The 57,671-nt window shown below is 41.4% G+C and carries 56 protein-coding genes, 2 tRNA genes and 2 pseudogenes (1 of these 60 running past the window's edge); 53 read left to right on the forward strand and 7 right to left on the reverse strand.

Annotated features, from left to right (window positions below; genetic code table 11):
- The 6 genes from zipA to Q0V26_RS05705 form a co-directional block, all read left to right on the forward strand.
- Positions 1-687, forward strand: a 687-nt coding sequence (gene zipA / locus Q0V26_RS05680; protein WP_297479121.1) for a cell division protein ZipA, incomplete at its 5' end; no start/stop codon positions are given.
- A 139-nt stretch (positions 688-826) separates the two neighbouring features.
- Positions 827-2,845 carry an NAD-dependent DNA ligase LigA gene (ligA, locus tag Q0V26_RS05685; protein WP_297479123.1) on the forward strand — a complete coding sequence of 673 codons (2,019 nt, stop codon included), beginning with the start codon at positions 827-829 and terminating at the stop codon, positions 2,843-2,845.
- 523 nt (positions 2,846-3,368) lie between these two features.
- A complete protein-coding gene (locus Q0V26_RS05690; protein ID WP_297479125.1) occupies positions 3,369-4,781 on the forward strand; it encodes a porin in 1,413 nt (470 codons plus the stop codon).
- Positions 4,782-4,913: 132 nt separating this feature from the next.
- Entirely contained in the window at positions 4,914-5,102 is a 189-nt protein-coding gene (locus tag Q0V26_RS05695) for a hypothetical protein (RefSeq protein ID WP_297479128.1), read from the forward strand.
- A 174-nt stretch (positions 5,103-5,276) separates the two neighbouring features.
- The gene (gene gltX, locus Q0V26_RS05700) at positions 5,277-6,701 is read left to right on the forward strand and encodes a glutamate--tRNA ligase (RefSeq protein ID WP_297479130.1); all 1,425 of its coding nucleotides are present in this window, start codon (positions 5,277-5,279) and stop codon (positions 6,699-6,701) included.
- Between the two features lie 136 nt (positions 6,702-6,837).
- Positions 6,838-6,913 (forward strand) — tRNA-Ala (locus Q0V26_RS05705).
- A 51-nt stretch (positions 6,914-6,964) separates the two neighbouring features.
- Here Q0V26_RS05705 and Q0V26_RS05710 read toward each other — a convergent pair.
- The 3 genes from Q0V26_RS05710 to Q0V26_RS05720 form a co-directional block, all read right to left on the reverse strand.
- Positions 6,965-7,504 carry a hypothetical protein gene (locus Q0V26_RS05710; RefSeq protein ID WP_297479132.1) on the reverse strand — a complete coding sequence of 180 codons (540 nt, stop codon included), beginning with the start codon at positions 7,502-7,504 and terminating at the stop codon, positions 6,965-6,967.
- 235 nt (positions 7,505-7,739) lie between these two features.
- Positions 7,740-7,816 (reverse strand) — tRNA-Arg (locus Q0V26_RS05715).
- A 46-nt stretch (positions 7,817-7,862) separates the two neighbouring features.
- The gene (locus tag Q0V26_RS05720) at positions 7,863-8,999 is read right to left on the reverse strand and encodes a flagella assembly protein FlgT (protein ID WP_297479134.1); all 1,137 of its coding nucleotides are present in this window, start codon (positions 8,997-8,999) and stop codon (positions 7,863-7,865) included.
- A gap of 147 nt (positions 9,000-9,146) precedes the next feature.
- On the opposite strand from Q0V26_RS05720, the gene Q0V26_RS05725 reads away from it, so the two are divergent.
- On the forward strand, positions 9,147-9,782 hold the full coding sequence (locus Q0V26_RS05725) for a FlgO family outer membrane protein (protein ID WP_080157024.1): 636 nt from the start codon (positions 9,147-9,149) through the stop codon (positions 9,780-9,782).
- A gap of 11 nt (positions 9,783-9,793) precedes the next feature.
- Positions 9,794-10,240 (forward strand): LPP20 family lipoprotein, encoded by a 447-nt coding sequence (locus Q0V26_RS05730; RefSeq protein WP_080157022.1) that lies wholly within the window; start codon positions 9,794-9,796, stop codon positions 10,238-10,240.
- Between the two features lie 3 nt (positions 10,241-10,243).
- On the opposite strand, the gene flgN is transcribed toward Q0V26_RS05730, so the two are convergent.
- The 3 genes from flgN to flgA form a co-directional block, all read right to left on the reverse strand.
- Positions 10,244-10,672, reverse strand: coding sequence for a flagellar export chaperone FlgN (flgN, locus tag Q0V26_RS05735; protein WP_080157021.1), 429 nt, complete (start codon positions 10,670-10,672; stop codon positions 10,244-10,246).
- A 72-nt stretch (positions 10,673-10,744) separates the two neighbouring features.
- Entirely contained in the window at positions 10,745-11,053 is a 309-nt protein-coding gene (gene flgM, locus Q0V26_RS05740) for a flagellar biosynthesis anti-sigma factor FlgM (RefSeq protein WP_297479146.1), read from the reverse strand.
- Between the two features lie 140 nt (positions 11,054-11,193).
- Positions 11,194-11,901, reverse strand: a complete 708-nt coding sequence (gene flgA / locus Q0V26_RS05745) for a flagellar basal body P-ring formation chaperone FlgA (protein ID WP_080157017.1) — start codon at positions 11,899-11,901, stop codon at positions 11,194-11,196.
- A 119-nt stretch (positions 11,902-12,020) separates the two neighbouring features.
- Between flgA and Q0V26_RS05750 the strand changes: the two genes are divergently transcribed.
- The 11 genes from Q0V26_RS05750 (at position 12,021) to flgJ (ending at position 21,767) form a co-directional block, all read left to right on the forward strand.
- The gene (locus Q0V26_RS05750; RefSeq protein ID WP_297479152.1) at positions 12,021-12,965 is read left to right on the forward strand and encodes a chemotaxis protein; all 945 of its coding nucleotides are present in this window, start codon (positions 12,021-12,023) and stop codon (positions 12,963-12,965) included.
- A 49-nt stretch (positions 12,966-13,014) separates the two neighbouring features.
- Positions 13,015-13,842, forward strand: coding sequence for a protein-glutamate O-methyltransferase (locus tag Q0V26_RS05755; protein WP_297479154.1), 828 nt, complete (start codon positions 13,015-13,017; stop codon positions 13,840-13,842).
- 233 nt (positions 13,843-14,075) lie between these two features.
- Complete coding sequence (gene flgB / locus Q0V26_RS05760; RefSeq protein ID WP_080157011.1) at positions 14,076-14,471, forward strand: flagellar basal body rod protein FlgB; 396 nt, start codon at positions 14,076-14,078, stop codon at positions 14,469-14,471.
- 3 nt (positions 14,472-14,474) lie between these two features.
- On the forward strand, positions 14,475-14,888 hold the full coding sequence (gene flgC / locus Q0V26_RS05765) for a flagellar basal body rod protein FlgC (protein WP_045036601.1): 414 nt from the start codon (positions 14,475-14,477) through the stop codon (positions 14,886-14,888).
- Positions 14,889-14,905: 17 nt separating this feature from the next.
- Positions 14,906-15,652, forward strand: coding sequence for a flagellar hook assembly protein FlgD (gene flgD / locus Q0V26_RS05770; protein WP_080157009.1), 747 nt, complete (start codon positions 14,906-14,908; stop codon positions 15,650-15,652).
- 6 nt (positions 15,653-15,658) lie between these two features.
- Positions 15,659-17,044, forward strand: coding sequence for a flagellar hook protein FlgE (gene flgE, locus Q0V26_RS05775; RefSeq protein WP_297479166.1), 1,386 nt, complete (start codon positions 15,659-15,661; stop codon positions 17,042-17,044).
- A gap of 158 nt (positions 17,045-17,202) precedes the next feature.
- On the forward strand, positions 17,203-17,952 hold the full coding sequence (gene flgF, locus Q0V26_RS05780; protein WP_107275300.1) for a flagellar basal-body rod protein FlgF: 750 nt from the start codon (positions 17,203-17,205) through the stop codon (positions 17,950-17,952).
- Between the two features lie 19 nt (positions 17,953-17,971).
- Entirely contained in the window at positions 17,972-18,760 is a 789-nt protein-coding gene (gene flgG, locus Q0V26_RS05785; protein ID WP_080157004.1) for a flagellar basal-body rod protein FlgG, read from the forward strand.
- Between the two features lie 91 nt (positions 18,761-18,851).
- Positions 18,852-19,574, forward strand: a complete 723-nt coding sequence (locus tag Q0V26_RS05790; RefSeq protein ID WP_107275434.1) for a flagellar basal body L-ring protein FlgH — start codon at positions 18,852-18,854, stop codon at positions 19,572-19,574.
- An 82-nt stretch (positions 19,575-19,656) separates the two neighbouring features.
- Complete coding sequence (locus tag Q0V26_RS05795) at positions 19,657-20,748, forward strand: flagellar basal body P-ring protein FlgI (protein ID WP_297479171.1); 1,092 nt, start codon at positions 19,657-19,659, stop codon at positions 20,746-20,748.
- 17 nt (positions 20,749-20,765) lie between these two features.
- Positions 20,766-21,767, forward strand: coding sequence for a flagellar assembly peptidoglycan hydrolase FlgJ (flgJ, locus tag Q0V26_RS05800; RefSeq protein ID WP_297479174.1), 1,002 nt, complete (start codon positions 20,766-20,768; stop codon positions 21,765-21,767).
- A gap of 113 nt (positions 21,768-21,880) precedes the next feature.
- Here the strand turns inward: flgJ and Q0V26_RS05805 are convergent, their stop codons facing one another.
- Positions 21,881-22,066 carry a flagellar hook protein gene (locus Q0V26_RS05805; protein WP_080156999.1) on the reverse strand — a complete coding sequence of 62 codons (186 nt, stop codon included), beginning with the start codon at positions 22,064-22,066 and terminating at the stop codon, positions 21,881-21,883.
- 248 nt (positions 22,067-22,314) lie between these two features.
- Here Q0V26_RS05805 and flgK point away from each other — a divergent pair, with 248 nt between their 5' ends.
- The 34 genes and pseudogenes from flgK to Q0V26_RS05970 all read left to right on the forward strand — a co-directional run.
- The gene (gene flgK, locus Q0V26_RS05810) at positions 22,315-24,264 is read left to right on the forward strand and encodes a flagellar hook-associated protein FlgK (protein WP_297479181.1); all 1,950 of its coding nucleotides are present in this window, start codon (positions 22,315-22,317) and stop codon (positions 24,262-24,264) included.
- Between the two features lie 12 nt (positions 24,265-24,276).
- A complete protein-coding gene (gene flgL / locus Q0V26_RS05815; protein WP_297479184.1) occupies positions 24,277-25,533 on the forward strand; it encodes a flagellar hook-associated protein FlgL in 1,257 nt (418 codons plus the stop codon).
- 443 nt (positions 25,534-25,976) lie between these two features.
- Positions 25,977-26,441 (forward strand): annotated as a pseudogene (locus Q0V26_RS17865) (flagellin); the annotation flags it as partial.
- A gap of 894 nt (positions 26,442-27,335) precedes the next feature.
- Positions 27,336-27,650: pseudogene (locus Q0V26_RS17870) on the forward strand (flagellin); the annotation flags it as partial.
- Positions 27,651-27,737: 87 nt separating this feature from the next.
- Positions 27,738-28,190 (forward strand): flagellar protein FlaG, encoded by a 453-nt coding sequence (locus tag Q0V26_RS05825; RefSeq protein WP_297479190.1) that lies wholly within the window; start codon positions 27,738-27,740, stop codon positions 28,188-28,190.
- A gap of 11 nt (positions 28,191-28,201) precedes the next feature.
- Entirely contained in the window at positions 28,202-29,644 is a 1,443-nt protein-coding gene (gene fliD / locus Q0V26_RS05830; RefSeq protein WP_297479193.1) for a flagellar filament capping protein FliD, read from the forward strand.
- 8 nt (positions 29,645-29,652) lie between these two features.
- Entirely contained in the window at positions 29,653-29,970 is a 318-nt protein-coding gene (locus Q0V26_RS05835; protein WP_297479195.1) for a flagellar biosynthesis protein FliS, read from the forward strand.
- 54 nt (positions 29,971-30,024) lie between these two features.
- A complete protein-coding gene (gene fliS, locus Q0V26_RS05840; protein ID WP_297479197.1) occupies positions 30,025-30,426 on the forward strand; it encodes a flagellar export chaperone FliS in 402 nt (133 codons plus the stop codon).
- Positions 30,427-30,675: 249 nt separating this feature from the next.
- The gene (locus Q0V26_RS05845; RefSeq protein ID WP_297479200.1) at positions 30,676-32,121 is read left to right on the forward strand and encodes a sigma-54 dependent transcriptional regulator; all 1,446 of its coding nucleotides are present in this window, start codon (positions 30,676-30,678) and stop codon (positions 32,119-32,121) included.
- A gap of 317 nt (positions 32,122-32,438) precedes the next feature.
- Positions 32,439-33,461 (forward strand): PAS domain-containing sensor histidine kinase, encoded by a 1,023-nt coding sequence (locus Q0V26_RS05850; RefSeq protein ID WP_297479201.1) that lies wholly within the window; start codon positions 32,439-32,441, stop codon positions 33,459-33,461.
- Between the two features lie 29 nt (positions 33,462-33,490).
- Positions 33,491-34,879 (forward strand): sigma-54 dependent transcriptional regulator, encoded by a 1,389-nt coding sequence (locus tag Q0V26_RS05855; RefSeq protein WP_297479204.1) that lies wholly within the window; start codon positions 33,491-33,493, stop codon positions 34,877-34,879.
- A gap of 61 nt (positions 34,880-34,940) precedes the next feature.
- Entirely contained in the window at positions 34,941-35,252 is a 312-nt protein-coding gene (fliE, locus tag Q0V26_RS05860) for a flagellar hook-basal body complex protein FliE (RefSeq protein WP_297479207.1), read from the forward strand.
- Between the two features lie 118 nt (positions 35,253-35,370).
- Positions 35,371-37,059, forward strand: coding sequence for a flagellar basal-body MS-ring/collar protein FliF (gene fliF, locus Q0V26_RS05865; RefSeq protein ID WP_297479340.1), 1,689 nt, complete (start codon positions 35,371-35,373; stop codon positions 37,057-37,059).
- Positions 37,052-38,092, forward strand: a complete 1,041-nt coding sequence (fliG, locus tag Q0V26_RS05870; RefSeq protein WP_080156979.1) for a flagellar motor switch protein FliG — start codon at positions 37,052-37,054, stop codon at positions 38,090-38,092. The genes fliF and fliG overlap by 8 nt, the downstream gene beginning before the upstream one ends.
- Positions 38,093-38,137: 45 nt before the next feature.
- Positions 38,138-38,959 (forward strand): flagellar assembly protein FliH, encoded by an 822-nt coding sequence (gene fliH / locus Q0V26_RS05875; RefSeq protein WP_297479210.1) that lies wholly within the window; start codon positions 38,138-38,140, stop codon positions 38,957-38,959.
- On the forward strand, positions 38,956-40,272 hold the full coding sequence (fliI, locus tag Q0V26_RS05880) for a flagellar protein export ATPase FliI (protein WP_107275311.1): 1,317 nt from the start codon (positions 38,956-38,958) through the stop codon (positions 40,270-40,272). The genes fliH and fliI overlap by 4 nt, the downstream gene beginning before the upstream one ends.
- 43 nt (positions 40,273-40,315) lie before the next feature.
- Positions 40,316-40,759 (forward strand): flagellar export protein FliJ, encoded by a 444-nt coding sequence (gene fliJ / locus Q0V26_RS05885; protein WP_045036582.1) that lies wholly within the window; start codon positions 40,316-40,318, stop codon positions 40,757-40,759.
- A gap of 131 nt (positions 40,760-40,890) precedes the next feature.
- Positions 40,891-42,300 (forward strand): flagellar hook-length control protein FliK, encoded by a 1,410-nt coding sequence (locus tag Q0V26_RS05890; protein ID WP_297479215.1) that lies wholly within the window; start codon positions 40,891-40,893, stop codon positions 42,298-42,300.
- A 106-nt stretch (positions 42,301-42,406) separates the two neighbouring features.
- Positions 42,407-42,880, forward strand: coding sequence for a flagellar basal body-associated protein FliL (gene fliL, locus Q0V26_RS05895; RefSeq protein WP_297479218.1), 474 nt, complete (start codon positions 42,407-42,409; stop codon positions 42,878-42,880).
- Between the two features lie 7 nt (positions 42,881-42,887).
- Positions 42,888-43,940 carry a flagellar motor switch protein FliM gene (gene fliM, locus Q0V26_RS05900; protein ID WP_080156973.1) on the forward strand — a complete coding sequence of 351 codons (1,053 nt, stop codon included), beginning with the start codon at positions 42,888-42,890 and terminating at the stop codon, positions 43,938-43,940.
- Positions 43,941-43,963: 23 nt separating this feature from the next.
- Complete coding sequence (fliN, locus tag Q0V26_RS05905; RefSeq protein ID WP_080156971.1) at positions 43,964-44,350, forward strand: flagellar motor switch protein FliN; 387 nt, start codon at positions 43,964-43,966, stop codon at positions 44,348-44,350.
- Positions 44,351-44,359: 9 nt separating this feature from the next.
- The gene (gene fliO, locus Q0V26_RS05910; protein ID WP_080156969.1) at positions 44,360-44,716 is read left to right on the forward strand and encodes a flagellar biosynthetic protein FliO; all 357 of its coding nucleotides are present in this window, start codon (positions 44,360-44,362) and stop codon (positions 44,714-44,716) included.
- Positions 44,703-45,542, forward strand: coding sequence for a flagellar type III secretion system pore protein FliP (gene fliP, locus Q0V26_RS05915; protein WP_080156967.1), 840 nt, complete (start codon positions 44,703-44,705; stop codon positions 45,540-45,542). Before fliO ends, fliP begins: the two co-directional genes overlap by 14 nt.
- Before the next feature lie 31 nt (positions 45,543-45,573).
- Positions 45,574-45,843 (forward strand): flagellar biosynthesis protein FliQ, encoded by a 270-nt coding sequence (gene fliQ / locus Q0V26_RS05920; protein ID WP_036795654.1) that lies wholly within the window; start codon positions 45,574-45,576, stop codon positions 45,841-45,843.
- Between the two features lie 52 nt (positions 45,844-45,895).
- Positions 45,896-46,678 (forward strand): flagellar biosynthetic protein FliR, encoded by a 783-nt coding sequence (fliR, locus tag Q0V26_RS05925; protein ID WP_107275314.1) that lies wholly within the window; start codon positions 45,896-45,898, stop codon positions 46,676-46,678.
- Positions 46,679-46,761: 83 nt separating this feature from the next.
- Positions 46,762-47,892: a flagellar biosynthesis protein FlhB gene (gene flhB, locus Q0V26_RS05930; RefSeq protein ID WP_297479241.1), complete on the forward strand. Its 1,131-nt coding sequence runs from the start codon at positions 46,762-46,764 to the stop codon at positions 47,890-47,892.
- A 163-nt stretch (positions 47,893-48,055) separates the two neighbouring features.
- Entirely contained in the window at positions 48,056-50,152 is a 2,097-nt protein-coding gene (gene flhA / locus Q0V26_RS05935) for a flagellar biosynthesis protein FlhA (protein ID WP_080156962.1), read from the forward strand.
- Positions 50,153-50,203: 51 nt separating this feature from the next.
- Positions 50,204-51,832, forward strand: a complete 1,629-nt coding sequence (gene flhF / locus Q0V26_RS05940) for a flagellar biosynthesis protein FlhF (RefSeq protein ID WP_297479244.1) — start codon at positions 50,204-50,206, stop codon at positions 51,830-51,832.
- Positions 51,825-52,715, forward strand: a complete 891-nt coding sequence (locus Q0V26_RS05945; protein WP_080156958.1) for a MinD/ParA family protein — start codon at positions 51,825-51,827, stop codon at positions 52,713-52,715. Before flhF ends, Q0V26_RS05945 begins: the two co-directional genes overlap by 8 nt.
- Positions 52,708-53,430, forward strand: a complete 723-nt coding sequence (locus Q0V26_RS05950) for an RNA polymerase sigma factor FliA (RefSeq protein WP_297479249.1) — start codon at positions 52,708-52,710, stop codon at positions 53,428-53,430. The genes Q0V26_RS05945 and Q0V26_RS05950 overlap by 8 nt, the downstream gene beginning before the upstream one ends.
- Before the next feature lie 81 nt (positions 53,431-53,511).
- Positions 53,512-53,883, forward strand: a complete 372-nt coding sequence (cheY, locus tag Q0V26_RS05955; RefSeq protein ID WP_080156955.1) for a chemotaxis response regulator CheY — start codon at positions 53,512-53,514, stop codon at positions 53,881-53,883.
- A gap of 31 nt (positions 53,884-53,914) precedes the next feature.
- On the forward strand, positions 53,915-54,634 hold the full coding sequence (locus tag Q0V26_RS05960; RefSeq protein ID WP_080156953.1) for a protein phosphatase CheZ: 720 nt from the start codon (positions 53,915-53,917) through the stop codon (positions 54,632-54,634).
- Positions 54,635-54,643: 9 nt separating this feature from the next.
- Positions 54,644-56,800, forward strand: coding sequence for a chemotaxis protein CheA (locus Q0V26_RS05965; protein ID WP_297479254.1), 2,157 nt, complete (start codon positions 54,644-54,646; stop codon positions 56,798-56,800).
- A 74-nt stretch (positions 56,801-56,874) separates the two neighbouring features.
- Positions 56,875-57,671, forward strand: partial view of a chemotaxis response regulator protein-glutamate methylesterase gene (locus Q0V26_RS05970; RefSeq protein WP_297479257.1) — the 5' portion only. It continues 388 nt past the right edge of the window; the window shows 797 of its 1,185 coding nt (coding positions 1-797); its start codon is at positions 56,875-56,877; the stop codon falls past the right edge of the window.

A 57,671-nucleotide genomic window follows, 5' to 3' on the forward strand; every position in this document is an offset into this window, starting at 1 on the left:
CCAAGTGTTGCGCCTCAGCCAAGTGTTGCGCCTCAGCCAAGTGTTGCGCCTCAGCCAAGTGTTGCGCCTCAACCAAGTGCTGCAACTCAAGCTGTTGATGTTAAGCCTACGATTGCAGAAAATGTTACCGCAGCCCCAGCACCTATTTTTATGCCTGTAGATGAAGAAGAGATCAAAGCTGACGTTGTTACAACGGTAACATCGGAGTTTGAAGTCATTTCTGAGCCAGAAACGATTATAGAACCAGAAGTTTTACCTGAGGCAGAACTTCTACCACCAAGTTATTTATCTGTTTGTGTACATGCTCGTAAAGGTAAAGTTCTACGTGGGCCATCACTATTTGCTTGTTTAGAACGTAATGGATTGATTTTTGGTGAAAATTCAGTTTTTCACCGTCATGCTGATTTAGCAGGCACTGGGCCTGTTATTTTTTCTGTTACTAACTTGCTTAATCCTGGCACATTTCCAGAAGTAAACTATCAGCATTTTGAAACACCTGGTATTGGCTTTTTCTTAATGTTGCCGTGTCATGGTAAAGCATCAAGTAACTTCAATATGATGTTGCAAACAGCACAGCAAATTGCAGACCAACTTAATGCAGATGTAATGGATCAAGATCGTGTGATGATCACACCAAATCGTATTGCAGCATATCGAGAAAAATCAGTAAAATATAATCAATGTTAAGTTGATAAACGATTTTTTTTGATAAAAATTCAGGCTCCTTCGGGGGCCTGAATTTTATTGTATCTACTGATATAACTATAATGATTTGCTGTTTTGTAATCAGAGTCATTAATCAACATTTTTTCAGGTAGGAATTGAAATGAGCACCGACCTTCAGCAACAACTTGCCAGCTTAAAACAACAATTAGATTATCATGGCCATCGTTATTACGTTGAAGATAACCCTGAGATACCAGATGCTGAATATGATCGTCTGATGCAACAGTTATTGGCGATAGAAGCTGAACATCCACAATGGGTAACACCTGATTCACCAAGCCAACGCGTTGGTGGAAGTGCTCTTGACGGTTTCACTCAAGTAACCCATGAAATCCCAATGTTATCATTAGGTAATGCATTTAATGATAACGATTTACGCGATTTTCAAAAACGTCTTCAGGATCGATTACGTGATAGCAGCAGTATTCATTACTGCTGCGAACCTAAGTTAGATGGCCTAGCGGTAAGTTTACTGTATGAAAATGGTATTTTGGTACAAGCGGCAACACGAGGTGATGGTGCTACGGGGGAAAATATCACCCACAATGTACGTACTATTGGCGCAATTCCATTGCGTTTACGCGGTGATGATTGGCCGCTGCGGTTAGAAGTACGTGGTGAAGTTTTTATGCCCAAAAAAGGCTTTGATGAGCTGAATGCCAACGCGCTTAAAAAAGGTCTTAAAACTTTCGCTAATCCACGTAATGCAGCAGCAGGAAGTTTACGTCAGCTAGATCCTAAAATCACAGCAACGCGTCCGTTAAGTTTTTATGCTTATGCTGTCGGGGTCGTTGAGGGCGGTGAGTTAGTGGGCACTCAATATCAGTGTCTATGTCAACTTAAAGCATGGGGTCTACCTATGTGCCCTGAAATTCGTTGCGTTGATAGTATTGAGGCCGTGATTGAATACCATCAAATGATTGGTGATAAACGTCAATCATTAGGTTATGAAATTGATGGGGTTGTAATCAAGGTTGATCAGTTAGATCTGCAGTCGCAATTAGGATTCGTTGCTCGAGCTCCACGTTGGGCGATTGCCTATAAGTTTCCTGCTCAAGAAGAAATGACAATTTTAAACAATGTTGAGTTTCAAGTGGGACGAACTGGGGCAATTACACCTGTAGCAAAATTGGAGCCTGTATTTGTTGGTGGTGTTACGGTCAGTAATGCGACGTTGCATAATGCTGATGAAGTGTCACGTTTAGGGGTAATGATTGGTGATACGGTGATCATTCGTCGTGCTGGCGATGTTATTCCTCAAATTGCCGCGGTGGTTGAGTCTCGTCGTCCTGCTGATGCTGTTGCGATAGTCTTTCCAATACAATGTCCTGTGTGCCAATCTAAAGTGGAACGTGTTGAAGGAGAGGCTGTCGCACGTTGTTCTGGTGGCTTATTTTGCCAAGCACAACGTAAAGAAGCACTAAAGCATTTTGTTTCACGTAAAGCATTAGATGTTGATGGCTGCGGTGAAAAGGTGATTGAGCAATTAGTTGATCGTGAAATGGTGATGACGCCTGCTGACTTATTTAAGTTCAGTGCTGGCGAGGTAACGGCACTTGAGCGTATGGGACCTAAATCTGCGCAAAAATTAGTAGATGCTTTATCTGCGTCGAAGCAAACAACCCTCGCGCGGTTTATTTATTCATTAGGGATTCGCGAAGTGGGTGAAGCTACCGCTGCTAATGTCGCTAATTATTTTGAAACATTAGAGGCGATCAGTCAGGCCTCTAAAGATCAATTGATAAAAGTGCCTGATGTTGGTGAAGTGGTTGCAGCACATTTGTTTAATTTCTTCCGTGAACCTCACAATACAGCCGTTATTGATGACTTATTGGCACAAGGTATTCATTGGCCTGTGATTGAAAAACCACAAGCTGGGGTTGAATTGCCGTTAGAGGGTAAAGTCGTAGTGCTAACAGGATCATTGTCACAATTAACCCGTGGTGACGCTAAAGCTGCATTACAAGCACTTGGTGCGAAAGTAACCGGTAGTGTTTCTAAAAAAACTGATTTATTGGTTGCTGGTGAAGCTGCAGGTTCTAAATTAACTAAAGCCCAAGAGCTAAATATTGAAATTTGGGATGAACAACAGTTAGTTGATTTAATGAATAACGCATAAAAATACAAATATTTAAGAGTAAAGCCCCACTTTGTGAGGCTTTTTTTTTGATAAAAACCATCTCTTTTTATTGAGGACAGACTTAATTTTAGGTGTTTATTTAATCATGATCATAAGTAATATTTTATATTGCTCGTGATAGTTTGTGAATTTTAGGTTTGTTAATCATAGTATTTATAAAATACGACACGGTTCACAACAATATCTTAATGTGAGTATATCTTGTTGTTTTTAAATGGTTATTTTTATATTTCATTGTGGTTTGGTAAACATATGACATTGATCACGATAGCGTCAAAAGTTTGCACTCAATCATATTTTCACTATTAAAAAGTAAGTTCTTATTGATGTTTTGCGCTGCGAAAGTAGTCTTAATGCCGAAGTTATTTAAAGTTCAATTAAAAACGAAATAATATGCATTAGTCGAATTGATTCGACTGACATATAGGAGATTTACTTGTCATCTTCGGCGGCCAACCTTTCAGGGGCAAGTAAACAGCTAATATCTTTTAGGAGTTATTCCATGGAATCAAAGTTTTTTAAAGTTTCGGCTTTAACCGCAGCAATGGTCGGTGCATTATCTGCAGCGCCTGTTATGGCAACCGAAGACAGTGCAGCAGGTCCAGAATATGTGGTAGCTGTTAATGAGTTTCTTGATGATTCAACATTAGCCGGTGTTGCAGTTGTTGATACGCGTTCTCGTACTCGTACTACTGGTAAACCTGGCGGTAAAGATGGTGATTCATGGAGCCGTCTAAATTACTCTGCTTATAACCTAATTTTAGATTTTACTTCTGGTTACCATAACGGTTGGCTAGGTGCTGATATTGGTGGTTATCTATCTGGTGATTTGTACAACGATAGTGCAATGAATGCAGGTACTGGTGAATACTTAGCGAATGAAATCTCTACATCAAATAACCTTGACTGGGGTTCAGGTGAAGGCAACCCTGTTAAGATTACTAAAGCGGCATTGAAATTTAAAGCGGGCGAAAATGTAGATGGTCGCTTTGGTTTTACTCAATCAAATGGTAATGGTGTTTTAGGTAACGTATGGTCTTTCGTTCCTGGTACATACCGTGGTGCTGAACTGAATGCAAACTTTGGTAATTTTAAAGCTACTTACTTTATTGCTGACCAATTCACTGCTCCTTGGTTACTAAGTGAGCATGATTATGCACCTGCATTATGGTCTGATACATCTTGGGGTATTGCACACTCTCTAGGTTTACAAGGTAATGCAACTGACGCGTTATACCTACAATTCGGTATTGGTCAAGTAACTGATATTCAATATGCAAAAGGCATTGATTGGGGTGCGGGTGAGGTAACTAGTTACCACGATAAGACTGATACAACAGGTTACAAGGTTTACGCTAAGTACAATATCAATGAAAACATGTCACTTGCATACGATTTCTACGGTGTGAATGATGACGTACAATATGATGGCCTTGGTTACACCACGGGTCTATCATTCAACGCTAAGTTCGGTCAGTTCTCATGGATGACAGATCTTCAATACGCGAAGAGTGATAACGATCGTGATGTTAACCCTCGTATGATTTACACATACGGTATGACAAATGGTACATATTCACTATGGTGGGATGCACTATCTGATTGGAACAAATCAGGCGAAGTATCGATCTACAACCGTTTATCATATGATCAAGGCAATGGTTGGAACTACTACCTAGGCTTCGGTTACGGTTCTGGCAGCAAGTCAGCAGCTGATGGCGCTATGGGTGACTGGGATTACGAGAGCGAGTACGCAGTTAACGGTACAGTTTCTTACTCAGTACCAAATGGTGCACTTAAAGGTTCTACCATTCGTCTACACGCAACAATGCTAGAGCGTGATGAGTTTGCTGGTGCAGCTTCTGCTGATGAAACAGATTTACGTTTCCAAGTTATTATTCCTTACACTTTCTAATATAACAATTAGTTAGGTATGAATTTAAAAGCCCATTTCGATGGGCTTTTTTATTATCTTAAAAAAGAGAACTGGATTATTAATCTTCTTCCTACAATTGAGTTAGGTAACTCAACTAACGAAGGTGATTATATGAAAAAATATATTATTGGTATTATGACGGCGATGGTATTGGCTGTAAGTTCAAATGTTTTTGCTTCTGGTGGTTCAAATGGCGCAGGTGGTTTTGGTCAAACATACTGTCATTTATCAAATAATGAGACGGTTTTTGTTCCTTGGTTTATATGTAAACAACACGGCGGTGAATCATACGACTTTTGATTTGATAATAGAGAATGGACTCTCTAATTTTTTATTGTGACTCATCTACTATGACTATTTTACGCTCTCGTCTTCCTGATTATTGTAGAATTAGCCCACAGTGCTAGAATACCTACCAATAGATTTAGCACAGTAGCTTTTACTGTGTCATCCATCATTCATAAGGTAATCTCAATGACGGTTAAAACTCGCTTTGCACCAAGCCCAACTGGCTTTTTGCACGTTGGTGGTGCGCGTACAGCATTGTATTCATGGCTATTTGCTAAGCATATGGGCGGCGAATTCGTATTACGTATCGAAGACACAGATATCGAACGTTCAACGCAAGAAGCGATTGATGCGATTATGGAAGGCATGGAATGGTTAGAGTTAAATTGGGATGAAGGTCCTTACTACCAAACTAAGCGTTTTGATCGTTATAATGAAGTGGTTGATCAATTACTAGCAGAAGATAAAGCGTATAAGTGTTACTGCCCGAAAGAACTGCTTGATGAGATTCGTGAGCAACAAATGGCAGATGGTGTTAAGCCACGTTATGATGCTAATCATCCTAAAATTATTGCAGCAAATGCGGCAGCAACAGCAGATTCTCCATTCTGTATTCGTTTCCGTAATCCAAAAGAAGGCACAGTGATCTTTGATGATAAGATCCGTGGTCACATCGAAATTTCAAACAGTGAATTAGATGATCTAATCATTCGTCGTACTGACGGTAGCCCAACATATAATTTCTGTGTTGTTATTGATGACTGGGATATGGGTATCACTCAAGTTGTTCGTGGTGAAGATCATATTAACAATACCCCTCGTCAAATTAATATTTACAAAGCATTAGGTGCGCCAGTACCTGAGTTTGCACACTGTGCAATGATTCTTGGTGATGATGGCGCTAAACTATCTAAGCGTCATGGTGCTGTTGGTGTAATGCAATACCGTGATGACGGTTTCCTACCGCATGCGCTACTAAACTACCTAGTACGTTTAGGTTGGTCTCATGGCGACCAAGAAATTTTCTCACTACAAGAGATGATTGATTGCTTTACGCTTGAGTCTGTAAGTAAATCAGCATCAGCATTCAATACTGATAAATTGTTATGGCTAAACAACCATTACATTAAAACAGCAGCACCTGAATATGTTGCTAAATACCTACAATGGCATTTAGATCAAAAACAAATTTCAATTGAAAATGGTCCTGCAATTACTGAAGTGATTACGTTAGTGGGTGAGCGTTGCCATACACTGATCGAATTAGCAGAGCAATCACGTTACTTCTACCAAGATTTTAGTGAGTTTGAAGCGGGTGCGGCTAAAAAGCACTTACGCCCAGTTGCTAAAGATGCATTGGCATTAGCACTTGCCAAAGTAGAAGCGCTAGAAGAATGGACAACTGAAAATCTACATGCCGTTATCGTTCAAGTTTGTGAAGAACTAGAATTAGGTATGGGTAAAGTTGGCATGCCACTACGTGTTGCTGTTACAGGTCAAGGCCAATCACCATCAGTTGATGCAGTAATGCAATTGATTGGTAAAGAGCGTGTTGTGACTCGTATTCAAATGGCATTAGATTATATTGCAGAGCGCGAAGCTAACGCGTAAACATTAGTTTATTGTTAATAAGAACGGAAGTGTCATTGATACTTCCGTTTTTTTATAACGAACGTAAAGCTGATCACACTTTTTGTTTTACGATAATGACATTTTTTAAAAACATCAATATCATAAGCAGTATATTGGGGCTATAGCTCAGCTGGGAGAGCGCTTCGCTGGCAGCGAAGAGGTCATCGGTTCGATCCCGTTTAGCTCCACCAAATTTAAAACCTCGTCAGTTAACTGGCGAGGTTTTTTGCGTTTAGTAACGATTAAAAACGCGCATTAATAATTGGGAAGATTGGCAGGTTTTTACTTACAAAAGTACCTGACTTATCGTAGTTAATTAAACCAATCTGCACACCTTTATTAATGTGATCTGTTGCGTTAACAAAACCGAACTGAAGGCCATTCAGAGAACCAGCATAGTTAAAGGTACCAAATTGAGCACCAGTGAAGTTATTGGCAGTATAGTTAACTAAACCAAAGTCAGCACCTGTAGCATTGCCTTCGTTCCAGTTAGCTAAACCAAATTCTAAACCTGTCATGCTTGACGTAGTGTGGTTAACACCAAATGCTAAACCAAAGTTAAGACCTGTAAAGTTATTGATAGTCGATACGCCTAACAATGAAAAGTTGACACCTGTTACTTGACTTGTTTGACCGTAAAGTACGTTTAAACGTGCTCCTGATACATTTCCCGCAGGTAAGTTAACACCCGGTAAAGAAAGTTGAACCGGTGTATTAGCCATTGCGGTAACAGGCGCTAGAAGTACTGCAGATATAATAAAAGGTGCTAATTTTAATTTCATAAAAATGTCCAAAGTAAACGTATAAAAAGATATTTATAAATTGTAGGTAGTATAAATAAAAAACAGTAAAAAACAACGTTCAAATATTATTAAATTATACTTAAAGGTGGTATTAGTTTTATGATGTAACGAATAGTTTTTAATCGTTTAATTTGGCTGGATAGTAATCAAGAATTAAATTGGAATGAGAGTCTAAAATGTAAAAAAGCCAACCTATAGGTTGGCTTTTTTAATATGGCGCTCCCTGCTGGAGTCGAACCAGCGGCCTTCCCCTTAGGAGGGGGACGCTCTATCCATCTGAGCTAAGGAAGCGTTCGCACAGTGTACACGAAAATTAGCAGAGTTTAAGAAAATAGTGTTATTGATTCAACTGCTTGGTCAGTAAATCGCCAGGTTGAATGCTAGATGCCAGTTGTGGTTGATTAACACTAAGCTCTGCAGACTTTTCATAGACTCGATTAACGGTAAGTGTGATCGCTGTTTCAACCATACGGTTGCGTGGAATACCTTTCTGATCGATAAACCCTGCGCTGTGCCATAATTTAAGTTGATCACCGTTGTGAACCCCATGTACTCGACCAACATTGATTTGAGCGACGCCTTGATGGATATTAATTATTTCAGGCAGGCTAGCGCGGCATGAAAGGGCACTTTCAATATCTAACATCATATTTTGAGTGACGCGTTGAATACTTTGCCCATATGGTGATACCCAAAAACGTGCCGTTTTAGTATCAACATAACTTGTACGAGCAAAGGGCCATAAACCAATATCACGGTAACTATTTTGGTAGATTGTCTCACCTGTTTTACCGTCCATTATATTAAGAGTTAACGCAAATTGACGATTAATGGTGTTGGGTTGTAATAGATGATTATCAACGGTAGCGGAAATATCCGTGATCTCACCACTGACCAAATATTGTGCGTCATTATCTTCAGCTAACATCATCATCGCATCTGCATGGTTAGCACTAACAGGCACTTGGGTAACACCTGTTACTAAAAAACTTTGCGAACGTTGCTGAATATTTTTTTGTAAGACCTTTGAAAAATCATCCCCTAGCTGATAAATACTGCCCATCGCTGCTTGTTGTGGCTCCGCGAGTGAAAATTTCCCCAGTAATAATCCTTTCTTATATTGTACCTTGTGGCAACTTTTTGCCGATGGGTAAATATCTATTCTGGCTGTAACATACATTTTGCCGCCAGCATCTTTCTGTTCTAGCACGCTAATATGTCGAATTTCATTACCGCTAAAACGGTATTGTTGCCGATCTTCTTGCAAATAAGTTTTAAGCATCGGTAGGCTGGCAATCTCACCTCCCGTAAATGTCATTGCTTGAAAGACCGCATTTTCTAAGGCATTGACGCGTGCGGTCGCTTTACTTTCAAGAATGTTAGCTTCACCTGTCACCTGTACCCATTGGGCATGACTTGAGTGTGATACGAACAACCATAACGCATTTAAACAGAGTAATAATTTTTTATTCATAAAAGGCCAATTTAGGTATGTTTTTTGCTTTGATCAGGACATAACCACAACGGAATGCAAAGAGTGTTCCCAATTGGTGCTTCTCATTAAAGAAATTGTATTCGTGAACGATATATCCCTTATCACACGTAGCAAGAGTGACCAACAATGAACAAATTTATACTGGTGGTGTGTGCGCTACTATTAACAGCTTGTACAGGACCCCAAGTTTATAACGGTAAAGAGCCATTTTCTTCAGCGGGGTATTCGCTAACAACGACGCCTCGTCATACGGTCGATTATTTTGTTGAAGGACTCACAAATCAACTTATTGAGTCCAATCAATATTTAACTGCAAGTACGCCTTTGGCTGTGACGTCGTTTGTTGATCTGCAAGATATGGGGGTCACTAATTGGTTGGGTAATGTGGTTAGTGAAAATTTTATGTTTCAGATGCAGCAACGAGGATTTACGGTCGTTGATTACAAATCAACAGGGGTGATTAAAGTAACACGTAATGGTGATTTTAGTATTAGTCGTAATTGGCAAGAATTGTCAGCGCAACAGCCGGTTGATTATGTGCTAACGGGGACAATGTTACGTCAAAGCGGCGGTGTGCTTGTGAATGCAAGAATCATCGGAATGCGATCGCATGTTGTTATTGCCACGGCACAAGGCTTTTTACCCGCAGAGCGTATTGGGCGTGATTTGGATTTTATGAATAAGATTCAAATCCGTAATGGGGTGATTATTCGAACGGAACAACAACAGCCTACTACCAATAATATTGTGTTACGACCTTAAGGATAACCGTGATGACTAAATGGCTAATAATGGTGTTATTAATCTTAATATCAGGGTGTTCTTCTTCAAATAGTGGTACTCACCCGAATTTAACCAATAGTAATGAAAGAGTATTTGCCGTTGGTTACGCGTCAATTAGTGAGCAAAATGGGCGTACTCAAGAAGAAAAAAGTTTACGGGCAATGCGTGCATCAAAAGTGGATGCGTACCGTGAATTATCAGAACAAATTTATGGGTTACGAATTTCAGCAACAACATCGTTATCAAATCAGCAACTAGGCCCTGAAAATACGAATGGTGCTGTTGATGGTATTATTCGAGGGGCCAAAGTGATCCGTAGTTATCCTGTAGGTGATAGCTATGTAACTGAAATGGAATTAAATTTAGGCTTAATGGAACGTATGAAGCAACACGGCGAAGTGTTTCATGTGCCTAATAATCAACAAGTGATGTTTTAACTATTAGGCTTTAAGGTTGGTGCCTAATGAGCGAACATTCTGCGCCTTACCATCACAATTATAGGTCATCTGGTGGCGACCTCGACTTTGTTGAAATAGGTTATTGAGTTTATGAAAACTTAATTGCGCCCGTTGTAATACTTCGCCATTGATGTCATTACGTTGTTTACATAATGTCACGAGCTGTTGAATTTCTTCAACATGCTGACCGAGTAATGCATCGTCTTGTAATTGTTGCCGCTGTGAATGATGAGCAATAAGATAATCATGTTGTTGAATACTATTGATCAGTGTCAGTTTTTCTTTTGCAAATTGTTCTATTTCTAACGCTCGTCGATGAGCTATGGCTGTTTTTTCTTGGTTGAGTAATTCAGCAAGAGAGACCAAAGCCGTGTGTTGAAGCTCAAGCAATTGCTCAATAGTGTGTTTCATAACCAAGATCCTTACAGTAAATGCGCAATAATATTAGTCTATTAATAACATCAGTTCTTAATAATAACAGCATTAAAGATCGTTAAGTTCATCTTCAAACTTGATTATATTATTAGCGAGTTTGTCGGCATCAATAGTATAACTGCCATTAGCGATGGCTTGTTTTATTTCAGCAACTTTTGCGGCATCAAAACTGGTTTCTGCTGCTAATTGTTGATGAATTTGACCAACCGCTTTACCTTGAGAACTTAAAGATACCGCGTCGTGTTGCGGTTCAATCGTAGTGGTTGATGGCGTATTTGTTGTTGCCGTTTTGGTATGGTTAACCGTACGAGCTGTATTTAGTGGTTGCCCACCACGAAGATGATCAATGTTTGTCATAATGTAGTACCTGTCGATGCCAATAGCGTTATAGTCAATTATCGACGTATAGACTATAAACTTTAGCTTTTTTTGTTTACGAATACCAAAATATTATGACGTATTATTTTTGATTTTTAGCCGCCTATTGTCGGTTGTTGTTAATATTTTACCGAGACTTCTCCTACCGCTGTAATGACCCCATCAATGATTCGCTTTGATTTGCTATTTTGTACGCGAATCTCATCACCAATAGCCCCATCTGATAATGCTTTGCCGGTGGTAACTATGGCTAATCCTGTTTGCCCGGCTCGAATTAACACACTGTCATTGCGGCACACTAAGCAGATATCATTTGCTTGAATGACATCACCTGCTTTCACGGTACGTTTTACTTTTGAACCAATAATTTGTTGAGGATCATTAAAGCTGACACCACGTTGAAAGCGGCTTTCCACCATGGCAACTTTTACGTTAGCAGCACTGAGTAAAGCGCCACGGCCGAGGTGGGTGGTGGCGATCACTTGTGGCAGAGTCTGTTGAACATTAACCGGCACATAGAGCTGCCAATCTTCACTATTACACTGTACCAGTACCGTAACATTACCTGATAACGTTTGTTTACCCGGCGTGGTTGCTACTAGGGGACTTGAGCAGGTAGGAAACCGTAATCGAGAATCTAATGTTGCAGCGGTAATATTAACACTACCAAAATCAGATGGCGCTAACGAACGTTTTATATGCTCTGCTGCTGTTTGCTGAATAAGGCTTTGTTGTGAGATAGATGTGGCATGAACATTAATACTAAAGTTCAGCAATAAACTGCCGATAATAATGCAAATTAAGTTTAAATATCGATGAGTGATCACGGCGTTATGCTCTCTGTCGGTGGTAATCATGCGGTTATTAAGCGGCTTATCATAAGTAATTATTTGAAAAATTGCTTGTATTGGTGTTGTTAATATTTTCAGACAGGAAACCCTTTCACATGTCAGGCATTTTAGATTCCGTTAATCAACGTACGCAGTTGGTAGGACAAAATCGATTAGAATTACTTACTTTTCGACTTAATCGGCGTCAGCGATATGGGATTAATGTCTTTAAAGTTAAAGAAGTTTTACAGTGTCCTAAGTTAACATCGATGCCGAATTTACATCCGTTTGTTAAAGGTATCGCTTATATTCGAGGACAAACAATATCAGTGATAGATATGAGTCTTGCCACCGGCGGGCGACCTGTCGAAGATATCAGCAATTGTTTTATTATCATTTCTGAATTCAACCGCTCAGTGCAGGGCTTTTTAGTGTCAGCAGTTGAGCGAATTGTGAATATAAATTGGGAGGCGATTTTACCACCCCCAAAAGGCGCAGGACGAAATAATTACCTTACAGCTGTCACTGAAATTGATAATGAACTGGTAGAAATTCTTGATGTAGAAAAGATCCTTGATCAAATTTCACCTGTTGATACTCGGTTATCGAGTGAATTACTGAATGAAATTAGCTTAATAACACCAACCGTAAAAACGGTACTCGTTGCCGATGACTCCATGGTAGCGCGTAAGCAAGTGCAGCGTGCGATTGAATCTATCGGTTGTGATTGCATTTGTGTGAAAGACGGTAAAGAAGCCTTTAGAACATTACAAACCATGGCTGCAAAGGACAGTATTTATCAACAATTAGCTTTAGTGATATCAGATATTGAAATGCCTGAAATGGATGGTTATACCTTAACGGCTGCGATTCGTAATGATTCCGCGTTAAAAGATCTGCATGTTATTTTACATACTTCACTGAGTGGGGTCTTTAATCAGGCGATGGTTGAACGTGTGGGTGCTAATGCCTTTATTCCTAAATTTAATCCTGATGAGCTAGGTCGAGCAGTAAAAGATGCCATGACGACAGTGACTGCTGCTTGCGTTAGTTCTAAATAATAAATCTATTTAATATGCAATAAACGACAAAAACAAGAAAGAGTAATTGATGACAACATTAACGGTAAATGATCAAGACTATTATGACTTTTGTCATTTTCTTGAAGCACAGTGTGGCATTGTTTTGGGGGACAGTAAGCAATATTTAGTGCGAAGTCGTTTAAGTCCTCTCATTAAACGTTTTGGGTTGCCGTCTTTGTCTGATTTATTGCAAGGCGCATTGAAAGGGCGTAATCGAGAATTACGGGTTGCAGTGATAGATGCAATGACAACTAATGAAACACTGTGGTTTCGTGATAGTTATCCTTTTACTGTTTTAGCCGATAAGATCTTACCTGAACTTGCAGCCAACAGAAGGCCATTAAAAATATGGTCAGCGGCAAGTTCGTCAGGACAAGAACCGTATTCAATGGCGATGACTATTTTAGAACAGCAATTGAAACGACCGGGGCTACTACCCAGCATTCAGATCACGGCGACTGATATTTCACAGACCATGCTTGATATGTGTCGTGAAGGAGTATATGACAACCTTGCGTTAAGTCGTGGTTTATCTGTTGAACGTCGAAGACTATTTTTTGAATCACATATTAGTGGTGGCATGCAAGTTAACCCGCGAGTGAAACAATTGGTTAATTTTCGCACTCAAAATCTAAAAGACAGCTACGTTCTATTAGGTAAATTTGACGTAATATTTTGTCGTAATGTACTTATTTATTTTTCACCAGCAACAAAAGTAAAAGTGCTGAATCAATTAGCGGCCAGTTTAAACCCAGGTGGTTACTTATTTCTGGGTGCTTCTGAATCATTAACTGGGCTCTGCGATCGGTTTGAAATGGTACGTTGTAATCCCGGTATTATTTATAAATTGAAATAATAGCAACAGCAGGTAATTTAGGGGCGAGGATTCAAGGTTTCTAGATTTGAGTTTTCGAGATGTAAACCCGAACTGAAAAGGTTGTTACTACATTCTCGCCACTCGCTCTTCCTCGTAACTCGCTCCTTTCCTCTGCTTTCCCTCTTTTTTCCTCCTCCCTTTTCCATCTTGGCATTGTCTTTGCTTTACTGCTGTTGTCACTGTGACAGTAAATAACACCGTAGAGGCAAAGTATGTCGATTTCTTTTGATAAAGCATTAGGTATTCATCAGTATACCGTTGGTGCACGAGCAACACGTGCAGAAACATTAGCGAGCAACCTTGCGAATGTTAATACTCCAGGCTTTAAGGCAAAAGATATCGACTTTAGCCGCGTCCTGCAATCGGCAACCGCAGGGGCAAACGTTGGCCTTAATCGTACCAATGGGCGGCATATTACTGCCTCTCCAGCCGCCAATGGCGAACAACTTTATCGAGTGCCAACTCAGCCTGATACTGGTGATGGCAATACTGTTGATGCGCAATTAGAACAAAATTTATTTATGCAGAATAGTATTGAATACCAAGCATCGCTCGATTTTTTAGGCTCTAAATTTAAGAATTTAACCAAGGCATTGAAAGGGGAATAATGGATGAGTTTATTTAATATCTTTAATGTGACCGGTTCTGCCATGAGTGCTGAATCAGTACGACTTAATACCACCTCTAGTAACTTAGCCAATGCCAACAGTGTCAGTAGCTCAGCGCAAGAAACTTATAAAGCGCGTTACCCTATTTTTGCGGCAGCGCTTGATAGTGCTAATCAAGGCGATGCTAGCGTGCCAGTACAACTGCAGGGGATTGTTGAAAGTAATGAGCCATTAAGTGCGGAATATAATCCTGAGCATCCATTGGCGAACAGTGCTGGTTATATTTATAAACCTAATGTCAATGTGATGGAAGAAATGGCGAATATGATTTCCGCATCACGCTCTTACCAAAATAATGTTCAAGTGGCGGATGCAAGTAAGCAAATGCTGATGAAAACCTTGCAGATGGGCAAATAAGCTAAGGAGTTTGTGTTATGACAACCATTAACGGTGCAGGGCAATCTCTTTCTTATCTTGACCAGTTAAAAGGTATGCAAGATAAAAAGATTGCCCAAGAACAACCCACAACGGGCACTAATCAATTAAAACAAGACGATTTTTTATCGTTGTTAACTAAACAGTTAGCGCAACAAGATCCGTTTAAGCCAGTGGGTAATGATCAGATGATTGCTCAAATGGCATCTTTTGCGACTGTTGATGGCATCAATAAAATGAATGAACAATTTGGTTCACTCAATAGTGCTATGACATCAAACCAAGCGCTGCAAGCCTCATCGTTAGTTGGACAAGATGTGCTTATTCCAAGTGCATCGGCATTGAAAAACCATGACGGTGAAATGGCGGGTATGGTACGGATGCAACAAGGGGTCGATAACGCCATTCTGCGGGTTGAAAATGAGCAAGGGGTATTAGTAAAAACCATTACTCTAGGTGCAAAATCTGCAGGGGAACATCCGTTTGCATGGGATGGAAAAGACGATGCTGGTAATGTGATGCCACAAGGCAAATATAACTTTTCGGTATCGGGAACTGTTGGCGGCGAAAGCCAACAATTTGAAGTATTAACTCACGCTAATGTTAACAGTGTTTTATTAGGTAATAGTGACGGCAAAGTAATGTTAAATCTGGCGGGGGTGACCAAACCTGTCAACTTAGCCGAAGTTTTACAAATTGGTAAAAGTGCACAATCAGCGGCACCACTTAGTACACAACAAGGATAATTTACGATGAGCATGAATATCGCATTAAGTGGCTTGGGTGCTGCGCAAAAGGATTTAAATACCACCAGTAATAACATTGCCAACGCCAATACCTTTGGTTTTAAAGAGTCACGGGCAGAGTTTGGTGATGTGTACTCAAATTCCATCTTCTCAAACGCTAAAACCACCACTGGTGGTGGTGTACAAACTTCAACCGTGGCACAACAGTTCCATGAAGGTTCAAGCATTTATACCAATAACCCGTTAGATTTACGGGTATCTGGTGCGGGTTTTTTTGCGGTGGCAGATAATAAAAATGAAGCTGCAAACAGTAATTTAACCCGTAATGGTGCGTTTCAGTTAAACAATGAAAATGAATTAGTTAATGCGGAAGGAAAGTTTTTACTCGGTTATCCTGTTAATCAAGATTCAAATACTGTTGCTTCTTATGAGGCTAAATCTTTAAAAATTGATGATGTATTTGGACAGCCAACGGCGTCTAAAAATATCAAAGTTTCGCTTAACTTGCCCAATAAAGAAATGGTACCTAAAACGCAGCCATTTGATTTTACAAATAGTGACTCATTCAGTCGTTCTACCTCATCAACTATTTATGACTCACTCGGTAAGCCATATAAAATGACCACTTATTATGTGGCACAGTATGATCCTAATGCCGTAGCACCAGAATCAACCAATGCCAATACATGGGAGGTCTACCAAACCGTGACTGATAATAACGGTAAAGAAAAAGCATTAGATGCTAAAGCAGAGTCTTTACCTACGGGGTATTCAGTCGCAGGTGCAAATGGTCATCTGGGGTATATGATGAAGTTTGATGCTAATGGACAACCACTAAAAGCAACACCAGCAGTACCGCCTGACGCTGCTATTCCTGGAACACCATTAAATATTCAAATGGAAAGTTTTGCCGAGGCGGCTATTGATGTGGGTGGTGCGGATGGCACTCAAGCAATCACCATGAATTATGAAGATCCAACGCAGTATGCATCGGCGTTTGAAGTGCGTAAGTTTCAGGATGTTGATGGTGCATCAACAGGGTATTTATCTAAAGTGGATATCGATCCTGAAGGTAACATTATGGCGTCTTATTCAAACGGTAAAGATTTAGTTGTTGGTCGCGTGGCGATGGCTCGAGTTGCCAATGAGCAAGGGCTTACGCAACTTGGTGGTTCGCTATGGAATGCAACCCAAGAGTCGGGTGAAGTGGTGTGGGGGGATGCATCTCAAGGTTCATTTGGCGCCATCAAAAGTGGCACTCTAGAGCAATCAAATATTGATATGACTCAAGAGCTGGTGGATTTGATCAGTGCCCAGCGTAACTTCCAAGCCAGTTCTCGTGCCTTGGATGTTAATAACCAGCTACAACAAAATATTCTTCAGATCCGTTAATTTCAAATGCGTTAATTATTATTAATCGCTCGACGCCACCGTTATCGGTGGCGTTTTTGTATCTTCAGTTCTCAATTCTTAGCCGTTGTTATTCTTTACCCACATCTTGGCGTAGTTTTTGCTTTAAATCGGCTAATGCACAGAGGAGTGTCAAAAAAATGGATCGGGCGCTGTTTCTCGCTATGAGCGGGGCAAAACAAGATATGCAAGGCATGCGAGTACATGCCAATAACCTTGCTAACGTGAGCACTACAGGTTTTCGTGCTGACTTACAGCAAGCGCGTAGTATGCAGGCTTTTGGTGATGGAGTGCCGAGTCGTGTGTTTACTATGGCAGAGCGCACGGGCAATGATTTTGCTCAAGGTTCGATGATCAATACTGGGCGTGATCTTGATGTTGCGGTACAAGGTGATGGTTGGTTGGCTGTTCAAGATGCGGGTGGTCAAGAAGGATATACTCGCGCGGGACATCTTAACGTTGATCAGATGGGCATGCTGCAAAACAGTAATGGTCAGCTTGTTTTAGGGCGCAATGATAGCCCGATCTTTATTCCTCTGCCGATTAATAAAATTGAGATTAGTCAAGATGGTACGGTCTCAGTAATCCCTAAGGGAGCACCATCAGATGTGATGGTAACGGTTGATCGTATTAAGTTAGTCAAACCTGAAAATCGAAGTCTGTTTAAAGATACAGATGGTCTCTTTAAGGTGATTGGTAATCGTGATCCATTAGATGCCGATGCTAGCGTCAGTTTAGCTAAAGGCATGCTTGAAGGCAGTAATGTTAATGCGGTGGCCGAAATGACCAATATGATCGATTTACAGCGTCACTTTGAAATGCAAGTGAAGTTAATGAAAACAGCCGAAGAAATGGATAAATCTTCTTCTTCTCTGATGCGTATCAGCTAATTACTAAAGGACGATCATCATGCATCCAGCATTGTGGGTCAGTAAAACGGGTTTAGATGCCCAACAAACCAATATTTCAACCATTTCTAATAACTTAGCTAACGCATCAACCATAGGTTTTAAGAAAAGTCGCGCGGTTTTTGAAGATCTGTTTTATCAAAATATTAATCAGCCCGGCGGTAAATCAACTCAAGATACCACATCGCCAAGTGGCTTAATGCTGGGTGCAGGTTCAAAAGTGGTTGCGACTCAAAAAGTGTTTACTCAAGGTAATACGCAAACCACCAATAATGCCATGGATATGATGATCGAAGGCGATGGTTTTTTCCAAGTCTTACTGCCTGATGGCAATATTGGTTATACCCGTAATGGTCAATTTACGATTAACGATCAAGGTATTTTAGTCACCAGTGGTAGTGGTTATCCGGTGCAACCTGAAATTGTAGTGCCTGATAATGCGGTGGGTATTACTGTCGGTACTGATGGTGAAGTGTCGGCGCGTATTCGTGATCAACAAGAAAATGAAGTGCTAGGGCAATTAACCACCACCGATTTTATTAACCCCGCAGGTTTAGAGCCGATTGGACAAAATTTATTCTTACCCACAGGAGCCAGCGGTGATCCGCAAGAAGGTACACCTGGTTTAGAAGGTTTTGGCTCTATTCGTCAATCAATGCTTGAAACATCCAATGTCAATGTGACTGAAGAGCTAGTGAATATGATTGAAGCGCAGCGGGTCTATGAAATGAACTCCAAAGTGATTTCAACCGTTGATCAAATGTTGAGTTACGTTAATCAGCAACTATAAGTTTATTAGCTAGGAAATCGCTGTGAAAGTACATTCAAATCACCATGGATGCTGGCTATTGATTGCTCTTGTTTGTAGTTTAAGCGGGTGTATGTCAACGCCAGATTCAGTGGGCAGTGATATTGAAAAAGCCACCACTAATGTTGATGCTGTTGAAGGTAAACAGCCTGAATCAAAGAGTTTAATTGACCGTTTACGCGCGCGTGATGATGCTCAAATGAATGATCCGGCATGGAATCCGGTTCGACCGCAAGCTAAGCCTGAACATTATGCAACTGCAACCGGATCGTTATTTAATCAAGATCAAGCGCAAGATTTATATGATGACACCAAGCCGCGCGGTATTGGCGATATTGTGACAATCTTGCTTGAAGAAAAAACCACCGCGAAGAAAAATGCCAGTTCAGATCTTGATAAGAAAACCGATCTTCACATGAAACCGATAGAGTTAGGAGGTAAACCTGTCACTCTGCATGATTATACCCTGTCTTATGCGATGGCAAATAATAATACCTTTGAAGGATCAACATCGGCTGATCAAAGTAACAGCATTAAAGGTTCCATTTCTGTTGAAGTTATTGATGTGTTGAGTAATGGCAACTTAGTTATTCGCGGTGAGAAATGGTTAATGCTCAATACCGGTGAAGAATATATTCGTGTAAGCGGCAATATTCGTCCGGATGATATAGACCAAGATAACACTATTGCTTCAACCCGTATTTCTAATGCGCGCATTCAATATTCAGGCACAGGTGATAGGCAAGATGTTCAGCAGCAAAATTGGTTATCCCGCTTTTTTAATGTTGCTTTTTAATAGAACTTTTTAATCTCATTATTCATCTCGCCTTTGCATAAGGTTGGTTGCTTTATCGTTTTAACTTGTCTTGGAGAATCGCTTGAGAATTTCGACAATATGTTTACTGGCATTCACTTTCTTCGCCACAACTGTACAGGCGGCACGTATTAAAGATGTTGCAGCGGTTGCTGGCGTACGTAGTAACCAATTGGTCGGTTATGGCTTAGTCGTGGGTTTACCGGGAACTGGTGAAACTACCCCTTTTACTGAGCAAACCTTTAATGCAATGCTGCAAAATTTTGGGATTCAATTACCCGTCGGTACTAAACCTAAAACCAAAAATGTCGCGGCAGTTGCGGTGAATGCCACCTTACCTGCGTTTACTAAACAAGGGCAGACCATTGATATTACCGTGTCTTCGATTGGTTCAGCGAAAAGTTTACGTGGCGGCACATTATTACAAACGTTTCTAAAAGGCCTTGACGGTAAAGTGTATGCGATTGCACAAGGCAGTTTAGTGGTCGGCGGTTTTAGTGCTGAGGGCGCAGATGGTTCTAAAGTTGTTGGTAATACGCCTACCGTTGGTCGAATCACTAATGGTGCAATGGTTGAGCAAGAAGTTTCAAATCCCTTTGGCCGTGGTGATTATTTAACTTTTAATTTATATGAGTCTGATTTTACCACTGCACAACGAATGTCCGATTCGATTAATCAATTTTTAGGACCACAAATGGCGTCAGCTGTCGATGCGACTTCGATTCGTGTGCGTGCTCCACGTGATGTCAGTCAGCGCGTTGCGTTTTTATCGACCGTGGAAAATTTGGAATTTGATCCTGCTGAAGGCTCAGCCAAAATCATTGTTAATTCACGTACTGGCACCATTGTTATCGGACAACATGTCAAATTACGTCCAGCGGCAATTACCCATGGTGGCATGACGGTATCAATTAAAGAGAATCCACAAGTGAGTCAGCCTAATGCCTTTGCGGGTGGCGATACAGTGGTGGTGCCTAATTCTCAGATCACCGTTAATGAATCAGATGCACGCATGTTTAAATTTGAACCCGGAGTGACATTGGATGAATTAGTGCGAGCGGTCAATCAAGTTGGCGCGGCACCATCAGATTTGATGGCCATTTTACAAGCATTAAAACAAGCTGGTGCCATTGAAGGCCAGTTAATTATTATCTGATATTTAAGAGAGCGGCAATGAAACAAATAGAGCCTGGTTTTATTCATGATTTAAGTAGCCTTGATCGCCTACGGGCAGGCATTGGTGAGGATAAAAAAGGCTCTTTACGTGAGGCCGCGGTTCAATTTGAATCTATTTTTACGCAGATGTTATTTAAATCGATGCGTGAAGCCAATAGTGCGTTTGAATCCGATTTAATGAGCAGTAATAATGGCAAATTTTATCAACAAATGCATGACGAACAAATGTCGTCTCAGCTAAGTACCACAGGTAGTCTTGGGTTGGCAGATATGATTGTTAAGCAGTTAGGTGGTGAGCAACAAGATAATAGTCAGCACCAACCAACAACAGATTTATATCCACAACAACAGCCGCAGCCGTTTTTAATTCGTCCAATTAATACTGATGTGATTGCGTTGCCATTATCAGAGTCACCTGCCAGTAAGCTGAGTCCATCAGATAAGCAGCAATCACAGCCAACAATGCTCACTGTTATTGCCAAAACACAGCCAACGATAACCACAGAATCACCACTAAAACCAACTGAACCGACAAGTTTTTCCTCTGCAGAAGCATTTGTGAGTTATATGAAGCCTTATGCTCAGCGTGCAGCACGTGCGCTAGGTACTGATCCGTCATTATTGATTGCACAAGCAGCATTAGAAACTGGGTGGGGAAAGAAGGTGATTAATAATGCTCTGGGTTCAAGCAATAATTTATTTAATATTAAAGCGGATCCGCGTTGGCAGGGGCAAAAAGTTGCCACTAAGACATTAGAATTTCATGATGGTATTGCCGTACAAGAGCAAGCGGCGTTTCGATCTTATGATTCTTACCAACATAGCTTTGATGATTTTGTTAATTTCTTACAGCACAACCCGCGTTATTCAAAAGCATTAACGCACAGTAACCAGCCGCAGCAATTTATTCGTGAAATTCATCAAGCAGGGTATGCCACTGATCCGAATTACAGCAATAAGGTGTTAGCTGTCATGAAAAAAGTGCAGAGCTTATTGTGATACGTGGTTATTGTGATTAGGAATAGTAATCAAAGTTAATAGTAATCAAAGTTAATAGTGATCAAAGGGGGATAACAATAGCAGAATGAATCGTTAATACCGTAATAAAAATATCACACCACAATATCAATTAGACTTGATACCATCTTGATCAGATCATTACTCTCAAATAACGCTCCTTCCACTTCCTTATCAGACACTGGTTTTTTATCTTGCTTATCATCAACGCTATCGGTGATTAGTGGCACCACCACTTCTTTTATTGCGTAACCAATCAGTCCTGAAAGTAAAATATTCATTAACGATATCCTTTATTTTAGAGGTTGTTTTGCCATTGTTTTGCCATTGTTTTTGATGGTGTTTTATCTATATCGGCAGCAACGGCAAAAGTATAAGTAAATAAATACCAATTAACAGTATTTATTTAAACAATGACGTTAAAGATAGAATTTATTTAAAAGTGGTTCAGATCTTGCTTGTTGGCTGTAGCGTTATCGCACGATTGTTGCCGATAATGGTTTGAATTTTAGTGGGGAGCAAACAGGCGATGGCGGTAGATTTGATGCAAATTGGGGTGAGTGGCTTACGCACATCTCAAAAACAATTGGATGTGGCAAGCCATAATATTACCAACGTCAACACGCCAGGATATAGCCGCCAAGTTGTTGAACAAAAAGCCGATGATGCACAATGGAATGGTAATAGTTACTATGGTACTGGTGCTTATATTGATAATGTCAGTCGTGCTTATGATCAATTTGCTGCTCGCGAACTGACGCTTTCCACCACTCAACTAGAAGAAGCTAATGTTAAACAACAGCATTTAGCAATGTTGGATGATTTTACCTCTAAAAGTGCCGTTAATAGCGTTAACAGTATGAACGATTTTTATCATTCTGTGCGCTCTTTAGCTGATAATCCTAATGATCTAGGTAGTCGTCAAACGGTACTGGAACATGCCAATCAAGCCGCGGTGAACTTAAATAATGCCCATGAAACTCTAACCAATATTCGTACTGATGTTAATCAGCAATTGAGTGTCTCTTTAGAGCGGGTGAATGCATTAGGGCAAGAACTTGCCGCGGTCAATACCAGTTTGCAGCAACAATCTAGCAGCGATGGCAGTAATGATCTGTTTGATCAACAACGTACTCTGATTAATGAATTAGCCCAATATACGCAAGTGACCGTGTTGGCAGATAAAGGCAGTTTAGCTAATACGGTAATAATTGGTAGCGGTGATACCTTGGTGTCAGGTGTAAGTGCTTCACAACTTAAATTAGTCGATGGCGATCCTGATATTGCCAATAAACAAATCGCGTTAATTAATGGCAATAATAGTAAACCGATTAAAAGCGACACCATTGGTGGCAGCTTAGGTGCAATGCTGACAGTGCGTGATGATGTTATTGATAAGAGTTTGGATCAACTCGGACAAATGGCGCTTGGCTTTGGATCGCAAATGAACGATCTTCAACAACAAGGTGTTGATCTTAATGGTCAGCAAGGACAAGCGTTGTTCAATGATATTAATAGTCCGAATACGATGTCGCAACGGGCACTTAAACCCTTTGGTAGCAGTAGTGATATTAGCGTTAAAATTGATGATATTAATCAACTTAAAATCGGTGATTATCAATTAATCAGTGATGCAACCAGCCATACGCTGATTGATCAACAAGGTAATAAAACGGCCTTAACAGCAAATGCAAAAGGTAAATTTGAAGCGAAGGTTGATGGCTTAGAAATCACTATTAATCAACCACCCACGTTAATGGCTGGAGAAACTGAAACCACCATTATTCAACCTTTACGTCGTGGTGCCGCGGATATTTCACTGGCAATGACAGATCCTCGTGGGTTAGCGGGTCATCGTCAGTTAACCGCGATTGCGGCTGAATCCAATCTTGGCTCAGCAACCATCACCAAAGCGACTGCTGTACCTGATAATGCAGCTGGGCGCTATCAATTACAGTTAAATGCCGCGGGCGATCAAGTTACCGTTACTGACTTAAAAACCAATACCAATATTGAATTAGCGGATAATAAATATTCAGCTGAAAATGGCGCCACCATTGCTTTTAAAACGGGCGCTACTTCGTCAATTTCCGTTATGAGTTTATCTGCTGGCGCACAAGCTAACGACAGCTTTGAAATTGAACTGGGCGCTAAAAACTCTCAAGGTGGTAATGGCAATTTCTTAGCGATGCAGCAAGTCCAACATCAAAAGACCATGGCAGACGGTAAATCAAGTGTGATTGATTTATTTGAAGGTTTAGCCACTGATATTGGGATGCTCAAAAAAAATGCCGATAAATTAAGTGAAGTGAATCAGTTTGATTTCGATTCAGCCTCAGAGCGAGTGTCGAATTTATCAGGGGTTAACCTTGATGAAGAGGCCGCTAATCTAATGAAGTTCCAACAATCATATATGGCGTCATCACGGATTATGTCGGTGGCGAAAGAAACCTTTGATACCTTAATGCGCGCAGTATAACGAGGAGTTGTCATGATCAATCGCGTCTCAACCGCCAGTCAGTACCAAAATCTGACCTCCAACTTAATGCGTAAGCAAGGCGAACTGAATCAAACTAACGGTCAATTATCCAGTGGTAAGCGGGTCGAAACAGCGGGTGATGATCCAGTGTCATCGGTAACGATTCAAAACTACCGCCAACAGTTAACTCAAATCGATCAATATAATAGTGCCATCACCCTTGCAAATAATCGTCTGCAAACCATGGAAACCGCAATTTCTGGGGTTGAAGATAACCTTGGCGCAACCAAGCAAAAAGTACTTGGTATGATTAATGGTGCGATGGCAAGTGATGACCGCACTGCATTTAAAGATGAATTAATTAGCTTGCGTGATGGCTTACTTGAACTAGCCAATAGCCGTGATGAAGCCGGTAACTATGTGTTTGCGGGTAATCAATCTGACACTAAGCCGTTTATGGAAGCCACTGATGGCAGCATGGATTATCACGGCGATAGCCAGTCACGTTATGCTCAAATAGATAAATCAGTGAATGTAAAAACCAGTTTACCTGGGGATCAATTATTTACTGATGTCCCTAATAGTTACGGTGATTTTCGACCTGTCTTTAGCGATGGTGCTGATGGATTAACCGATGGCTCTAAACTGCATCTCCTTGCTGCGACTACCAGTGATTTTAGTTCAGCTGAAGCTATTGAAGTAAGTTTCAATGAAGTTGATATCGCAGCTGCAGATGGTACAACAACCAAAGAGATGCAATATAATTTAACCGTTGGGGGCAAAGTCGTCGCTGAAAATCAAGCTTATGATTCAGAACAAGGCATCGTTTATAAAGATCCTGCAGCTGCCGATAGTGCCACCCTTAATTTAAAATTTGGTGATATTAGCAGTGGCGATAATATTAGTTTAGAGCCAGCCCAAACGATCAATATTTTCGATTCGATTCAGAGTGCGATTGATAACGCAGAGCGTTCAACCTCATCCCCTGCGGCAGAAGCAAACTTACAACGAGTGATTGATGATCTCGACAGTGGTTTTGTGCATATGAACCAACAGCGTTCAGAAGTCGGCACCATTATGCAGCAGGTCGATCGCCAGTTAGAACAGCATCTTGATTTTGAGTTAACCCTAAATCAGGCGCAAAGTGGGTTAGAAGATCTCGATTACAGCAAAGCAATCATGGATATGAATCAACAAATGATGGCGCTGCAAGCCTCGCAGCAAGCGTTTGGGCAAACCAAGCAATTGTCATTGTTTAATTATATTTAGGGTTTTTAGGGGTGAGAGGTAAGAGCAGGGACGAGTTTGCTAGGGGCGAGGAAGAGCAGAATATAGGTAAGAGCAGGGACGAGTTTCGAGGAAGAGCAGAACAAAGAGTCCGTGGCAGACCATTATGCGTCATCTCGGAAGTCGAGGGACGAAGCTATCCGTGATCTACTCAACGCGTGCTTGAGCCTTAAAGACGCCAGTGAAAACCTATTAACAGATACCGCAACACATTCATTCTACAACGCGCTAATAGTAGATTCCCTATCGCGTTCGTAACCTCACTGTAGGGAATGACGGGGGTGCGTTAACCTCGCCTACAAAAACCTAAAAATAATCCTAAAGCTTCGCCAAAAGGTGCCGTTAACTTTAGCACTAAGTTAATTAAATCTCTTTTTAACCCGGCACCACGTCTGGGAAAGATCATACCAAGGAGTGTCACCTTTATGGCTATTACAATTAATACTAACGTAACAGCAATGACTGCCCAGCGTAACCTTAACAGTGCAAGTAGCAGTGTTGCAGACAGTATGGCAAAATTATCATCTGGTCTGCGTATTAACTCTGCAAAAGACGATGCTGCCGGTCTGCAAATTTCAAACCGTTTGACCAACCAAACTAATGGTCTAAACGTCGCAATGCGTAACGCTAATGATGGTGTGTCAATGGCACAAACGGCTGAAGGTGCGATGTCAGAATCAACCACTATCATGGAGCGTATGCGTGAGCTAGCTCTTCAATCTGCTAACGGTTCAAACTCTGATAAAGACCGTGACGCAATGCAGAAAGAAATGGGGGAATTGCAAAGCGAAATGAACCGTATCGCTGATACAACCAGTTTCGGTGGCCAAAACCTTCTTGATGGTTCATTTGGTTCAAAATCTTTCCAAATTGGCGCTAACTCTAATGAAACACAAAGCCTAGAGTTGATGGATGTATCAGCACATGCGATTGGTCGTGAAAGTTATGGTATTGAAGGTACTAATGCTTCAGCTATTCAAGTGACCAAAGGTGATGAACATGGTAAAGGCAAATTTGAACTTGAAGTTGATGGTACTAAGCATTCTTTTGATGTAACAAAAGACATGACTAAAGAAGACTTTGCGAACAAATTAAATAATATTGATGGTTTTAGTGGTATTGAAGTTAATGAAATAGCGATTAAAACTGAAGATGCAGTAACAACAGCTAAAAAGTCTACTTTAGATGTAACAATTGGAACTACAGCGGCTATGGTTGCTGGTGATAAGTTGACGTTAACAGTTGATGACGTTGAAATAGAGTTAACTCAAGCTCAATTAGCTGTAGTTAACGATAGTACAGCTGCTGATGGTGCACCAGAAAAAACAGCAAGGGATACATTAGTTGCAACTATCAACGAACAATTAAAAGCAGGTGGTTCTGATACTGTAATGTCTGCAAGCGGTAGTGCTGATGACGGTTTATCGGCAGGGTTCTCATTCGCTAAAGCGTCAGGTGAAGCTATTAATGTTGATGCAACATTAGTTACATCGACAGAAGATGTTTCAGTAAATGTTGGTGGTCAAGAGTTAAAGAAAGGGGCTGATGCTGCATCAACAACATTAAGTTTAGAAGGTATTCTGAGCACTGATGGTGTTGAAAAACAAGATGCAGTTTATGATACTCATTTTACTGTCGATTTTTCTAATGCTAAAATTGATACTGATGTAAAAGATATTTCATTTTCATCAACAGGTCACCCAAGTGAAGGAACTGCAGCTAAGCCAAGTGAGGCTGGAGAACCAGTTAATGGTAATCTAACGATTGGTACACAAAAAACAACAGAATCTGTAGCAAGCCTAGATCTATCAACTCAAGAAGGCGCACAAAACGCGATTGACGTACTTGATTCAGCAATGGAGCAAGTCGACTCAAAGCGTGCTGAAATCGGTGCGTTCCAAAACCGTATGACGCACACCATGAGCAACTTGGCGAACATCAACGAAAACGTTAATGCGTCAAACAGCCGTATCAAAGATGTTGATTTCGCCTCTGAAACTATCAACATGACCAAAGGTCAGATCCTGCAACAAGCGGGTACTTCTATCCTTGCGCAAGCAAAACAAATTCCACAAGCGGCACTTAGCCTACTAGGTTAATCAGCTCTAAATATCGTGCCCTGTTGATACTATCAGCAGGGCATTATTATATTTTAATCGCTAACAAATATGCTCAAGGAACTGGCTATGGCGATCACTTCTACTGCTGCTGTAACAGGACAATATACCGTGCTACCAACACCACTAAATAGTACGACTTCAGCGACGGTCAATACTATTAATCAGTCTAAATCTGATCCAACTTATAGTAAGTTACAACCTAGCGGCAAGCCATTGCCATTGATAACCGCGTTAACGGATGTTGATGATGTTAATCACCCTCTTGATGACAATCCGCTTAATTCATTTACGCCTGATCCTATTGCAGAGCAAGAACGTATTAAGCAGATTGAACAAGTATTACAACGATGTAACCGCAGTTTACGTTTCCACCAAGATGAGGAAACAGGCAAGCAGATAGCCACCATTGTTGATAATAAAACCGGTGATGTGATTCGCCAAGTTCCGGCACAAGAATTGCTAGAGTTAAACAAAAATTTAGCCAAGCATGCTCTGGGCTCTATCAGTAAAACAGTGTAGAGGACATAACTATGGGGTTAAGTGCTGCCGGAATGGCATCAGGGCTAGATATTGCAGGCATGACGCAGCAATTAGTTGCTGCTGAACGTAAACCAAAAGCGGATCGAATCACCACTCAGCAGAAACAAGTTAATGTTTCCCTCAGTGCTTATGGTCAGGTCAAATCATCTGTCAGCGCAATGCAATCAATGCTAGAAAAGTTTGGCAAAGATGAAGCCTTTAATGGTCAAAAAGCCACGTCTGATAACAATGATTATTTATCGATAAAAGCCACTGCTAAAGCCAAAAGTGGGGTATATAACATTAACATTCAGCAAATGGCACAATCACATAAATTGATGGGTAAAGAACTATTTAGCGCTGATCCAGAAGCCTCTCTTGGTAGTGGCGAAATGGTGATTAAGGTCGGTGATAAATCGATGACCTTAAATATCGGTGAAGACAATGATGATTTATCGTCAGTGGTTGATGCGATTAATAATGCTGAAGATAACCCCGGTGTTACCGCAACCTTAATCAATACTGGTGAAGAAGGCGGTTCAAAAATTGTATTTTCAACCAAAGAAACCGGTGAGAAAAATACCATTGAGATTGATACCTCTGCCATGACGGGGCAATTAGCATCACTTGCTTATAAAGACGGCATGGTGGACAGTAAAGTTGATGAGATGCAGGCAGCGCAAGATGCCAAAATCATGATCGATAACTTTACCACCGTGACCAGCAGTAATAACACCTTTGAAGATGTCATCGAAGGGGTAACGTTAGATCTTAAAAAGCTCACAGGCACATCGGGTTCCGAGGACCCTGAAACCGATGATATCGATGTTAAATCGGTAAAAATCACTATCGAAAATGATGAGAAAAGCACCAAAGATTCACTGAAATCGTTTGTTGATAGTTATAACAGCTTAATGGGCACCATTGATAAGTTAACTGGCTTTGATGCTGATAAAGAACCAGGTGATCCTAATCGGGCAGGGGCATTGAACGGTGATAGCTTAACCCGTTCAGTGACCACCCAAATGCGTAACTTACTCAATGAGCCGATTGAGATTAATGGCAAGCTGTATCAAATGTCTGATTTTGGGATTTCGATTCAGCGTGATGGCACCTTAGAGCTTGAAGAAGACAGCGATAAACTTGATGACATTATCAGTGAAAATTTTGCGGTTATCGGCCAATTTTTTGCTCAAGAAGATACGGGATTTCTAGCTAAAGCCGATAAGCTGTTAGACAGCTTTACTGATAAAACCGATGGTTCATTGTCTGTTAAAGAAGACACGTTAAAAGAGCGCCAAAAATCATTAGACGATGATATGACCGATCTTAATAAACGTATGGCCGCTTATGAAGATCGTACTTATAAACAGTTTTTAGCGATGGATGAAGCCATCGGTCAGATGAATAATCAACTCAGTAGCATGATGAGTTTGATGATGTCGTTTGATTAAGGATATTAATGCAGCCACTCATAATATTAGAGCAACTAACCCAATTAGAACACCAAATCGAACAATTATTACTCGCGGAAGATTACCCTGATGATTTTCCGCAGCAGCTTGAAAACTTAGTTGCTTTGCGTCATCAGCAAGTGGAAGTTGTGCTTAAACAAGCGGATTTATCACGGGCGGTATTTGATGACGTTGTTGCACGTACTCAGGCCATGAAAGCTTTATTACAACAACATAAAGATCGTATTGGTATGCAATTGGTACGATCGAAAAAAAGTCAAAAATCATTATCGCTCTACAGCAATATTCAACAACATGGCCAGTAATCTCTACACCAATGTTTATTGATAATGTTTCGCTATTAAATAAAGGATAACAACATGCGTGGTTCTCTTCAGGCATATAAGCAAGTTTCAGTGAATGCACAACTCGCCAGTGCCTCACCGCACCGTATCATTCAAATGTTATACGCTGGGGCGATAGAACGCCTTGTTCAGGGCAAAGCAGCGATGGAACAAGGTAATATTGCGGTTAAGTGTGAGCGTTTAACCAAAGCATTAGATATTGTACTAAGTCTGCGCGATTGTTTATCAATGGAAGATGGCGGTGATATCGCTAAAAACCTTGATGCACTTTATGATTTTATGGGCAGCGAGATTTCCCGCGCAAATGCTGAAAATGTGACTCAGCCGATTGATGATGTGATTGGTATGCTGCGTGAAATAAAGTCAGCTTGGGATCAAATTCCAACGGAATATCACTATCTTACTGAAACTAACTAACTGTTTTTTGTTGTCGGTAACCGTTATCAGTGTTATCGATAACTATTTTTTTAGCATTTTTAGTCATTAATTGGCATAAAACCTGATCAAATTCATTGTTATTTGTATTGGTGTCACAGCTTTTATACGTTGAATATTGCCTTATGGTGCACATTAATTACAATGTAGCTACTCTCTTCTTGATTGTTGTTCTATTCGTTACATTGAATATACCGTCAGGGTGTACTCTTATAAAGGCAATATCCATCTATGCACGGTTTAGTAAATACGCTTGTTATTGATGACGATCCACAGCAACGTCATGATTTAGGTGTCATCCTCAACTTTATGGGTGAACATCATAACGCGCTGGCATCACAAGATTTAACCGTGTCATTATGGGAACAGCCATGGGGTGTGTGCCTGTTGGGAACCATAACCCATACCAAAAGACTTAATAGCATTATTGATATGCTGAAAATGTATCCGCAGATCCCTGTGGTTGCATTAACTAATCATCATGAGTTATTGGCTGAATTGCCTAGTTATATTGGTGATCTTAAATTTCCTCTGCATTACAACCAACTCGCCGATGCCTTTCGTCATTGCCAAGAATATTTAGGTAAGCGTACTCACCAAGTACCATCGTTGGGCCGTAAGAGCATGCTATTTAGAAGCATGGTTGGCCGCAGTACAGCTATTAGTGATATTCGTCGTTTAGTTGAACAAGTGGCTGCTTGTGATGCTAGCGTGTTGATTTTAGGTGAATCAGGTACAGGTAAAGAGGTGGTTGCGCGTAATGTGCATTATCATTCTGAGCGTGGCAAAGGTCCATTTGTGCCGGTTAACTGCGGTGCTATTCCTGCTGATTTACTTGAAAGTGAATTATTTGGTCATGAAAAAGGGGCGTTTACAGGGGCAATTTCAACCCGTAAAGGCCGATTTGAATTAGCCGAAGGCGGTACTTTATTTTTAGATGAGATTGGTGATATGCCAATGTCGATGCAAGTGAAGTTATTACGCGTATTGCAAGAACGTAGCTTTGAACGTGTTGGCGGCAATCAAACCATTAAAGCGAATGTACGTATTGTGGCGGCAACCCACCGTGATCTGGATAAAATGATTGCCGAGAGATTGTTCCGTGAAGATTTATATTACCGCTTAAATGTATTCCCAATTGACATGCCAGCGTTGCGTGATCGTATCGAAGATATTCCATTATTATTACAAGAGCTGCTTACCCGTATGGAAGCAGAAGGTGCTAAACGGATCCACTTTACACCTCGTGCGATTGCATCATTAATGTTGCATGATTGGCCGGGCAATATTCGCGAATTGGCGAATTTGGTCGAACGATTAACGATTCTTTATCCTGGTGAAATGGTTGATGTTAATCATTTACCAATAAAATACCGTTATAGCCAGCTTCCTGATTTTGTGCCCGAAAGCAGTATGATGTCTATTGAAGAACAAGAACAGCAAGCGTTAGCAGATATGTTTGCGGTTGAAGAAACAGATACCGCATCATTAGGTAATGACTTACCGCCAGAAGGATTAAACCTTAAAGAGATGCTGGCTGAACTTGAAGTTGAAATGATTCGCCAAGCATTAGATGCACAATCAGGCGTTGTTGCACGTGCTGCTGACATGTTGGGTATGCGTCGTACAACGTTAGTAGAAAAAATGCGTAAATATGGATTATCGAAAGACAGTTAATTTACCTTAACTTGCTTTCAATATAAAAAAAGCCACTGCCATTAATTTGGCGGTGGCTTTTTTTATGTTGTTTTCAACATAATCGTTTAATCAATGCCCACTAAATATAACTCTCAGCCATGATGAAGAGGCAGAGTTACTAATAAATATATCCTCGTAAGCTAAAAATGGTGTCCACAAACACAAATGTGTTATTAGTGTCATAAAAATGACATTAACAATTCGTCCATTGTTTATCTAACTGCATGATAAATACGATTTATTAGTGGTATGTTATTTGCATGATCACTGCTATTGTTGTTCGTAGTAGATTAATCATGAGTGACTCATCCATAACATTATTAGCGTTAAACCAGCAAGTTGAGCGTTATCAGCAAGTATTACAAGTAATGCCTGTTGCCGTTATTTTATTGGATGAAAAGGGCGTAATTAGTGAAGCTAATCAAGAAGCCTTGCGGTTACTTGGTGAACCATTAATCGGTCAACGTTGGGGAGAGATTATTCAACGTAGTTTCGCACCTCAAGATGATGATGGACATGAGGTTTCATTGCGTAGTGGCCGTAAAGTGAAGCTTGCTATTTCAGCTTCTGCGGCAGGGCAGCTTATTGTGATCACTGATTTAACCGAAACCCGTCAGCTACAGTCACGGTTAAGTGAAATGCAGCGTTTGTCGTCGTTAGGGCGAATGGTTGCATCGTTGGCACATCAAGTACGTACTCCGTTAGCCAGTGCGTTATTGTATGCTGCTAATTTAGCATCATCAGGGTTAACTCCAACCACGCGAACACGTTTTCAAACTAAGCTGGTGGATCGATTATATGATCTGGAAAAACAAGTTAACGATATGCTGTTATTTGCTAAAGGTGGCGACAATAAAGTGGTGAGTGAATTTACTATTGAAAGTTTACTCAACAGTTTAGAAGCAATGATAGAAGCCCAAGTTTTGAGTCATGATGTCGATTTTAGCATTGACTGCGACGATGAAACATTGCGTTTAATGGGCAATGAAAATGCATTAGCGAGCGCGGTGGGTAATTTGATCACTAATGCGATTCAAATGGCTGGCAAAGGTTGCCGAGTTGCAGTGCGCTGTCAACAGCAGGATCAAATGCTATTACTCAGTGTGACAGATAACGGCCCAGGAATTGCGGCAGAGCATCATCAAAAAGTGTTAGAACCTTTTTTTACCACTCGTAAACAAGGCACCGGATTAGGACTGGCTGTGGTACAGATGGTGGTATCAGCCCATCACGGTAGTTTGATATTAGATTCACAACTGGGGCAAGGGGCCACATTTACCTTGCAGTTACCGTTAGTCACATCAGTTCAAGCCGCATAATGGTTCGAGTTAACTATGGAGAGTGAAGCATGAGTCAAACGCGAGTATTAGTCGTAGAAGATGACGAAGGTTTGCGTGAAGCGTTAGTTGATACGCTTGCATTAGCGGGTTATCAATGGCTAGAAGCGGAAAGTGCAGAACACGCATTAGTGCTATTGAAATCTGAATCGGTTGATATTGTGGTTTCTGATGTGCAAATGACGGGCATGGATGGCTTAGCTTTATTGCGTAGTATTAAATTGCAATGGCCGAAAATGCCAGTGTTATTAATGACCGCTTACGCCAATATCGAAGATGCTGTTGCAGCAATGAAAGAGGGGGCACTTGATTACATGGCTAAACCATTTGCCCCGCAAGTTTTGTTAAATATGGTTGGTCGCTATGCACCGATCCGATCCAACGCTACCAATACGGTCGCAGCGGATCCTAAAAGTTTGCATTTGTTAGCAATGGCAGAAAAAGTCGCTAAAACAGATGCCAGCGTGATGGTCTTAGGTCCTAGTGGGTCGGGTAAAGAAGTGTTGTCACGTTATATTCACGACCATTCTTTACGCTGTGATGGACCTTTTGTGGCGATTAACTGTGCTGCTATTCCTGAAAATATGCTAGAAGCGATGCTATTTGGCTATGAAAAAGGGGCTTTTACAGGAGCAATACAAGCCTGTCCGGGCAAGTTTGAACAAGCTCAAGCAGGTACGATTTTACTGGATGAAATCAGTGAAATGGACATTAACTTGCAAGCTAAATTATTACGGGTATTGCAAGAACGTGAAGTTGAACGTTTAGGTGGACGTAAAAGCATTAAATTGAATGTGCGCATTATTGCAACCAGTAACCGTGATTTAAAAAATCATGTTGCGAAGGGGCGTTTTCGTGAAGATTTGTATTACCGCTTAAATGTTTTTCCAATGACATGGCCAGCATTAACGGAGCGTAAGGGCGATATTGTGCCGTTAGCGCAGTTATTTTTACAACGCCATGCGAGTCAACAAGGGATGGCGATCCCTGTAATAGCACCATGTGCGCTCAACAAATTATTACAATATACATGGCCCGGAAATGTACGTGAACTTGATAACGTGATTCAACGCGCGTTAATCATTCACGATAACCTTATGATAACTGAGCAACATATTTTGGTTGAAGGACTTGATTGGTTACAGATGGTTACACCTTCTACCGCGCCTGATTGCGAAATATCACCGTCGACCACAACGACAATTGACTCAATATCATCCACAGTTGCGGAAAGTTTAGGCCATGAATTACGCGGCCAAGAATTTAATATTATTTTAGATACCTTAGTTGCTTGCCAAGGTAATCGAAAAGATATGGCCGATAAACTGGGCATTAGTCCACGTACATTACGCTATAAATTAGCCAAAATGCGTGATGCTGGCATTGAACTCCCCGCATAATCGATGGGTTATAGATATAACAAACCTTTTTTAGTAGCGATAAACACAGTGAGATTTTGCAATGAAAGTTAATGGATTAGCGGCTGAAATGCAGGCAATGCGTTTAGATGCTCAAAATAATATTCGTCCCGCAACAGGACAACAGGTTAGTGCTGATTTTGGCAATTTACTTAATGATGCCATTAAGTCGGTGAATCCGCTTCAAGGGCAGTCAAGTGATCTTGCTACTCGGTTTGATCAAGGTGATCGCAGTGTGTCGTTATCTGATGTGATGATTGCCCGTAATAAATCCAGTGTGGCGTTTGAAGCGACGGTGCAAGTGCGTAATAAAATGGTACAGGCCTACAAAGAATTAATGAATATGCCGGTATAAATATCGTTGTTATCCGTCGATGTGATAGCGCATCATTAGCTATATGTGTGAGAAATAAATAGTGTCAGATCAAATTGTTAATCAACCCGTTACGGTTGCAAATAATAATACTTCACCGATATTACGCGATGCTGCTCAAGATCCCGATCTTGCTGAAAAGAAAGCATCGCGTACTGACAGTATTTTAGGCAATCTTGATCTGTTACGGCAGGTGATTTTAGTGCTATCGGTTGCGATTTGTGTCGCGCTAATTGTCATGGTCGTGGTGTGGATAAAAGAGCCCGAAATGCGACCATTGGGTAGCTATGAAACCGAAGAATTGATCCCTATTTTAGATCACTTTGATCAAAAGAAAATTGATTACCAACTTGATGGCAATACCATTCGAGTACCGGCTGATAAATATAGCAGTATAAAATTAGATTTAACCCGCAGTGGTTTAAACAGTCGTACCGCTGAAGGCGATGATATTTTATTAAAAGACATGGGATTTGGTGTTTCACAGCGGCTTGAAAATGAACGTTTAAAATTAAGCCGTGAACGTCAATTAGCGCGTGCTATCGAACAAATTAGTCAAGTACGTAAGGCGCAAGTGTTGCTTGCGATGCCAAAACAAAGTGTGTTTGTGCGTCATAATCAAGATGCTACCGCGACGGTTTTTCTGACTTTAGCATCAGGCGGAGCACTAGGGCAGCAAGAAGTTGATTCCATTGTTGATATGGTGGCAACGGCGGTGCCTGGTTTACGTCCTACTCGCGTTACGGTGACCGATCAACACGGGCGTTTATTAAGCTCAGGTACTGAAGATCCTTCCTCAACCGCTAAACGAAAAGAATACGAATTAGAGCGTAAACAAGAGCAATCTTTACGGGAAAAAATCGACGCTATTTTGATGCCTGTTTTAGGGTTGGGAAATTACACCTCACAAGTTGATATAGCGATGGATTTCTCCTCCTTAGAAGAAACCCGTAAACGCTATGACCCTGCCACGGCGGCTACTCGAAGTGAGTTTACGCGTGAAGATAGTAATGGTGGTCAAGTGGTAGCGGGTATTCCTGGAGCATTAAGCAACCAACCCCCTGTCAGTAGTGCGATTCCCGAAAATATAAAAGACATGCAAGCTGGCACAAGCAGCGGTAATGGTCGCATGCACCGTGAATCTACCCGTAACTATGAGTTAGACACCACGATAAGCCATAAACGCGCGCAAACAGGTGTTATTGATCGTCAAACGGTGTCGGTTGCGATTGATTATAAATCAATAGTTGATCCTAAAACGGGTGAGATCACACGAGTACCAGTATCTGAAGCTGAAATTGTTAAAATTCGTCGTTTATTAATGGGCGGTATTGGTTTTTCAGAGGCGCGTGGTGATTTATTGGAAGTACTATCGGTGCCATTTGCGCTGCCTGAAGAACTATTATTGGCTGATGTGCCCATTTGGGAGAATCCGAATTTTAGCAGTTGGATTCGATGGCTTGCAGCGGCCTTGGTGATTATTGTGGTGATCATCGTCTTGGTGCGTCCAGCAATGAACAAGTTGCTATACCCAAATCAAGCGGCTAATGGCACACCGTTAGATGAAAATGGTTTACCGATTTTAACCCACAATAGTCATAGTGATGGCACCAGCTTAATCGGTGGTGACTTAGATCCAAATGAAAGCTTTGAATTAAGTAGTAGTAGTTTAGATCTGCCTAATTTACATAAAGATGAAGATTTACTGAAAGCAGTGCGGGCGTTGGTTGCCAATGAACCGGATCTTGCTGCACAAGTCGTGAAAAGCTGGATGAATGAAGATGGCTAATGATGTAGCACCAATCGATAATAAATTTGATATTAAAAGCCTTAATGGCACGGAAAAAGCTGCGATTTTATTATTAAGTCTTAATGAACAAGATGCCGCCAGTATTATTCGCCATCTTGATCCGAAGCAGGTGCAGCGAGTCGGTGGCTCGATGGCAAGCATGAAGAACTTAAATCAAGATAAAGTCTCGAGTGTGCATCGTTCATTTTTAGAAGAAATTCAAAAATACACCAGCATTGGTATGGGTAGCGAAGATTTTGTTCGTAATGCGTTAGTGGCAGCATTAGGTGAAGATAAAGCCAATAATTTGGTTGATCAAATTCTAATGGGTAGCGGTTCGCGTGGACTTGATTCTTTAAAATGGATGGATCCGCGCCAAGTTGCCAGTATTATTTTAAATGAGCACCCACAGATTCAAACCATCGTGTTGTCTTATTTAGAGCCTGAACAATCCGCTGAAATTTTATCGCAATTCCCTGAACGCGTGCGATTAGATTTGATGATGCGTATTGCTAATTTGGAAGAAGTTCAACCTGCGGCACTGCATGAATTAAACGACATTATGGAAAAACAGTTTGCGGGTCAAGCGGGTGCACAAGCAGCTAAAATTGGTGGCTTAAAAGCAGCAGCAGAAATCATGAACTATCTCGATAATAACGTTGAAGGGCTGTTGATGGATCAAATTCGTGAAAACGATGAAGAAACAGCGACTCAAATTCAAGACTTGATGTTTGTGTTTGATAATCTGATTGAAGTTGATGATCGTGGCATTCAAATTCTATTGCGAGATGTGCCGCAAGATCTATTACAAAAAGCCCTTAAAGGTGCAGATGATATGTTACGTGATAAGTTCTATCGCAACATGTCTAAACGTGCGGGTGAAATGCTACAAGAAGATTTAGAAGCCATGGGGCCTATTCGTGTGGCTGATGTTGAAGCGGCTCAGAAAGAAATTTTATCTATTGCGCGTCGTTTATCTGATTTGGGTGAATTAGTGCTAACTGGCAATGGTGGCACTGATGAATTTTTATAATAGTAATGCGGTGGTTCAATGTAAGTTGAAGGAAAAGGTGTTGCCATGAGTGATGAACGTCGTCGTGGTTTTATGCGCGTGTCAGAACATCAAGCCCAAGAACTTGAACGCTGGGCATACCCTGATTACAGCCATGACAGTGATCATGAACCTGAAAATGCGCTTAATTATGATCATCAATATTATCTTGAGCAACAACAATTACAGCAACAGCAATTAACTCAACCTGAGCCACCGCCGCCACCATTAACCGCGGCAGAACTTGAAGCCATGCAGCAATCTGCTTATGACGAAGGGGTTGAGCAAGGGCGTCAAGCTGGGCATAGCGAAGGTTTTTCTCAAGGCCATGCTGAAGGGGTTACAGCCGGCCATGCTGAAGGGCTGGCACAAGGCTTACAGCAAGGGCTAGAACAAGCTCAAGCTCAAATTGATCAACAAGTGGCATTGTTAATGGCGGTGATGGATAAATTTGCAGATCCTATTGCTAAAGTCGACACCGAAGTTGAACAACAATTATTGTTATTGGTGAATGGTTTAACCAAGGCATTGATTCGTGTTGAAGTTAAAACCAATCCTCAAGTATTACTCAATACTGTTCGCGAAGTTGTAGCAACGCTACCGATAGCTGAGCGAGAAATTAAAATGCATTTACATCCAGAAGATGTTGCGTTAATTCATGCCAGCTTTGATGAGGCTGATCTGCAACAACGTCAATGGTCATTAATTGCAGAGCCGAGCTTACAACGAGGGGATTTACAGTTGGCGTGTGGCAGTTCTAGTGTTGATTATTTAATTGATGATCGTATTTTGCATTCACTGACCACCTTTAATGAACTCAACAGTAATTTGCAAGAGCTAGTGTTATGACCCTCGCACAACGCCTCAGTCGCTACCAAACTGCAAATACCGCTTGTAAACCTGTGGCTTCAGGGCGGTTGGATCGTGTTGTTGGGCTAACCCTTGAAGCGATAGGCTGCCGCGCCCCTGTTGGCAGTGTCTGTAAAGTAGAAACCCTCACTGGTGAACTAGAAGCAGAAGTGGTGGGTTTTGCTGGTGAAACGCTTTTTTTAATGCCAAGTGAGCAATTATCAGGGGTGATGCCAGGTGCTAAAGTTACCCCTATTTTGCATAACAGTGGTATTCCAGTCGGGCCTGAATTACTTGGGCGTGTTATTGATGGTATTGGTAATCCACTTGATGGCTTAGGGCCTATTTTTACTGAGCAACGAGCAGCGTTTACCTCGGCTCCCATTAACCCCTTATCACGCAAACCGATTAAAGAACCCCTTGATGTTGGTATTAAGGCTATTAATGGTTTATTAACAGTCGGAAAAGGACAGCGGATTGGTCTTTTTGCTGGTTCTGGTGTGGGTAAATCGGTCACGCTGGGTATGATGACTCGCGGTACCAGTGCGCAAATTGTGGTGGTGGGGCTTATTGGCGAGCGTGGTCGAGAAGTAAAAGAATTTATTGATGAAATTTTAGGTAAAGAAGGCCGTGAGCGAGCCGTTGTGATAGCCGCGCCTGCCGATGCTTCGCCATTAATGCGTCTAAAAGGCTGCCAAACCTCACTCACCATTGCCGAGTATTTTCGCGATCAAGGGTTTGATGTGTTGCTGCTGATGGATTCATTAACCCGCTTTGCTCAGGCGCAACGTGAAATTGCATTGTCCGTTGGTGAACCACCTGCAACCAAAGGTTATCCACCATCGGTGTTTGCTAAGTTACCTGCGCTGGTGGAACGGGCAGGTAATGGTAATGAAAATCAAGGTTCGATCACCGCTTTTTTCACGGTATTAAGTGAAGGTGATGATCTGCAAGATCCGATTGCCGATGCTTCACGTGCGATCCTCGATGGTCATATTGTGTTATCGCGTGAAATGGCGGATGCGGGGCATTATCCTGCAATTGATGTTGAGCGTTCTGTTAGTCGTGTTATGCCAGCCATCGTTAGTGATGACCATATGCTGATGTCGAAAGCCGTACGTCAAATTTTATCTATTTGCCGTAAAAATCAAGACTTGGTTGCTATTGGTGCCTATAAACCGGGAACTGATGCAACGATTGATCAAGCTTTTAGTTTTAAACCGAAATTAGACAATTATTTACAGCAAGAAATGAAAGAAGCGGTACCGTATGAAATGTGCGTCAATATGTTGCGATCTACATTAGGTGGCTAATGGAACTTGGCAATAAGGTAATTGAAGACAAGGTCGTTATAGTATGCCATTGAGAACATTTGAATTATTAATCGAACAAGCACAACAACAAGAACATCAAGCCAGCCTCGCCCTCAATCAAGCGCAACTTGAACAGCAAAATTATTTACAGCAATTAGCTCAAATTGAACAGTACCGATTAGATTACTGTCGTCAGCTTTCTGAGCGTGGGCAACAAGGGCTGAGTGCAAGCCAATATAGCCATTTACAAAAATTCTTAACTCAACTTGATACCACATTAGAGAAGCAAAAACAGGCGGGTGGCTATTTTGCTAATCAAATTGAGCAATGCCGTCAGCATTGGCAAGCCATGCAGCAAAAAAAACGTGGTATTGAATGGTTACTGGAAAAAAAACAGCGTGAACGGCAGCTTTTTTTGAATAAACAAGAACAAAAAATGATGGATGAATTTGTAACGTTACAATTTGCACGGCGCCAACAACGCTAGAACTAAAAAACTGGTTTACTTTTTGCATTAGGATAGAACATTAGTTTTGAATGAAACGTTTTTTTGACGCTTTAATCAAACAGTTATTCATTTATTTGTCGTCTGTCGCGACACGTATTAAAAGAGTTACTATGAATCTATTTAATGTGTCATCTGCGCAAACGCCAAAATTGGTGACGGGCAGTTCCGTTGCCAGTTCAATACCTGACACTACGCCATTCGGTGATGGTCAGTTTTTAGAGCAATACCAGCAAGCGCTTGATGAAATGCCTCCGCTAGCGGTGGTTGATGGCGAACCCACATTACTTTTTGATCAAACAGCGATGAGTGCTGAACAGATGAATATTGAGAGTGAAGTAAACATTCCCTCTACCGCTGACGTTATTGATGATGAAAGTGAAATATTAATCGCAGATTCAATAATTGCCGATACCGCAATTGATAAATCATTAATGAACGCTGATGACGGCGAGAGAGTCATTGATGGCGCAGTAGAGTTAATGGCTGCAGGCAATGTCTTTTTACAGCAACTCACACAATCTAACCAGCAGCTTAATTCAGTTGATAAAACACAAACTGAGACTGTTGATGCGAGCGGCAAAAGCTTGCCATCGGTCGTCATGCCAACAACAGATGCTGTACTGACTCAAGATGAATTGGTAGCAGCTCAAACAGCCATTAAAACCACCAATGAAAGTGCTGCGTTTATCATGCCAGCTATGGCCGTAGCGACAACTGCGGCTGAGGCTCTGACGGCAAAAGCGACAGTAAATAGTGATGGACAAAAATCTGGCGCACAGAGTGATGCCGAGCTTATTTCTGATATTAGTGTCAATAATTTGCCATTGCCAGCCTCTTATCGCTCTTTATCTACCTCAACACCTAGTACCGATATGCTTATTAATCCTGCTGTGTTTGATGGTGCTTCTTTGTTGGTAGACGATAATCGACCTCAACAAGGCGTAAATAACCATTCTCAAGCTGATTCATTGGTTCAACAGTTAGCGGGATTAACGACAGCATCAACAACACCAATGCTGAAACCTGAATTACCGCCCATGACCAACGCTTTGCAATCGTCATTAGTTCTTACTCATGAACAGGCTGGCGAAGAGGTTCATGAACGGATCAATATGATGATGGCAAAGAACCTAAAATATGTCGATATTCGGTTAGATCCACCAGAACTTGGCAAACTTCAGATTAAATTGAGTATTAACCAAGATCAAGCTTCGGTGCAATTTACGGTAAATAATCACCAAGCCCGCGATATTGTTGAACAAGCGATGCCACGTTTACGCGAAATGTTACAACAACAAGGGCTACAACTCGCACAAAGCTCGGTACAACAAGAGAATAGCCACCAATTTACGGGGCACAACTCTAATAACTCTGCACATTCACAGTCACACTCAGGGCAGCCATCCTCTTTAACAATAATGGCTGATGATGGATCTCTCATCGCTGAAAGTGATCAAGGGGATTTGCCCATCAGTATGTTCGTAGCAAAACACAAAGACCAAGTTGATTATTACGCTTAGCGTTTTTGGTCATATTAATCGCGTAGGTTTAATCAATAAGGAAAAACATGCAGCAATGTCATGTCGTAATAAAGACCGCAATAAATAGCGAGCAGGATAAATAATGATGGCTAGAAATAGAAAAAAAACAATTGTCATTAGCTTGGTTATTCTGCTTGTGAGCGTTGTGATTGGTGGTGGCATTTGGTTTTTCACCACACCATCAGCGGAAGCTAAAGCGGCAGAGGTTGGCTCAACATCAACTCAGTCGCCGTTGAAAATGTCGGCTTATTATATCGTGTTACCTGAACCATTTATTTTTAATGTTAGTGGTAAAGAACGTGATCGCGTGGTGCAAATAAAAGTACAGCTAATGGTGCGTGGTGAACAAAATGAAGCGTTGGCTAAAAAACATGTGCCATTGGTTGAAAGTGTATTGCTACAAACTTTTGCAGCAGCCACGGTTGAGCAATTACGCCAACCACAAGGGCGTGAAAAGTTACGTCAACAAGCATTGACAACCGTACAAGCAACGATGAACAAGATGACGAACATGCCTGTGGTTGAACGGGTGTTATTTACTGGCTTTGTGATGCAATAGGTGTGCTGTGAGTGATTTATTAACCCAAGATGAAATTGATGCGCTATTGCATGGTGTTGATGAACCTGATGATGATGCGAGTGATGGTGATCAAGGCTCTGGTATAACGGCTTTTGATTTTTCTTCGCAAGATCGGATTGTTCGTGGCCGAATGCCGACCCTTGAATTGATCAATGAACGTTTTGCGCGCCATATGCGGATCAGTTTATTTAATATGTTGCGTAAAACGGCTGAAGTGTCAATCAATGGCGTCCAAATGATCAAATTTGGTGAGTATCAAAATACGCTTTATGTGCCTACGAGTTTAAATATGGTGCGTTTTAGACCATTAAAAGGAACCGCATTGATCACCATGGAAGCACGATTAGTGTTTATTTTGGTTGAGAATTTCTTTGGTGGTGATGGTCGTTTTCACGCCAAAATTGAAGGGCGTGAATTTACCCCAACGGAACGCCGTATTGTGCAAATGCTACTGAAATTGGTGTTTGAAGATTACCGTGAAGCATGGTCACCCGTGATGTCGGTTGAGTTTGAATATATCGACTCTGAAGTTAACCCAACCATGGCTAATATTGTCAGCCCGACCGAAGTGATTGTGGTGAGCTCATTCCATATTGAGATTGATGGTGGTGGCGGTGATTTTCATGTGGTGATGCCGTATTCAATGGTTGAGCCTATTCGTGAATTGCTCGATGCCGGTGTACAAAGTGACAAAATGGATACCGATGTCCGTTGGAGCCATGCATTACGTGATGAAATCATGGATGTACCTGTAAATCTACGCGCTAAGTTATTAGATATTGATATTTCATTACGTGATTTGATGGAGCTACAAACGGGAGATGTTATTCCAATCTCGATGCCAGAGTCAGCCACGATTTTTGTTGAAGATTTACCGACCTATCGCGCCAAAATGGGGCGTAGTGGCGATAATGTTGCGCTGAAAATTACCGATAAATTAAAACGCCCAGATATGGTGAAAACCGACTTGGCTTTTTTAGATCGTGAACTTTTAAGTTCGACTTTATTAGAAATGAATAACACTGATGACACTCATTAATTGACTCTTTAGTAGGAAAAATCATGTCTCAAAATGATCAACAAATGGCAGATGACTGGGCGGCAGCCCTTGCCGAACAACAAGACAGTGTTCAACCAGCACCATTGGAAGAGTTAATCGATGATACCGCCCCGATCTCTGATGATGAGCGTCGTAAACTTGATACCATTATGGATATTCCGGTGACGATTTCAATGGAAGTTGGCCGTACGCAAATCAGTATTCGTAACTTGCTGCAACTTAACCAAGGCTCTGTGGTTGAGCTTGATCGAATTGCAGGTGAGTCATTGGATGTGATGGTTAATGGTACTTTGATTGCTCACGGTGAAGTGGTGGTGGTCAATGATAAATTTGGTATTCGTTTAACCGATGTGATTAGCCAAACCGAACGCATTAAAAAATTACGGTAAGAGTTAACGATGGATCAGTCAGTGACTTTAGGGCAAGCCCCCGATCTTAATCTAGCCACAACCTTAGCGTCATTGGTGTTGGTGATTGTTATTATTCTGTTTTTGGCATGGGTGCTAAAAAAAATGCGCTTAGTGGGCGTGCACAGTAGTGACCAGCGACTTACGATTGTAAAGCAATTAACGCTTGGACAGCGAGAGCGAATTGCGCTGATTCAAGTGGGTGATGAACAGCTGTTAGTTGGTATCACGCAGCATAATATCTCGTTGCTGAGTAAGCTTGAGCAACCTTTAATCATGGAAGATGTGCCAGCCAATGATTTTGCATCTCAGCTGAGCCGATTGATGACCACCAATGATAAAAAATAATCCCGCAATGTATTTTAAAATCGCTTTATTACTGTTGCTGAGCAGCGGTTGGATCATAACAACCCCTGCTTGGGCAACCGAGAGTGTTACTCAAGCGGCGATGACAGCGGAAAGTAGCGCATCACATTTAATTGCAGGAACTGGCCATGGTGGTATTCCTGCATTATCAGTCACCATGAACCCTGATGGTAGTGAAGATTACTCCATCACCTTGCAAATATTAGCGTTAATGACCGCGTTGGGATTTTTGCCTGCGGTGGTGATTTTAATGACATCATTTACCCGTATTGTGGTGGTGATGTCGATTTTGCGTCAAGCGATGGGTTTACAACAAACACCATCAAATCAGGTGATTATTGGTATCGCAATGTTTTTGACTTTCTTTGTGATGTCGCCTGTTATCGATAAAATTAATAACGATGCAGTGCAGCCTTATATCAATGAACAGATCAGTGCTAAACAAGCATTAACTAAAGCTGAAGCGCCGATGCGACAGTTTATGTTGAAGCAAACGCGCGTTAAAGATCTGGAAACCTTTGTTAATATTTCAGGTTCTACTGCGACGGATCCACAAACTGTTCCTATAACGGTGTTGGTGCCTGCCTTTATTACTTCTGAACTTAAGACTGCGTTTCAGATTGGGTTTATGCTGTTTTTACCGTTCTTAATCATTGATTTAGTGGTGGCATCAGTATTGATGGCGATGGGTATGATGATGCTATCACCGATGATTGTGTCATTGCCGTTTAAATTGATGTTGTTTGTTTTGGTAGACGGCTGGAATTTAATTCTGTCTACGTTAGCCGCCAGTTTTGGCACCTTATAAAGCCTACTTAAAGAGTAAGGATAAATAGACGATGACTCCTGAAGCGTTTGTCGGTATTTTTCAAGAAGCGCTGTACATGGTGTTGATCATGGTGTGCGCAATTGTTATTCCGGGCTTATTAATTGGTTTGGTGGTCGCGGTATTTCAAGCGGCAACCTCGATTAACGAACAAACATTGAGTTTCCTGCCACGTTTAGTGGTGACGTTATTAGCACTGATGTTCTTTGGGCACATGATGACACGCATGTTGATGGATTATTTTTTTCGTATTATCGATCAGATACCACAACTGCTGTACTAATTGTATTGATAGCAGCTCGCCACCGTGTTTGTCTCGTGAGTAGTCACCGTTTATGCACTATACCTCCAGCATATTATTAGAGTGGATTGCCAATTATTTTTGGCCGTTTACTCGTATTTCTTCAATGATGATGGCAATGACCTTTTTTGGGGCGCGTTTTGTGTCACCTAAAATTCGGCTATATCTGGCATTAGCGATCACTTTTACTGTGATGCCAATGCTACCTAAAGTGCCGACTGACATTGAGTTACTTTCTTTGGCCGGGTTTATTGTTACTACTCAACAAATCATTATTGGAGTGGCGATGGGGTTAGTGACCCAGTTTATTACGCAGACTTTTGTATTGTTAGGACAAATTTTAGGCATGCAATCAAGCTTAGGTTTTGCCTCAATGGTGGATCCTGCTAATGGTCAAAATACCCCCGTATTGGGACAATTTTATATGTTTCTGGCGATATTATTGTTCTTAGCCACTGACGGTCATTTGACGATGCTGAATGTGGTGGTGTTGAGTTTTACGACCTTACCTGTGGGCAGTAGTATGTTAGTTGCTGCTGACTATCACCAATTAGCAGGGTGGTTTGGGCATATTTTTAAAGCTGGGGTTGATATGGCGCTGGCTGGTGTTATTGCACTATTAACCGTTAACCTGTCATTTGGCGTGATGACCCGTGCTGCGCCCCAGTTAAATATTTTCTCATTAGGCTTTTCATTTGCGTTGTTACTTGGGCTTGCGATCAGTTGGTTTATTGTGCTGGGGATCGTGCCGCAATATGAGGCTATTTGGCAAACAGGGCTCGATCAAGTTTGTCGTTTAGTTCGGCTAGATTGTTAACCGTAAATTCCGTTTTATAACGGCTTATTGCGCTGCTTATCTTTCTTATATTCACTTTTTTAATTCACCATGGACGAATCACAATGTCGGATGCTGACGGTCAAGAACGTACCGAAGACGCCACCGCGCGAAAACGCGAGCAGGCGCGAGAAAAAGGTCAAGTACCGCGCTCAAGAGAATTAGCCTCCGTAGCCGTATTGGTTTCGGGTGCTGTGGGTTTAATGTGGTTTGGTGATGGATTAGGGACGGCATTAGGCAAGGTCATGAGTCGAATGTTTACTCTTAGTCGAGAGGAAGCATTTGATGTCCAGCTACTGTTTTCGGTAATTTCTACGGCGATATGGCAGGTGTTTTTACCGCTGGTTATTATTCTAGTGTTTTTATTTACGGCTGCCTTGATTGGAGCTGCGGGGCTTGGTGGCGTGCGCTTTTCTTCTGAAGCGGCGATGCCGAAATTATCAAAAATGAACCCAATGAGCGGCCTTAAACGCATGTTTGGCAGTCAAAGTTGGGTTGAATTAATTAAATCGATACTCAAGGTTGGGTTAGTTGCCAGTGTGGCTGGATATTTAATTTATTCAAGTTTGAATGATTTTTTTCAGCTCAGTATCGAAACTTTTCCGGCTAATTATTTTCATGCCTTAGATATTCTATTGAATTTTGTATTGCTGATCTGTTGTTCGTTGCTGATTGTGGTGGCGATTGATGTGCCGTATCAAATTTGGCATTTTAGCGATCAATTAAAAATGACCAAGCAAGAAATTAAAGATGAATATAAAGACTCAGAAGGTAAGCCAGAAGTTAAAGGCCGTATTCGTATGCTACAGCGCGAAATGGCACAGCGACGGATGATGGCGGATGTTCCTCAAGCGGATGTTGTGATCACCAACCCTGAACACTTTTCAGTGGCATTGCGTTATGATCCTAAATTAGATGCCGCGCCAGTAGTGATTGCCAAAGGGGGGGATCACTTAGCCCTTAAAATTCGTGAAATTGCCAATAAACACAATATTGATATTGTTCCTGCCGCACCATTAGCACGTGCGATTTACTATACCACTGAATTAGAACAACAAGTGCCTGATGGGTTGTTTGTTGCGGTTGCGCAAGTGCTTGCTTACGTTTTTCAATTAAAAGCTTATCGACGTGGTAAAGGACAAAAGCCTACTTTATCGGCAGCAGCAACAGAGATTCCACCAGAGCTACAGCATTAATAAAATAACAATGGCCGCTAACAGTATAATTTTACTGTCAAAATAATGGCATAATTATGCGGCATGATAATTGCTTAACCATAAATCTTCGTGATGGTTTATGGTTCTATCTAGAGTCATAACCTCACTTTTATGTAAATAATCGTGATTTGATGACAATAGAATGAAGCTTTCAATTCCTTTTGCTTCGCGCTTACCGTTAGCGCGTTTACAGAATATGCCCGCTATTGGTGCACCAGTGATGGTGTTAGCCACCTTGGCGATGATTATTCTGCCAATGCCACCATTATTATTGGATATGACATTTACCTTTAATATTGCGTTGTCATTAGTGGTGTTGTTAGTGACTGTTTACACCCGTCGTCCTCTCGATTTCGCCGCTTTTCCTACCGTATTACTTATTGCCACCTTATTACGTTTAGCCCTTAACGTAGCTTCAACACGGGTGGTGTTATTGCATGGTCATGAAGGTTCTGATGCGGCAGGACAGGTCATTGATGCCTTTGGCTCGGTAGTGATTGGCGGTAACTATGCTGTGGGTTTGGTGGTATTCCTTATCCTTATGATTATCAATTTCATGGTTGTTACCAAAGGTGCTGGGCGTATTTCAGAAGTTAGTGCTCGCTTTACGCTAGATGCGTTACCCGGTAAACAAATGGCGATTGATGCAGATTTAAATGCGGGTCTTATTGATCAAGAGCAAGCACGAACGCGTCGTTTTGAAGTGACCAAAGAAGCGGATTTTTATGGTTCGATGGACGGTGCATCTAAGTTTGTTAAAGGGGATGCGATCGCTGGTATTTTGATTTTGTTTATCAATATTATTGGTGGCTTGATCATTGGTATGACGCAATATGGCTTAGGCTTTATGGAAGCGATGGAGATTTATAGTCTACTCACCATTGGTGATGGCTTAGTCGCACAGATTCCATCGTTGTTGTTGTCTATTGGTGCCGCGATGTTGGTTACTCGTCAAAATACTGACGAGGATATGGGCCAGCAGATGTATTTTCAGATGTTTAATAACCCTCAAGCCTTGATTATTACTGGGGTTATTTTATTTGTAATGGGGATTGTTCCTGGCATGCCCCATGTGCCGTTTTTACTGTTAGCTGCCATTATTGGTGGTGCAGCTTATTGGCGTTATAAGAAAGATAAAATAGCAGCATTAGTTGAAAAAGAACCACCAACACATGCGATGGCGCCAGCGCAGCCAATGAAAGAATTGTCATGGGATGATGTGCAGCCCGTAGATACCATTGGTCTTGAGGTGGGTTATCGACTTATTTCAATGGTAGATAAAGACCAAGGTGGTGAGTTGTTAGAGCGCGTTAAAGGCGTGCGTAAAAAGTTATCTCAAGATTTTGGTTTTCTCGTGCCTCCTGTCCATATTCGTGACAATTTGGAACTCCCTCCTAATAGCTACCGTATCAGCCTGATGGGTGTTACCTGTGGCGAAGCTAATATTCATCCCAACATGGATTTAGCCATAAATCCCGGCCAAGTGTTTGGCAATATTGATGGTGAACGTACGCTCGATCCTGCTTTTGGTTTAGAAGCGGTGTGGATTCAAGTTTCTCAACGTGAACATGCACAGGCGCTAGGCTACACAGTGGTGGATTCAGCTACTGTGCTGGCGACCCATTTAAGTCAATTACTCACTAACCATGCTGCTCAATTACTGGGCCATGAAGAAGTACAAAACTTACTTGAAATGTTAGGGCAATCAACACCGAAATTAGTAGATGGTTTCGTGCCTGATCAATTGCCATTAGGGGCGGTAGTGAAGGTAATGCAAAACTTACTTAATGAAGCTATTCCACTACGAGATATTCGAACCATTGTTCAAACCCTGTCTGAGTACTCCAGTAAGAGTCAAGATCCTGACATTTTAACCGCCGCTGCACGTATTGGATTAAAACGCTTAATTTGTCAGGAAATCAATGGAATAGAAGCAGAATTACCCGTCATTACTTTAGTCCCTGAGTTGGAACAGATATTGCATCAAACGATGCAGTCTGCTGGGGGGGAGTCATCGGGTATTGAGCCTGGATTAGCCGAGCGTTTACAACGTTCACTAACAGAAGCAACACAACAACAAGAATTAAAAGGTGAACCTGCGGTGTTATTAACCTCCGGTGTTTTACGTTCTACCTTGGCAAAATTTGTCAAAAATACCATTCCGACCTTGAGAGTACTTTCTTATCAAGAAGTGCCCGATGAAAAGCAAATTCGAATTGTTAATGCGGTAGGTCATTAATAATGTTGAAAGTGAACACTAATTTAAGCACTTGCTGATAGGGAACTAAGTTTGAAAATTAAACGATTTTTTGCCAAGGATATGAGAACCGCACTTAGCGAAGTCAAAGAAGAACTTGGCCCTGATGCGGTGATTATGTCAAATAAAAAAGTCTCGGGTGGGGTTGAGATAGTGGCTGCAGTTGATGCAGAAACAAGCCAACCAGTTGCAAAAACAAACCATGCCGTACGTGATGAATTAGAACAAGGTTTAGGCCAAGCAAGGCGAAAACTGGCGGATGATAAAGTTAATGTAACGCCTTCTGTTTCAAAGCAGTTTGCCAGCGTACTGCAAAATTATGCCGCAGCAACAGAGGGGAGCGATAATATGGCCTCAGTGGATTCATTAACTGCCTTGTTGCAACGCCAATCTAAACATCAAACCCAGCATCAGCAACAATCAGCGCTAAATAGCACTAATGAGTTAAGTCGCGATCAAGCTCGACAGCATTATTACCACAGCGAGAGTCATGAACAACAGCGTCAACACGCTAGCACCGACAGACAACGGTCGTTATCTCAGTCGAAACAGGCTCGTCGTTATGATGATTCGGCACAAGATCTCAATGTGGGGAATTATGTTCGTCCATCATCAAAACATTATGAACACGAGACAAATGTTGGGCGTAATGACTATGCTAGTACCGCGCGTAAACCTCGTTTAGATCCGAGTCGTTATGAAGCAAAAAACATCAAAAAAGATGATGAATTAGATGCGATGCGAGCCGATATCGTGTCTATTCGACGTTTATTAGAACATCAATTATCAGGGTTAATGTGGCAAGAAGTTGAACGCCAAGAACCGATGCGGGCGATGATGATCAAACGGCTTGAAAAGATGGGATTATCCGATCAATTAGCTGATCAATTAGCGTGCTATATACCGGAAGATTTGCCTACCAATGAAGCCTGGCCCGCTTTACTTGATTTATTAGCCGATCAATTAGTAACCACAGACGACTGTATTTTAGAAAATGGTGGCGTGGTGGCATTACTTGGCCCGACAGGGGTTGGAAAAACTACCACAGTTGCCAAACTAGCGGCACGAGCTGCGATGGAGTTTGGTCCTCAACAAATAGCGTTAGTGACCACCGATAATTACCGTATTGGCGCCCATGAACAATTGGCCACTTATGGCCGAATTATGGGGTGTCCTGTAAGAGTTGCTAAAGATGCACAGGAACTGGCCGATATACTTCATCAGTTGCGTCATCGTCGATTAGTGCTGCTTGATACCGCCGGTATGGGTCAACGCGATATTCGTTTGTCAGAACAATTAGATACCTTAATGCAAAATAGCGGCGCTAAAATCCGCAGCTATTTAGTGATGCCTGCGACATCCCAACGACGAGTACTACAAGAAACACTTGAACATTTTCGTCGTATTCCATTATCGGGCTGTGTATTAACCAAGTTGGATGAATCGTTGAGTTTGGGTGAAATCATCGGTGTCGCTATTCAAAATGCGTTACCGATTGCCTATTTAGCGGATGGTCAACGGGTTCCTGAAGACTTGAAAGTAGCGACCGGGAATTATCTCGTTTCGCGCGCAAATGAGTTGTTAGAACTAGAACTGTCACAGCAATCTCATCTCTGGTCTAGTGATAGCTCAGATAACATTTCGGCTGATTTTTATGACTGAGAACATCATGTACGATCAAGCGAGTGGTTTACGTCGAATGACCCAATTAACGTCGACGAAGGTCATTACGATTACAGGTGGTAAAGGGGGCGTAGGTAAAACCAATGTCACTCTTAATATGGCAATTTCAATGGCGCGTCAAGGCAAGCGGGTCATGGTACTTGATGCTGATCTTGGATTGGCGAATGTTGATGTAATGCTTGGTTTACGTGCAGGACGCAATCTGTCGCATGTATTGGCGGGAATGTGTGAACTTGAAGACATTATTATCGAAGGCCCTTACGGCGTAAAAATTATACCTTCGGCTTCAGGTACTCAAAATATGGCTGAATTAACCCCGACGCAACATATAGGGTTAATTCGAGCATTCAGCAACTTACAGTATGATATTGATTTTTTCTTAGTTGATACTGCCGCGGGTATTTCAGACATGGTGCTGAGTTTTGCTCGTGCTGCTCAAGACATCATTATTGTGGTTTGTGATGAACCGACTTCGATCACAGATGCATACGCATTAATGAAAATTTTGAGTCGTGAGTATGATATTCAACGGTTTAAGATTGTGGCTAACATGGTACGTAGTTATCGTGAAGGGCGTGATTTATTCATTAAGCTAACTCGAGTAACCGAACGTTTTCTTGATGCTAACCTTGAGCTCGCGGCATGTATTCCACTTGATGACAATGTTCGCCAAGCGGTTAAACGCCAAAAAATAGTGGTCGAAGCATTCCCACACAGTCCGGCGGCATTAGCATTAAATTCATTAGCATCAAAAGCAATGACATGGCCACTTCCGCATCACCCCGGCGGACATTTAGAGTTTTTTGTTGAACGATTGTTGGTGCACAAACCACGAGCCATGGAGGCTACTTTTCGTGAATAAAACGTTAACTTATAGCCGTTACCAACAAAGCCCACAGGCGTTTATTGAGCGTTATTCGACGTTGGTTAAACGAATAGCTCATCACTTAATGGCACGGTTACCACCCAGTGTTTTAGTCGAAGACTTAATTCAATCTGGCATGATTGGCTTATTAGAAGCGCAACAGAATTATGATCCCACTAAAGGGGCTAGTTTTGAAACCTTTGCTGGAATTCGTATTCGTGGTGCGATGCTAGATGATATTCGACGTGGTGATTGGGTACCGCGATCTGTATACAAACATAGTCGGCGTATTAGTGATGCGATTGCAAAACTAGAGCACAACCTTGGACGAGATCCAACGGACATTGAAATATCACAGTTTCTAGAGATGCCGCTAGAGCAATATCATCAAGCATTAAATGACGTTAATTGTGGCCGTATTATGGGTATTGCCGATCTTGCTGGTGGTGAAGAAACCATGATGCATGAGGATGATATTGATCAAAATATGCCGTTGCAGAATGTTGTTGATGATAGTTTTCGCCATAGTTTAGCTGCGGCGATCAAAACCTTACCAGAACGTGAAGCCTTGGTGTTATCGCTGTATTACGACGAAGAAATGAATTTAAAAGAAATTGGTGCTGTTATTGGTGTCAGTGAATCACGTATTTGTCAGATTCATAGCCAAGCGATGCAGCGCTTACGAGCTAAATTACAAGCTTGGGCTGCCTAATTTCAATAAAACATAAACCATAATTATTTTATAACTAAGAACAACACAGGTTTCGCTGTGGAGGCAATTTTGAATACAAACATGAAAATTCTTATTGTTGATGATTTTTCAACAATGCGTCGAATTGTAAAAAATTTACTGCGTGATTTAGGGTTTAATAACACAGTAGAAGCAGATGATGGTTTAACAGCACTACCACTATTAAAACGTGGTGATTTTGATTTTGTAGTAACAGATTGGAATATGCCAGGAATGCAAGGTATTGATTTGTTACGTCAGATTCGTGCGGATGAGCAATTAAAGCATTTACCTGTGTTAATGATTACAGCTGAAGCTAAACGTGAGCAAATCATTGAGGCCGCTCAAGCTGGCGTTAATGGTTATATTGTAAAACCGTTTAATGCAGTGACATTAAAAGAAAAACTAGCAAAGATTTTTGAACGATTACAATAGTGATTGTGTTTTGGCATAGGGAAATATAACCATGATTTCATTGGAGCAAGCACAGCAGTTAGTGGTGTTGCTTGAACAAAACCAGCAACAACAAGCCAATACACTCGTGCAAACTTTAGTTGAACGTCATCATGCGCCTATGTATGAGGAAGTTGGAAAAATGACTCGCCAGTTACACGATTCATTGGTGAGTTTTCGGCTGGATCCTCGCTGGAACGATTTAGCGAGAACCGATATTCCTGATGCGCGCGACAGTTTATCTTATGTAATTGATAAAACAGAAGCAGCGGCAAACCGAACTATGGATGCGGTTGAAATAACCTTGCCGATTGCTGAGCAATTGCAACAAACATTACATAGCCTGCATCCGCAATGGCAGCGCTTAATGGTGGGGCAAATTGCGTTAACTGATTTTAAACAGCTTTGTCATGATATTAATGCGTTACTGCTTCAAGTTGATCAAGATAGCTCACTATTACGAGAGCATTTAACCGATATTTTAATGGCACAAGATTTTCAAGATCTTACTGGGCAAGTCATACGACGAGTGATCACCTTGGTGCATGAAGTTGAAGATCGAATGTTGGATATTCTGCAAGCATTTGGAATAGAACAAGCATCATCTTCTAGCGTAGAGTTGCTGCCATTAGGGGTTACTGCGGAAGGACCTATTATTAATCCTCAGCAACGTAAAGATACGGTTTCATCGCAAGATGATGTTGATGATTTACTTTCAAGCCTTGGATTTTAGAGGGAATTTATGAGTTTTAATTTAGATGAAGATATCCTACAAGACTTTTTGATTGAAGCCGGAGAGATCCTTGAATTATTGTCTGAGCAATTAGTTGAACTTGAACGTAGTCCAGATAATAGTGAATTATTAAATGCTATCTTCCGTGGTTTTCATACCGTAAAAGGTGGCGCAGGTTTTTTATCATTAACTGAGTTAGTTGATGCTTGTCATGGCGCGGAAAACGTCTTTGATTTGCTACGTACGGGTAAGCGTAAAGTGACATCAGAATTGATGGATGTCATTTTAGAAGCGCTAGATTGTATTAATGTGATGTTTGCTCAAGTACAAGAGCATCAACCATTAAGCAAAGCCGATCAAACTTTGTTGGATCAGTTGCATCATTACAGTTTACCGCCAGCAGTTGTTGCAGCGACAGTCGATATTGTTGAAAAGACAATGGCTGAAACCACTGTGGTTAGTCATCAACCTCTTGCGACTGCTGCACCGACAAGTGCGATTGCGGCTAATTCTGTTGACGATATCACTCAAGACGAATTTGAACGCTTATTAGATGAATTGCATGGTGTAGGTAATTCACCATCGTCGTCATCAACCGCTGTTATCGCTAATACTGTTACAAGTGTTGAAAGTAATGATATTACCGATGATGAGTTTGAACGTTTATTAGATGAGTTACATGGTAGTGGTAATGCTCCCGGTGCTGGCAATTCTTCAGCTGCAATAACTCTGCCGTCTATTGAAAATGAAAACCTTGCCGTTGTTAACGATGATTTAATGACTGATGATGAATTTGAAAGCTTATTAGATGAATTACATGGTATTGGTTGTGCGCCTCAGGTTGATCATGCTGCTAGTGTGAATCAAGCGGCAGTCAGTACACCTGTTATTGAAGCTCCAGTCACTGAAAACCCAGTGTCAGTCGCGCCAATAGTGGTCAGTGAGCCTGTCAATCGTTCACCATTACCAGCAGCTAAAGATAAACCTAAGCCTCAAGCGGAGACAACGGTACGTGTTGATACTTCGACTCTCGATATCATTATGAATATGGTGGGCGAGTTGGTATTGGTGCGTAATCGACTGGTTAGCTTAGGTTTAAATACCACCGATGAAGAAATGTCAAAAGCGGTATCAACATTAGATGTTGTGACTGCGGATCTTCAAGGGGCGGTAATGAAAACTCGCATGCAGCCGATTAAGAAAGTCTTTGGTCGTTTTCCGCGAGTGGTACGTGATTTAGCCCGTAGTCTCAATAAAGAAATTGTGCTTGAGATGGTGGGTGAAGATACCGATCTTGATAAAAACTTGGTGGAAGCACTTGCTGATCCATTAGTACACTTAGTCCGTAACTCAGTTGATCATGGTATTGAAATGCCTGCAGAACGAGAGCTGGCAGGCAAATCGCCAGTGGGTAAAGTGTTATTATCAGCCTCGCAAGAAGGGGATCATATTCGATTAACTATCGCTGATGATGGTAGTGGAATGGATGCCAATAGATTGCGTCAAATCGCGATTGATCGCGGCATGATGGATTACGATGCAGCTTCACGCTTGAGTGATAATGATGCTTATAATCTGATTTTTGCACCGGGTTTTTCAACTAAAAAAGAAATTTCAGATATTTCCGGACGTGGTGTTGGTATGGATGTGGTTAAAACCAGTATCAACCAACTTAATGGCTCAATCGTGATTGATTCTACCTTAGGAAAAGGGACACGTATTGACATTAAGGTACCGTTAACATTAGCGATTCTACCAACATTAATGGTCGGCGTAGCTCAGCAACCTTTTGCCTTGCCGTTAGCAAATGTGAATGAAATTTTCCACTTAGATTTGACTAAAACCCATACCGTTGACGGTCAATTAACCATTATTGTGCGTGATAAAGCGATTCCATTATTTTACTTACAAGATTGGTTATCAAAAAAATCAACAACGAACAAACAACATAATAGTTTTGGTCATGTGGTGATTGTACAAACGGGTCATCAGCGGATCGGGTTTGTAGTTGATAGTTTGATTGGTCAAGAAGAAGTCGTGATTAAACCGTTAGATAAATTGCTCAAAGGAACGCCAGGAATGGCAGGGGCTACCATTACCAGTGATGGTCATATTGCGCTTATTTTAGATGTGCCTAATTTATTAAATCATTATGTAAGACGTTAATTATTAACAATGATACCCCGTAAACCGCCAGTGTTTAGGCTTGCGGTGTTGTTTATGTAAAGGAATGAAAACAAATGGCAATAAAGGTGTTAGTTGTTGATGATTCAAGTTTTTTCCGTCGGCGTGTCAGTGAAATTATTAATACAGACCCTCGATTAACTGTGGTAGGTAATGCAACTAACGGCAAAGAAGCGTGCGAGTTGGTTAAAGCGTTGCAACCTGACGTTATTACGATGGACATTGAAATGCCGGTGATGGATGGAATCACTGCCGTCCGCGAAATAATGAAAATAGCCCCAACACCTATTTTGATGTTTTCTTCTTTAACCCAAGCTGGCGCTAAAGCAACGTTAGATGCTCTGGATGCTGGTGCATTAGATTTCTTACCGAAAAAATTTGAAGATATTGCCCGTAATCGTGATGACGCTGTCGATTTATTACAAAAACGCGTAGCAGAATTAGCAGGTAAACGGTTTTATTTGCGCCGCAATAGTAGTGTCGCAACGACAATCAAACCCGTGCCTATTCCGTCGGTGCGTCATACCGCAGCGACACCGACTAAGGTGATGGCAACAGCAACCCCCACTGTTACTTCAAGTGTTGGACGTACATTAGCTGATTCAGCAATAGCGAGTTCGGTAATGACGCCATCAATGCCATTTCATTTTCGTGCATCAGGGAAAAAATATCAGTTATTAGCCATTGGTACATCTACGGGGGGCCCGGTTGCTTTACAAAAAATATTAACTCAATTACCGGCTAATTTTCCTCACCCGATTGTGTTAGTGCAACATATGCCCGTGACATTTACCGCCGCTTTTGCCGCTCGATTGAATCACTTATGCCGTATAGAAGTAAAAGAAGCCCAAGA

The sequence above is a fragment of the uncultured Photobacterium sp. genome (assembly GCF_947039875.1).
Classification (GTDB): Bacteria; Pseudomonadota; Gammaproteobacteria; order Enterobacterales; family Vibrionaceae; genus Photobacterium.

Bases quoted from the DNA above. Each gene is read 5' to 3' on its own strand.
- ligA (WP_297479123.1), top strand. From the start codon at position 827: ATGAGCACCGACCTTCAGCAACAACTTGCCAGCTTAAAACAACAATTA.
- Q0V26_RS05690 (WP_297479125.1), top strand. From the start codon at position 3,369: ATGGAATCAAAGTTTTTTAAAGTTTCGGCTTTAACCGCAGCAATGGTC.
- Q0V26_RS05695 (WP_297479128.1), top strand. From the start codon at position 4,914: ATGAAAAAATATATTATTGGTATTATGACGGCGATGGTATTGGCTGTA.
- gltX (WP_297479130.1), top strand. From the start codon at position 5,277: ATGACGGTTAAAACTCGCTTTGCACCAAGCCCAACTGGCTTTTTGCAC.
- Q0V26_RS05710 (WP_297479132.1), bottom strand. From the start codon at position 7,504: ATGAAATTAAAATTAGCACCTTTTATTATATCTGCAGTACTTCTAGCG.
- Q0V26_RS05720 (WP_297479134.1), bottom strand. From the start codon at position 8,999: ATGAATAAAAAATTATTACTCTGTTTAAATGCGTTATGGTTGTTCGTA.
- Q0V26_RS05725 (WP_080157024.1), top strand. From the start codon at position 9,147: ATGAACAAATTTATACTGGTGGTGTGTGCGCTACTATTAACAGCTTGT.
- Q0V26_RS05730 (WP_080157022.1), top strand. From the start codon at position 9,794: ATGACTAAATGGCTAATAATGGTGTTATTAATCTTAATATCAGGGTGT.
- flgN (WP_080157021.1), bottom strand. From the start codon at position 10,672: ATGAAACACACTATTGAGCAATTGCTTGAGCTTCAACACACGGCTTTG.
- flgM (WP_297479146.1), bottom strand. From the start codon at position 11,053: ATGACAAACATTGATCATCTTCGTGGTGGGCAACCACTAAATACAGCT.
- Q0V26_RS05750 (WP_297479152.1), top strand. From the start codon at position 12,021: ATGTCAGGCATTTTAGATTCCGTTAATCAACGTACGCAGTTGGTAGGA.
- Q0V26_RS05755 (WP_297479154.1), top strand. From the start codon at position 13,015: ATGACAACATTAACGGTAAATGATCAAGACTATTATGACTTTTGTCAT.
- flgB (WP_080157011.1), top strand. From the start codon at position 14,076: ATGTCGATTTCTTTTGATAAAGCATTAGGTATTCATCAGTATACCGTT.
- flgC (WP_045036601.1), top strand. From the start codon at position 14,475: ATGAGTTTATTTAATATCTTTAATGTGACCGGTTCTGCCATGAGTGCT.
- flgD (WP_080157009.1), top strand. From the start codon at position 14,906: ATGACAACCATTAACGGTGCAGGGCAATCTCTTTCTTATCTTGACCAG.
- flgE (WP_297479166.1), top strand. From the start codon at position 15,659: ATGAGCATGAATATCGCATTAAGTGGCTTGGGTGCTGCGCAAAAGGAT.
- flgF (WP_107275300.1), top strand. From the start codon at position 17,203: ATGGATCGGGCGCTGTTTCTCGCTATGAGCGGGGCAAAACAAGATATG.
- flgG (WP_080157004.1), top strand. From the start codon at position 17,972: ATGCATCCAGCATTGTGGGTCAGTAAAACGGGTTTAGATGCCCAACAA.
- Q0V26_RS05790 (WP_107275434.1), top strand. From the start codon at position 18,852: ATGTCAACGCCAGATTCAGTGGGCAGTGATATTGAAAAAGCCACCACT.
- flgJ (WP_297479174.1), top strand. From the start codon at position 20,766: ATGAAACAAATAGAGCCTGGTTTTATTCATGATTTAAGTAGCCTTGAT.
- Q0V26_RS05805 (WP_080156999.1), bottom strand. From the start codon at position 22,066: ATGAATATTTTACTTTCAGGACTGATTGGTTACGCAATAAAAGAAGTG.
- flgK (WP_297479181.1), top strand. From the start codon at position 22,315: ATGGCGGTAGATTTGATGCAAATTGGGGTGAGTGGCTTACGCACATCT.
- flgL (WP_297479184.1), top strand. From the start codon at position 24,277: ATGATCAATCGCGTCTCAACCGCCAGTCAGTACCAAAATCTGACCTCC.
- Q0V26_RS05825 (WP_297479190.1), top strand. From the start codon at position 27,738: ATGGCGATCACTTCTACTGCTGCTGTAACAGGACAATATACCGTGCTA.
- fliD (WP_297479193.1), top strand. From the start codon at position 28,202: ATGGGGTTAAGTGCTGCCGGAATGGCATCAGGGCTAGATATTGCAGGC.
- Q0V26_RS05835 (WP_297479195.1), top strand. From the start codon at position 29,653: ATGCAGCCACTCATAATATTAGAGCAACTAACCCAATTAGAACACCAA.
- fliS (WP_297479197.1), top strand. From the start codon at position 30,025: ATGCGTGGTTCTCTTCAGGCATATAAGCAAGTTTCAGTGAATGCACAA.
- Q0V26_RS05845 (WP_297479200.1), top strand. From the start codon at position 30,676: ATGCACGGTTTAGTAAATACGCTTGTTATTGATGACGATCCACAGCAA.
- Q0V26_RS05850 (WP_297479201.1), top strand. From the start codon at position 32,439: ATGAGTGACTCATCCATAACATTATTAGCGTTAAACCAGCAAGTTGAG.
- Q0V26_RS05855 (WP_297479204.1), top strand. From the start codon at position 33,491: ATGAGTCAAACGCGAGTATTAGTCGTAGAAGATGACGAAGGTTTGCGT.
- fliE (WP_297479207.1), top strand. From the start codon at position 34,941: ATGAAAGTTAATGGATTAGCGGCTGAAATGCAGGCAATGCGTTTAGAT.
- fliG (WP_080156979.1), top strand. From the start codon at position 37,052: ATGGCTAATGATGTAGCACCAATCGATAATAAATTTGATATTAAAAGC.
- fliH (WP_297479210.1), top strand. From the start codon at position 38,138: ATGAGTGATGAACGTCGTCGTGGTTTTATGCGCGTGTCAGAACATCAA.
- fliI (WP_107275311.1), top strand. From the start codon at position 38,956: ATGACCCTCGCACAACGCCTCAGTCGCTACCAAACTGCAAATACCGCT.
- fliJ (WP_045036582.1), top strand. From the start codon at position 40,316: ATGCCATTGAGAACATTTGAATTATTAATCGAACAAGCACAACAACAA.
- Q0V26_RS05890 (WP_297479215.1), top strand. From the start codon at position 40,891: ATGAATCTATTTAATGTGTCATCTGCGCAAACGCCAAAATTGGTGACG.
- fliL (WP_297479218.1), top strand. From the start codon at position 42,407: ATGGCTAGAAATAGAAAAAAAACAATTGTCATTAGCTTGGTTATTCTG.
- fliN (WP_080156971.1), top strand. From the start codon at position 43,964: ATGTCTCAAAATGATCAACAAATGGCAGATGACTGGGCGGCAGCCCTT.
- fliO (WP_080156969.1), top strand. From the start codon at position 44,360: ATGGATCAGTCAGTGACTTTAGGGCAAGCCCCCGATCTTAATCTAGCC.
- fliP (WP_080156967.1), top strand. From the start codon at position 44,703: ATGATAAAAAATAATCCCGCAATGTATTTTAAAATCGCTTTATTACTG.
- fliQ (WP_036795654.1), top strand. From the start codon at position 45,574: ATGACTCCTGAAGCGTTTGTCGGTATTTTTCAAGAAGCGCTGTACATG.
- fliR (WP_107275314.1), top strand. From the start codon at position 45,896: ATGCACTATACCTCCAGCATATTATTAGAGTGGATTGCCAATTATTTT.
- flhB (WP_297479241.1), top strand. From the start codon at position 46,762: ATGTCGGATGCTGACGGTCAAGAACGTACCGAAGACGCCACCGCGCGA.
- flhA (WP_080156962.1), top strand. From the start codon at position 48,056: ATGAAGCTTTCAATTCCTTTTGCTTCGCGCTTACCGTTAGCGCGTTTA.
- Q0V26_RS05945 (WP_080156958.1), top strand. From the start codon at position 51,825: ATGACTGAGAACATCATGTACGATCAAGCGAGTGGTTTACGTCGAATG.
- cheY (WP_080156955.1), top strand. From the start codon at position 53,512: ATGAAAATTCTTATTGTTGATGATTTTTCAACAATGCGTCGAATTGTA.
- Q0V26_RS05960 (WP_080156953.1), top strand. From the start codon at position 53,915: ATGATTTCATTGGAGCAAGCACAGCAGTTAGTGGTGTTGCTTGAACAA.
- Q0V26_RS05965 (WP_297479254.1), top strand. From the start codon at position 54,644: ATGAGTTTTAATTTAGATGAAGATATCCTACAAGACTTTTTGATTGAA.